The following is a 56,509-nucleotide window of genomic DNA, read 5'->3' as shown; positions in this document are numbered from 1 at the left end:
GCGTGCGCAGCAACGAAGACACATGGATGCGTACCGTGAACGGCGAAATATCCAGTTCACGGGCGATTTCCTTGTTGGTCTTGCCTTGCGCGATCAAACGCAGCACGTCCTGCTGACGCGGCGTCAGCGTCGTCGCGGTTTCCAGCGGCAACAAGCCGGACGGCGCCGACTTAACCAGTACTTCACCTTCACGGATCGCCAGAATCGCCTGGCCGATTTCATCCGGCGCAATGTTTTTACCAATGAAACCGTCAATGCCCGCCGCCATGACTTCACTGATCAGCGCCTGATCGTCGACCATCGACACCACGATCAGCGTGGTGCGCGGCAATCGGTTGCGCAAGTCGGCGAGCTGGGCGATGCAGGTCAGCCCGGGAAAACGCAGATCGAGCATCAGCGTGTCCGGCTCGTTACCCGGCGCCAACAGCCTGAGCACAGCGTCGAAGTCGCCGGCCTCGCAGGTATCCGCATCGGGCAGCAAGCGCTGCACGGTGCGCAGCATCGCCTCGCGAAACAGCGGGTGATCGTCGGCTATGATGATCCGGCACGTCATGACGCGACCCTCCCTGGGTCAGGCGTGATTCAAGGCCTGCACCTTAGCACTGGACGCGAAGGTTGCCTGTAGGCTGCTTCCGAAACTGCAATCGCTGCACAAGGACGTTTGCCATGAAGTTCGAGAAAAACACCGAACTCGACCAGGCCAATCTGCGCATCATCATCGCCGCCATCGCGGTGATTTACATGGTCGTACTGGTCTTTCTGCCGGGCCATCGCTTGGCGACCTACCTGCCGGTGATTACCTACATCAGCCTGTTCCTGCTGGCGTCGATCGTGTTTCGCCAAGCCATTGCGCGTGGGCCGGGGCATTATCGAGCGCGGCGGATTTTTGCCATGGTCCACGATTACACCGGTACCTGTTTTGGTCTGGTGATTGGCGGCGAGGCAGCGTTGCCGCTGTATGCGGTGATGGTCTGGGTCAATCTCGGCAACGGCATGCGTTACGGCTCGCGCTATCTGGCGATCGCCACCGGCCTGGCATTGGTGGCGCTGCTGGTGGTCTATCGCCTGACGCCGTATTGGCAGGCGCAGCCGTTCATGGTGTTGATGCTGTTGATTACCAGCACGGTCATTCCGTTCTACGCGCACTTGCTGTTGGAGCGCACGCGCAAGGCATCTGAAGAGGCGGTGGCGGCGAATCTGGAGAAGTCGCGGTTTCTGGCGCAAGCCAGTCATGATTTGCGTCAACCGATTCACTCCATCGGACTGTTTACCGCGTGTCTGCGGGAGTCGCGTTTGGGCGATGACGAGCGGCGGCTGGTCGACAATATCGACCGCTCACTGCTCAACGTTTCGCAACTGTTCCGCTCGATTCTCGACCTCTACACCCTCGATAACGGCCGGGTGGAAGCGAAAATGCAAACGCTCAACCTCGGTGAATGGCTCGCGGACATCGTCCGCCAACATCAGGAAGCGGCACGTTGGGCGGGCGTCGAGTTGCGTATGCGACCGTGCAACTACTGGATCAGAACCGACCCGGCACTGCTGGCGACCATGGTGCAGAACGTGCTCTCCAACTGCTTCAAATACGGTGCGCAGCGGCCGGTGCTGATTGGTGTGCGTAAACGCGGGGCAGGGCTGGCCATTGTTGTTTATGACCGCGGCAATGGTATTGCCCAAGAGCACCTGCACAAGGTTTTCGAGGAGTTTTATCGGGTGCGGCAGGTACGTGACAAAGATGTCGAGGGTGTCGGGCTGGGCCTGTCGATCATCAAGCGCCTGGGTGAACTGATCGTTGTGCAAGTTGCTCTGCGTTCACGGTTGGGGCGCGGCACAGCTGTGACCCTTGCAGGGTTGCCAATCGTAGCGGCACCGCAGTCACTGGTCGTTCGCGGCGAAGCGCGGCAGGTGGGATTGTTGACGGGGTTAAAAGTCTGTCTGGTCGAGGATGATCGCAATGTGTTGCTCGCGACTTCGGCGTTGCTCGCACGTTGGGGCTGTGTTGTGCAGGCCGAGTGGTCGGCCGCAGGCCTGGTTACTGACTGCGACATCATTGTCGCCGATTATGACCTCGGCACCCATGCCACCGGCATCGAATGCATCGATGACGTGCGCAGGCAGCGCGGCTGGGCAGTGCCGGCGATGATCATCACCGGGCACGACGTCGACAGGATTCAGGCAGCCTTGCATGATCGGCAGATCGCGATTCTGTCGAAACCTGTGCGTCCGGCCGAGTTACGCGCGACGCTGCGTGCCCTGCGTGATCGACGAGGCGAGGCGGTCGAGGAGACGCTGTAGAGGCTGATGTAAACGGGCGGCTCAGCAACCCGCCCGTTACATCGGGGCGTTATTGCGGGCTATTGAACTGGTCGGAATAGCTGCCGGTCATCAGCGCTGATGCCACGCGATCAGAACCGACTCCGACTCGAGAATAGGCCACACGGTTGACGCCGGTGCGGTCGGCGCCATCCGCCGCCAAAGCCCCAGCCCCGACCTTATCGGCGCCATCGGAAGCCACCGCGCCGGCGCCGACATGATCGGCGCCGTCAGATGCCACTGCGCCGGCCCCGACCTTATCGGCACCATCGGAAGCCACCGCGCCGGCGCCGACCTTATCGGCGCCATCGGAAGCCAATGCTCCGGCGCCGACATGATCGGCGCCGTCAGATGCCACTGCGCTGGCCCCGACCTTATCGGCACCATCGGAAGCCACCGCGCCAGCGCCGACATGATCGGCGCCGTCAGATGCCACCTCGCCAGCACCGACATGATCGGCTCCATCAGAAGCCACTGCCTGCGGTTGCGCCGCCCAGACATTGGGCACCACAACGCTGGCCGCTACCGCAAGAAGCACGCCTGACAACAACTTGTATTTCATGGTTCTCTCCACGACCCGGCAGCCATACAGCGATCATTCGTGCGCTGTACATCTTAAGACGCCACGACTCATTGGCTTGGGTTTACCTGGTTGGCGAAAGGCACGGGCACACCGAGTGGCGTGCGGGTGTCGAGATAATTTTGATCGAGCCGATTGAGTATAGGATCGGCCTCGGGAACTGCCACGGCGGGGAGATCGACGGACAAAAAAAAGACGAAGCCCGCATCGCGCGGGCTTCGTTGTGTGGAGCTGTTTACATTCTTGCCAGTGCCTGAGCCAGATCGGCGCCCAGGTCTTCAACGTCCTCAAACCCAACTGACAACCGCACTGATCAGAGCCTACAGCCACGACGTAGTTGAGCAAATCGCCAATCAACCACAGGCGTTCGACTCACTGGCTCGGCTCAAGCTAATTGGTGAGTGCAGGCCGAAGGCCGGAAACGTTTGGGATTGAAGCCCGAAAGGGTGAAACGGGTTGGCGGTTGGGCCTGGTTCAACGCGCAGCGCGAATGCCCGGCCCGCAGGGTGCGTCAGATGGCAGCATTTGCAGTAAGCCATCACTGGACGAGGTGACAATTACAACGATGGTCTCAGTGACTCGACGCGCGAGGCTTGCCACCTGTTTCCGATCCCGCTGGCTGCTGAGGTTGAACGCGTTCAAGCCCATGCGTGGCCTTCCATTTCTCGGCAAAGGCTTTGCCTTGCTCGATTTGTTCAGGTGACATTTTGTTTGAATAGTTTTCTAATCTTTCTCGATCATACTCTTTATCAGACTCGTCATTTTCTAAGCCTGCTAAAAAGAACATAAGGCCATAAGCCTTCACCATATCAAATGGAAAGCCATAGTAATTTGGATTACTTGCATACTCTCGAGCAAGCAAACCGATGCCATTGCGGTCACCCGCCTTCGCAGACTCCTCTAGCCAATACCGGGAAATTGATAGGTCTCCGTTATCTTCATAAATGGAGGCTGCATAGGCAATCATTGCTTTTGGATAGCCATTTTCAGCCGCTCGCTTATACCACTTGTTGATTTCCTTGCGGCGCTGCCCAAACCACCAAAAAAATCCATCACCAGCTGAATAACTCTCTGCAAGCTGATATTGTGCGAATGAGTACCCTCCCTCTGCTGATTTAATCAGCATATTAAAGTCAGAATTGCCTACGTATAACAAATAGGCAGCTTCCATGTCACCGGAAGAAATTTTTTCTCGCGCAATCTTCTCAAATTCTGATTTCCACTCGCGCTGAGTTTTATCTCCCTTCGGGCAGTTCTCAACGATCGTGCATAATTTATCTCCATCATCAAGAGCCAGACGAAGTAGGGAGTTAAAATTTCCTTGATTAGCAGAATGTACTAGCCATTCGCGCGTATCTTCCACCCTGTGGTTTTTTGCATAACGAAGCTCATCCTGTAGATGAAACCACTCTCCTAAAACACCCGACTTGGCTACCCAATCATTTAGTTCGCCTAGTTGTTGCAAATCATTTGAGGCAAATTTCTCCATTAAAGTTTTTCTGTACTCTTGATCCCATTCACCTCGGCTTTTTTCCCCTTTGGGACAAAATGAAGCAATAACACACAGCTTGACGTTGTGAGACAACTGATATAGCGAGAATAAATTGCCTTGATTAGCAGAAGCCACGAACCACTTTACAGATTCTTTCGAGTCTAGGGCTTTATTAAGTTCCAGTTGGCGAAGTTGTTGCGCCAAATAAAATTGTGCTTCTGCATCGCCAGCCTCAGCGGCAATGCGCAATTCACGCTCTGCATTTTTCTCTTGTTTATATAATGAAATGCCGCGTTCCTTGGCTGCCTGCTGCTCCTGTGAAAGCACTGCCGATGCGGTGACTGAGTTAAATAGAAAAAGTAAACTTAAAATCGATTTGATTAGATTTTTATAATGATTCATTTTCTTCCCTGTGTAATTAACAAGCGAGCGCCGTATTCCATATGCTGTTTGACACCAAGATGCGAAATGAGGTGGGCGAATGTTGCGACACTTGTGTTGTCGAGTTTGCGCAGCAGCACGGAGCTCTTCATTCGGCAGACTTGATGTCATTTTCAAAAAGACTTGTATGACAATAAAAACGACAGATCGAAAGGCCACAGGGGGTTTTCCCCGCGTGGCGAGGGTATTTATCCCCGTTGGGCTGCGATGCAGCCCTCTTCAAAGAGTCACATCTTAGCCAAAGCCTGCGCCAAATCTTCCCGCAGATCCTCAACATCCTCAACCCCCACCGACAACCGCACCAGCCCATCGCCAATCCCCAGCTTCGCGCGGGTTTCCGGCGGAATGGTCGCGTGGGTCATGATCGCCGGGTGCTCGATCAGGCTTTCCACACCGCCCAGACTTTCCGCCAGTGCAAAGATCTTCACGTTCTCCAAAAACCGCCGCGCACCGGCCAGGTCGCTGTTCAAGTCGACAGAAATCATCCCGCCAAAACCACGCATCTGCCGCTTGGCCAGTTCGTGCTGCGGGTGCGAGGTCAGGCCAGGATAGTAGACGCGCTTGACCTGCGGCTGCTGTTCCAGCCACTGCGCCAAGTCCAGGGCGTTGCTGCAATGACGCTCCATGCGCAGCGCCAGGGTTTTCACTCCGCGCAGAGTCAGGAACGCATCGAACGGCCCGGAAATCGCGCCGACCGCGTTCTGCAGGAAACCGAGCTTTTGCGCCAACTCGGCGTTCTGCCCGACCACCGCAATGCCACCGATCACATCGGAATGGCCGTTGAGGTATTTGGTGGTCGAGTGCAGGACGATGTCGAAACCCAATTCCAGTGGGCGCTGGATGTAGGGGCTGGCGAAGGTGTTGTCGGCCACGCAGATGATCCCGCGCGCGCGGCAGATGCGCGCGATGGCGGCCAGATCCGACAGGCTCAGCAGCGGGTTGGTCGGGGTCTCGACCATGACCATGCGCGTGTCGTCCTGCAGCGACGCTTCGAACGCCGACAGGTCGGCGAGGTCGACGAAGCTGAAACGGTGCCCGGCACTGCGCTGGCGGACCTTGTCGAACAGGCGGAACGTGCCGCCGTACAAGTCATTGCCGGAAACGATGTGCGAGCCGGCGTCGAGCAGTTCCAGCACCGTGGAAATCGCCGCCAGCCCTGAGGCGAAGGCGAAGGCGCGAGTGCCGCCCTCAAGATCCGCTACGCAGCGTTCCAGGGCAAAGCGCGTCGGATTGTGCGAGCGACCGTAGTCGAAACCCTTGTGCACGCCGGGGCTGTCTTGCAGGTAGGTGGAGTTGGCATAGATCGGCGGCATCAGCGCACCGGTGGTCGGGTCCGGCTGCTGCCCGGCGTGGATCACTCGGGTGGCGAAGCCTTGGGATTTATCGTCATGCTGACTCATGCAAGGGATCTCCGTAATTGGTTGAGCATGTCGGTGCGGGTGATCAGGCCATGGAAGCCGGACGCGTCAGCGATGATCGCGACGAGGCCACGGCTGAGCACCGCTTCCAGTTCGGCCAGGGTCGCAGCCGGGGCGAGCGTTTGCAGTTTGTCGGTCATCACGCTGGACACCGACTGGCTGAAGCGCGCGGCGTCTTCGTGCACGCCGAGGAGGATGTCGGACTCGTCGATCACGCCCACCAGTTGCTTGCCTTCGACCAGCACCGGCAATTGCGAAACATCTGCCAGACGCATGCGCTGGAATGCAGTGAGCAGAGTGTCGCCCGGGCCGACGCTGATCACCCGGCCGTCCTCGAAACGCCGTGCGATCAAGTCACGCAGATCGCCATAGCCCTTGCGTTGCAACAAGCCCTGATCGGTCATCCACTGATCGTTGTAAACCTTCGACAGGTAGCGCGTGCCAGTGTCGCAGACAAAACTGACCACGCGTTTCGGCTCGGTCTGTTCGCGGCAATAACGCAGCGCGGCAGCGAACAAAGTGCCGGTCGATGAGCCGCCGAGAATGCCTTCGGCCTTGAGCAACTGGCGGGCGTGATCGAAGCTTTCTTCGTCGCTGATCGAGTAGGCGTGACGCACGCTGGACAGGTCGGTAATCGATGGAATGAAGTCTTCGCCAATGCCCTCGACCGCCCACGAACCGGGCGTCGGCAAGGTGCCGTCGCGGCTGTATTGCGCCATTACCGAGCCGACCGGATCGGCGAGGACCATTTCCAGATTTGGCTGCACACGTTTGAAGAAGCGACTGAGCCCGGTCAGCGTGCCAGCCGAACCGACGCCAACGACGATGGCGTCCAGATCATGTTCGGTCTGCGCCCAGATCTCCGGCGCAGTGCTGCATTCGTGGGCCAGCGGATTGGCGGGATTATTGAACTGGTCGGCGAAAAACGCCCCGGGAATGTCCTTGGCCAAACGCGCCGCGACGTCCTGGTAATACTCGGGATGGCCCTTGCCGACGTCGGAGCGGGTGATGTGCACTTCGGCGCCCATGGCCTTCAAGTGCAGGACTTTCTCGGTGGACATCTTGTCCGGCACCACCAGCACCACGCGATAGCCTTTGGCCCGGCCGACCAGCGCCAGACCCAGACCGGTGTTGCCGGCAGTGGCCTCGACGATCGTGCCGCCCGGTTGCAGGCGGCCGTCACGTTCTGCGGCGTCAATCATCGCCAGGCCGATACGGTCCTTGATCGAGCCGCCGGGGTTCTGCGATTCGAGTTTGAGAAACAGCGTGCAGGGTCCGGTATCAAAGCGGGTGACCTGCACCAGCGGAGTATTGCCTATCAGCCCAAGCACGGCAGGGCGTGATTCCTTCGACATTTCTTCACCTCATTATGGTGTTGATCGCGTTCCGATCGCGGGGAAAAGACTCGCGTGCAACTTAGGCGCAGGCCTCTTCCCTCGCAACCTTTAATCTTTGAGAAATCCAGCCATTTGGATCTAACGATAGAACGAAATCGGCCAGCTGCCGGAACAGTTCGAACGTGTTTACAGCAAGGCGTCATCGAGTATTCAAAGGGCGTCTTCGCCGCGACAAAAGCTTGATTTGTGTCCCCGGGTTCCGATCGTTCCCACGCTCGGCATGGGAGTGCAGCGGGGGACGCTCTGCGTCCCTTCAGCCGAAGATCGCAGCCTTCGGCAGCTCCTAAAGGCTCATCTCTACATGAGCATAATTTGTGTTCATTAGAAAAAGATTGAGTTTGTTTCATTAAGCTAGGTTCCAGATAATAGCCGCCATCGAATAAGCATCTGGAGTTGTTTGTCATGGCACTGGCCCATTCCCTTGGATTTCCGCGCATCGGCCGCGACCGCGAACTGAAGAAAGCGCAAGAGGCGTTCTGGAAAGGAGAACTGAACGAGGCGGGCCTGCGTGACGTCGGACGTGAGCTGCGCAAGGCCCATTGGGACTTGCAGAAAAACGCCGGCATCGACTTGCTGCCGGTCGGCGATTTCGCTTGGTACGACCAGGTGTTGACTCATTCGCTGATGTTCGGCGTGATCCCCGAGCGCTTCCGCCCGCACGACGGCAAAGCCACGCTGCAGACGCTGTTCAGCATGGCCCGTGGTGTCAGCAACGGCTGTTGCGGCGGTGGTCACGCTCAAGAGATGACCAAATGGTTCGACACCAATTATCACTACCTCGTACCGGAATTCAGCGTCGATCAACAATTTCAGCTGGGTTGGGAGCAGCTGTTTGAAGAAACCGAAGAGGCCCGCGCGCTGGGGCACAACGTCAAACCGGTGATCCTCGGCCCGTTGACCTATCTGTGGCTGGGCAAAACCAAGGGCGCCGATTTCGACAAGCTCGAGTTGCTCGATCGCCTGCTGCCGCTGTACGGGCAGATCTTCGCGCGGCTGGCGGCATTGGGCGTGGAGTGGGTGCAGATCGATGAGCCGATTCTGGTGCTCGATCTGCCGCAGGACTGGAAGAATGCCTTCGAGCGCGCCTACAACCAGATCCAGCGCGATCCGCTGAAAAAACTGCTTGCTACGTACTTTGGTGGTCTGGAAGAAAACCTCGGTCTGGCGGCGAACCTGCCGGTCGATGGCCTGCACATCGATCTGGTGCGCGCGCCGGATCAGTACCCGACCATTCTGGATCGTCTGCCGGCCTATAAAGTGCTGTCGCTGGGTGTGGTCAACGGGCGTAACGTCTGGCGCTGCGATCTGCAAAACGCGCTGGCGATGCTGCGCCATGCCCATGAGCGTCTGGGTGATCGTTTGTGGGTGGCGCCGTCCTGCTCGTTGCTGCACAGCCCGGTTGATCTGAGCCGCGAAGACCAGCTCGATGCCGAGCTGAAAAGTTGGCTGGCATTTGCCGTGCAGAAGTGCGAAGAGGTCGCCGTGCTCGCTCTAGCGATCAGCGAGCCGGAAGCGCCGCAGGTGCTGCGCGCCCTGGCGCAAAGCCGCTCGGTACAAACCAGCCGCGCCGCCTCGCCGCGCATCCACAAACCTGAGGTGCAAGCGCGGGTTGCGGCGATCACTGCCAGGGATGCGCAACGCCAATCGCCGTTTGCCCAGCGCATTGCCAAACAGCGCGACAAACTCGATCTGCCGCTGTTTCCGACCACCACCATTGGTTCGTTTCCGCAGACGGCGGCGATCCGACTGGCGCGTCAGGCCCACAAGCAAGGCAAGCTCAGCGCGGCCGATTACACCGATGCGATGCATACGGAAATTCGCCACGCTGTAGAAATTCAAGAACGCCTCGGCCTGGATGTGCTGGTGCACGGTGAAGCCGAGCGCAACGACATGGTCGAATACTTCGCCGAGCAGCTCGACGGCTACGCATTTACCCGCTTTGGCTGGGTACAGAGCTACGGTTCGCGCTGCGTCAAACCGGCGGTAATCTTCGGCGACCTCAGCCGCCCGCAAGCCATGACGGTCGAGTGGATTCGCTACGCCCAAGGTCTGACCAACAAGGTCATTAAAGGCATGCTGACCGGCCCGGTGACCATGCTGATGTGGTCGTTCCCGCGCGAAGACGTCAGCCGCGAGATTCAGGCACGACAACTGGCGCTGGCCATTCGTGACGAGGTGAATGATCTGGAAGCGGCAGGAATCAAAATTGTGCAGATCGACGAAGCGGCGTTTCGTGAAGGCTTGCCGTTGCGCCGGGCGCAGTGGCAACCGTATCTGGACTGGGCAAGCGAAGCGTTCCGCCTGTGCGCCTGCGGCGTGCGCGATGAAACCCAGATCCATACGCACATGTGCTACAGCGAATTCAACGATGTGATCGAGTCGATCGCGGCGATGGACGCCGATGTCATCACCATCGAAACCTCACGGTCGGACATGGAACTGCTCGAGGCTTTCGAAGCGTTTGCCTACCCGAACGACATCGGCCCGGGCGTCTACGATATTCACTCACCACGGATTCCCGATGTTACGGAAATGGTCGGCTTGCTGCGCAAGGCCGCGCAACGTATTCCGGTGGAGCGTCTGTGGGTCAATCCGGATTGCGGATTGAAAACCCGAGGCTGGCCAGAGACCGAAGCGGCGTTGGTGCATATGGTCAGCGCAGCGCGGCAACTGCGCAAAGAATGGGCCTGATCCTTCACCGCCCTGGAAAACATAACCCCTGTGGGAGCGAGCCTGCTCGCGAAAGCGGCCTGTCAGCCACAGTTAAATTGCCTGACCTGCCGCCTTCGTGAGCAAGCCCACTCCCACAGGATTTCGCGTTACACCCGCCATCCCCGGCAACCCATAAATCCCCTGTGGGAGCGAGCCTGCTCGCGAAAGCGGAGTGTCAGCCACAGACGAATTGCCTGACCTGCCACCTTCGTGAGCAAGCCCACTCCCACAGGATTTCGCGTCACACCCGCCATCCCCGGCAACCCATAAATCCCCTGTGGGAGCGAGCCTGCTCGCGAAAGCGGTGTGTCAGCCACAGATAAGTTGCCTGACCTGCCGCCTTCGTGAGCAAGCCCACTCCCACAGGGTTTCGCGTCACACCCGCCATCCCTGCTAACCCACAAATCCCTTGTGGGAGCGGGCTTGCTCGCGAAAGCGGTGTCTCAGCCACAGATAAATTGCCTGACCTGCCGCCTTCGTGGGCAAGCCCACTCCCACAGGGTTCTCCGTTGTACTCAAGTCCCCGGCAACCCCACAAATCTCATGTGGGAGCGGGCTTGCTCGCGAAAGCGGTCTGTCAGCCACAGATAAATTGCCTGACCTGCCGCCTTCGTGAGCAAGCCCACTCCCACAGGATTTCGCGCTAAACCCGCCATCCCCGGCAACCCATAAATCCCCTGTGGGAGCGAGCCTGCTCGCGAAAGCGGTCGGTCAGCCACAGATAAATGCCTGACCTGCCGCCTTCGTGGGCAAGCCCACTCCCACAGGATTTCGCGTTAAACCCGCTATCCCCGCTAACCCACAAATACCTTGTGGGAGCGGGCTTGCTCGCGAAAGCGGCAGGTCAGACACAAATGAGTCAGGTAAGAAAACGCAATATCGGCGCACCATCGAACGGATCCGTCAGGTAGTGCGCCCTGACCCCGAAAGTCGTCTGTAACCGCTCCGGCGTCAGCACGTGCAGCGGCTCGCCCAATGCCACCAGACGCCCGCGCTCCAGCACCGCCAGGCGATCGCACTTGAGCGCCTGGTTGAGATCGTGCAGGGCGATCAGCGTAGTCACCGGCAGTGCGCGGACCACTTGCAGAATGCTCAACTGGTGCTGAATGTCGAGGTGGTTGGCCGGTTCGTCGAGCAGCAGAATCTGTGGGCGTTGCGCCAGAGCCCGGGCGATGTGCACGCGTTGACATTCGCCACCGGAAAGACTGCGCCAGAGGCGTTTACGCAGGTGCACGGCGTCAACGTCGACCAGCGCTTGCTCGACGATGGCGTCGTCGGCGGGGGACCACGGTTGCAGCGCCGATAACCACGGCGTACGCCCAAGCGCCACGGCGTCGAACACGCGGATGCCATCGTCGGTATCGGCCTGTTGCTCAACCACCGCAAGCGTCTGCGCGATGCTGCGCCGCGACATTGTGCCCAGCGCCTGACCGTCGAGCTCCACCTGGCCTTCGCTCGGCTCACGCAGGCCGGCGAGCAGTTTGAGCAAAGTGGATTTCCCCGAACCGTTCGGGCCGACAATGCCCAGCGTCTCGCCGCGCTGAACGTCGAGACTGACACCGTTAAGCAACTCGGCGCCACGCACCTTGAAGCCCACGCTCGCACAACTCAATACCGCGTTCATCGTGCCGATCTCCGGCCCACCAGAATCAGGGCGAACACCGGCGCGCCGACCAGCGCTGTGATCACGCCGACCGGAATCACCTGACCCTTGATCAGGGTCCGCGACAGCACATCGGCGGCAATCAGAAACACCGCGCCGCCCAGTGCACTGGCGGGCAGCAGACGCGCATGCCCCGTGCCGAGCAACAACCGCGCGGCGTGGGGAATCACCAGGCCAACAAAGCCGATCGAGCCGACGATCGACACCATCACCGCCGTCACCAGCGCGGCGCAGCCGATCAACAGAATTTGCACACGTCGCACTGGAATGCCGAGGGATGCCGCCGAATCCACGCCAAAGGTAAACGCATCCAGCGCCCGCCGGTGCCACAGGCAAACGACCAACCCGAGCAAGGCCACTGGGACCGCCAGCCACACCGACGGCCAGCGCACGCCGCCGAGATTGCCGAGCAGCCAGAACATGATCCCGCGCGCCTGTTCCGAACTGGCCGAGCGGGTGATCAGAAACGCGGTGAGGGCATTGAACAATTGCGAGCCGGCGATCCCGGCGAGAATGATCTGTCCGGTGCCGCTGGCCGTGCCGCTGACCCGCGCCAACAGGATCACCAGCACGAACGCCGTCACCGCACCGGCAAAGGCACCCACCGACAATGAAATCGCCCCTGCGCCGACGCCAAGCAGCGCGACCATCACCGCGCCGGTCGAGGCGCCAGCGGAAATTCCCAGCAGATACGGATCGGCCAACGGATTGCGCAGCAGCGACTGCAAAATCACCCCGCATGTCGCCAGACCGGCGCCGCAGGCCGCCGCGACCAAAGCGCGAGTCAGGCGATAGTTCCAGACAATGCCTTCGTCGATCGGGTCGAGCACATAACCGGCACCCCACAGCTTGTTGGCCAGCACCTGCAACACCACGCTCGGCTCGATTGAAGTCTCACCAATGGCCACGCCGCCGATCAGCGCGACCGATAGCGTCAACAGAACCAGCAGCAAACGGATCAGGCGTCTGCTCATTGCGACAGGTCGTAGCCGTTGATGGCCGTGGCCAGTTGTGCGAGGCCGTCGAAGGTGCGCAGGCTGGCCTGCATGGCCATGGCGTCAAGAATGATGATGCGGTTGTGCTTGACCGCGTCCATGTTGCGCGTCACTGGATCACTGCGCAGAAAGGCGAGTTTCTTCTGATAATCGTCAGCCGGGAAACGCCGACGATCCATGCGCGCGATGACCAGAAACGTCGGGTTGGCCTTGGCGATGGTTTCCCAGCCGACGGTCGGCCATTCTTCATCCGACTCGACGACGTTGCGCACGCCGAGGGTGCTGAGCATGAAATCGGGAACGCCTTTGTGTCCAGCCACGAACGGCTCGATGTCCATCTCGGCGCTGGAGAACCACACCAGTGCACTGACGTCTTTGCGCTGCGGTTTTGTCGCCGTGGCGATCGACTGTGCGAGGCTGGCTTTGAGCTGCTCATTGAGCTGCTCGCCACGCGTCTGCACGTCGAAAATCGCCGCCAGTTGGCTCACGGCTTTATAGATGCTGTCGATGCGGAACGGCGCCAGCCGCGTGCCGTCCGAGCCGACGAGGTTGTCCTTGGCTTCGCAATCAGAGGGCAGCAGATAGGTGGGAATCTTCAGTTCATGGAACTGCTCACGGGTGCCGACCGCGCCTTGCGGGCCGACCATCCATTCCAGCTCGACGGCGACCAGTTCCGGGCGTTTGCCGATCACCGCTTCGAAACTTGGCTCGTTGTCGGCGAGACGCTCGACCCTGTCGTTCTGCGTTTTGTATGCGCCCAGCACATCGTTGAACCACAGCGAAGTACCGACGACTTTGTCGCCCAGGCCCAAGGCATAAAGCATTTCCGTACCGGCCTGGCCGATGGTCACCGTGCGCGCAGGAGCGTGCTGAAAGGTCAGGCTGCTGCCGCAGTTTTCGACGGTCAGCGGATACGTAGTCGGCGCCGCTTGCGCCAGGGCGCAAAGACTCAAAGCGGTGAGCAGGGTGGCAACGCGGGGCAGCAGCATGGGGCAGTCTCCAGGGGAACCGTACGTGAGCGGGCGGGTACGGTTGGAAACACACCTCGGGCGCGGTCGTGGAAACTGCGCAAGGCCGGCATTGAAAAACGCGCACGGCACGATGTCCTTCCCGGACACCCCGCCGGTTAGTCAGTCACTGTGCCGGCAGGTCTCCTGACTGATGCGTCATCGCCACGCTCCGGCCTTCCCGGGATTCACCCAGTGGCAGTCAAGGAGCAGGCTCGGCACCTACAGTTGCGGGGGCAGTTCCGATTGATGCTGTGCAAGCATTTCGGATTCCCTATTAATTCCGTGTGGAAACCGGCGGCGGCATGGTAGTCGATCGAGCCGCTGAAGGGGAGACCAATCTATCGCGACGAGCATTAGCAGCAGGCGTCTGCTGTCACGCCAACCTTGCTTCCGGCAGTTCAAGGGAGTGATGGGATCGTTCCCACGCTGAGCGCGGGAACGATCACGGTCAGGGCCGACTCAGCTGGCTTGCGGAGTTTCACCCCGGGCCAGACGCGCATTGATGTCGTCGATCACCTGAGGCAGTTCAGCGATGGTATCGATCAGGTAATGCGGGCGCGAAGGGGCGAACATCTTGCCGATCCGCGCGCGTTCTACCGCCAGTCGATCCGACGCCAACGCCTTGTATTGCTCATAGGTCAGGCCCAGTGCGTTGCCGGAACAGGTCAATGCCACCGTCCACATGCCGGCGGCGCGCCCTTCGAGAATTCCCGGCCAGGTGTCGTCGACCTTGACGCAGGCGGCCACGTCATTGATGCCCAGGGCAATCACGTTGGCCAACGCCTGCGCCGGATATGGACGGCCATTGGGCACTTCATCGGTGGCGACGACATGGTCGGCGACGTAGCCATTTTCCTCTGCCAGTCCGACGACCTTGGCCATCACCACCGCCGGATAGCCCGAGCACGAACCGATTTTCAAACCCTTGTCGCGCAACGCCGCAATGGCCTCGAGTGCACCCGGAATCAACGCCGAATGCAGGGCGATTTTTTCGATCTGCAACGGCATGAAGCGTTCGTAGATCGCCGTCACATCGTCGTCACTCGGCAAGCGGTCAAACGCCGCGCGGTAACGTTCGGCAATCTGCGGCAGGTTGCACAGGGTGCGGATGTGATCCCACTTGCCCATGCCCATTGGCCCGCGCGCTTCCTCCAGCGACACGGCGACGCCGAACTCGGCAAAGGCTTCGACGAAAATCTGCGTCGGAGCAAACGAGCCGAAATCGACAACGGTGCCGGCCCAGTCGAGGATCGCGGCTTGCAGATGAGTCGGTTGTTGGTACTGCATGGTCAATCTCCGTTTTCAGGTAAGCGTGGGCCGTCCCTCGACAATGAGGTAGGCGGTTCAAGGGGCAGGGCTGATCAGGTCAGCGGTGGATTCGCATCAAACAGTTCGGCAATCACTGGCCGATTCCTGCGGATGCCGAGGCAGCACAGGTGGTATTCGATGAAGAACGGGTGATCGACAAAGGTGATCGGCCTGGTGCCCGGGGTCTCGGCGTATTCCACGGCCGAGACAAAACCGATACCGATGCCTTTGACGATCGCGTGGACGATGGCTTCGCGGCTGTTGAGTTGCATGACGCAATTGAGCTCGATATCGAGCCGTTTGCAGCTTTCTTCCACCAGTTGCCGGGTACGCGCACTGGATTCGCGCATCACCCAGTTTTCGCCGCTGATTTCACTGACGTGAACCTGCGTCTTACCGGCCCAGGGATGGTCGTCGCGGACCACGGCGATGATCGGATAACGGTGATACAGCCGCGTGTGGAAGCGCTCATCGAATTCCGACAAGGCCAGAATCGCCACGTCGATATCGAAGTTGAACAACCGCGCCAGGGTGTCCTTTTCCGAGGAAAACGAGGTTTCCAGTTCGATATCCGGGTGGCGCTGCATCAGCTCATAGGTCAGATTCATGGCAATCGGCGGTGACACCGCGCCGAGGCGCAGCATGCCGGTCTTGCGCTGCTTGAAGCTCTGCAACAGTTGCACGGCTTCATCCTCCTGACCGAACAGCCCCTGAGTGATCGCATAGAGCTTGTGCCCGGCGGCGCTCATTTCGATGTAGCGGCCACGGCGATGAAACAGTTCGACCGAGAAGGTGTTCTCCAGTGCGTTGACCTGTTCGCTGACGGTCGGCTGACCGACGCAGAGGTACTCGGCAGCAAGGGTGAAGCTGCCGGTCTTGGCTACCGCATGAAACGAACGCAACCACTTGTGATACTGGTACATGCAAGCCCCGTCAGCGTCGAATGAACAATGCCACTGCCGCGCTGCACAGGCAGGCGCTGGTGACCACTATGAAGATGAGAGACGTGTTTGCTGTAGTGTCAAGCAAACGACCGATCAATGGCTCGGCCAATCCGGCGAACAGATAGGAGGAAAAGTTCATGATTCCGGTCGCCGTACCGGCGCGTTTGGCACCGACCAGATCCGGGCACAGCGCCCAGAAACTCGACGCCGGGCCGTATACGAAAAAGCCGCAAAGGAACAGGGCGATCAGGCCGATGACGCTGTGTGGGGGCAGGCTCCACATCCACAGGCTGGTCGCGGCGCCGAGCAACATATAAAGCATGATCGCCAGATACCGCTTGGAGCCGAACAACTTGTCTGACACCCAACCGTTGCTCAACGCGCCAACCGCCATGCCGACGGGGAGGGCGACGGTGATCCATTTCGGATCGATCATGCCGTCACCACTTTTCCAGTCAGCGCCTAGAAAGTGCACCGGCACCCAGACGATCAAGCCGTAGCGCGCCGCGTTCTGAAAGCCCAGTGACAGCGCGGCGATGAGCAGGCGAGGGTTCTTCAGTACGGCTTTGTAGCGTTGTGCCGAGGATTCGACTTCACCCTGTGCCGCTTCCTGATGTTTGTCGTCAGCGTTGGCCACACCGGTATCACCCACCGGTTCGAAGCCCAGATCCTGTGGGCGTTCGCGTGCAACCAGATAGAAAATAATCCCACCGGCGAGCATCAGCAGCACCGGCAAACGGAAGATCCAGCGCCATTCCAGTTGCAGTACTTCGAGCACGACGATAGAGGTGACGTAAGACAGAACCGAAGCGCAGCCGGCGGCGAAAGTGTAGAAGCCATACACCTTGCCGCGCTCGCCCGCCGCCCACCAATTGGCAATCAGCCGACCGCCCGGCGCCCAGCCCAAGGCCTGAAAGTAGCCGTTGACGCCCCACGGCAGAATCAGGCTGGTGAAACCACTGGCGAAACTGGTCACCCAGTTTGTCGTGCAGGACAGCACAGCCCCCAGAGTCATGATGCGTCGACCACCGAATTTGTCGGCGAGGTTGCCGTTGATCGCCTGACCAATCGCGTAGGCCCAGAGCATCACCGCAGAGGCCCAGCCGAGAGTTTCCTTGCTCAGACCGAACTCGGCCTGAATCCCCGGAATGGCAAAACCGAAGGTCTGCCGACCGGTGTAAAAAAACAGGTAACAGAACATCGCCGCCAGCAGCATGCGCCACTGGGCGACCCGGAACGAGGCAGAACGTTCGGCGAGACCAGGCATTGTTTCGGCACGATTCATGATCTTTTCCTTATTGTTGTCGGTTCCCGTCGGGTGTCGTCGGCGGGGTGCACTCTTTTATGGTGCGACAGGAAATCACCGCGGCTGCATGCCGCTGGCGGTGCTTGGGTGACTCGGTGTTATCAGGCGTCAGGCGGCTTGCGAACCGATGAAATTCTTGCCGCGCGCGCCCTGCATCGCGAGCTGGATGATGGCTTCGGCGTCCTTGGCCGAAACGCCGTAATCGGCAAACTCGGTCTTCACCCCGAGGCTGTGCAAGAACTCGCGCAACTGCTGCTGGGCTTTGCCCAGGTCCGCGCCGAATACCCTTTGCAATGTACGGTCGCGAGTGGCGTCGTGGCCCCAGGCCAAACCCAAAACCATTGGTAGGGTGAAGGAGCAGGCGATGCCGTGGGGTAAGCCGTGGCGCAAGGTCATCTCATAGGAAATCGAATGCGCCAGCGCGGTTTTGGTGTTGGAAAACGCCAGTCCGGCTTTGAGCGCAGCGAGCGCCATGCGGCTGCGCAACTCGTGACTGGAGAGATCTTTGTGCAGGCGCGGCAGGCATTCCAGAATGTCCTCGATCGCGGAAATCGCGAAGGTGTCCGAGACCGGGTTGGCGTTGACGTTCCAGATCGCCTCCAACGCATGAGACAACGCATCGAGCCCGGTAGAGACGGTGACGCTGGCCGGCACAGTGAGCATCAGTTGCGGATCGATGATCGCTACCCGTGGCCAGGTGCAGTCCAGGTGCAGCGAGTATTTCTTTTGGCTGGCGCTGTCCCAGATCGTCGCCCACGGCGTGACTTCGCTGCCGGTGCCGGCAGTAGTCGGTGCGGCAATCAGTTGTTTGCAACGGGCCGGGGTGAATGGTTTGCCTGTCGCCAGCAGGCTCAACAATTCATCGAAACGGCCGGATTCGGTACCGACGATCAACGCTTTGGCAGTATCGATGGCGCTGCCGCCTCCGACCGCGAGCACCACGTCGCAAGCCCCTGCATGCTGCCAGAAATGCTCGTAAGTGTTGCGCAGATGGGCGACGTCCGGGTTGGGCTGAACGTCTTCGAACACATAGACCAGACGCTCGCCGAGCAAGGCTTGCAGGCGATCGACCAGCCCCAGCCCACGCGCTTCTGGAAAGGTCACAAGGGCCACGGTCTGCTGTTCGGTGAGGGCGGCGAGGTCTTGCAGGCTGCCCCAGCCGAAACGGGTATCGACGGGGTTCTGGAAGCGGGCAGTCATGGTGAATCCTTCTTGTTGTGGTCGTGTGGCGCCATACTCAGCGCCCGTCGACAACGGCTCAAATCGATAATTCGCAGGTTTGAATCGGTTCAGCCGATAGCAGCTGTACGCTAGTGCGCCGAACCGCTCTGGATCGCCGCGCGCAGGCGGCTGGAGATGGCGTCGGCGACGATCACCATGAAGGTGATGACGATGATGCAGGTCGCGGTTTCCTGATATTTGAACAGCTTGAGACTGCTCACCAGCTCGAACCCCAGGCCGCCAGCGCCGACCATGCCGAGCACCGTGGCCGAGCGCAGATTGACTTCGAAGCGGTACAGAATCACTGCAATCCACGCGGTGATGACTTGCGGCAAAACGCCAAACACGATCACCTGCAATGGCCGCGCACCGGTCGCTTGCAGCGCTTCAATCGGACCTTGGTCGATCTCTTCAATGCTTTCGGCGAAGAACTTGCCAAGCATGCCTACACCATGCAGCGCCAGCGCCAGTACGCCGGGAAATGGGCCGAGCCCGACTGCCGAGACGAAGATCAGCGCGAGGATCAGTTCGTTGATGCTGCGGGTGAAATTCAGTGCCTGACGCGTGGCGTGAAACAGCCAGCGGTTGCGGCTCAGATTACGTGCGGCGAGAAACGACAGCGGAACTGCCAGTAACACGCCAAGCAAGGTGCCCCAGATGGCGATCTGCAGGGTTTCCACCGCTGGTGCGACCAGACGCGCAAGAATGCTCAGATCCGGTGGGAAGGTGCGCGAAAGGAAATCACCGATCTGCGGCAACCCCGCCGCCAGTTCACCGAGGCTGAGCTGCGCGCCTTGCGCGCTCCAGTTCAGCGTCCACAGCACGATCAGGACGACGGCGCCGGTGGTCAGCCAACTGCGCGGGCCTCGTGGACGATCGCCGACCCACTGATAGTTTTGCGATTGCATGCTCAGGCCCTCGAGGCGTTGCGGTAAGACAGGGTGGGCGTCGGGATTCCGGCGCAGGCTTGCGCCGATTGCCCCGGATAGATTCGCGCCAGATCGGCGTCGGTCATGCTCGACGCTTTGCCATCGAACACCAGACTGCCGTTGGCCAAGCCGACCACACGGTCGCCAAACTCACGGGCGTATTCGACCTGATGCAGATTGCACAGCACGGTGATACCCAACTCGCGGGTGGCATCGCGCAGATACTGCAACACCAGGCGCGCGCTTTTCGGGTCGAGGCTGGCAATCGGTTCATCGGCCAGAATCACTTGCGGCCGTTGCGCCAAGGCGCGGGCAATGCCGACGCGCTGCTTCTGTCCGCCGGACAGCGAATCCGTGCGCTCGCCAGCCTTGTGCGCCAGTTCAACACGCTCCAGGCATTGCATGGCCAGTGCCACATCGTCACGGCGGAACAGCTGCAGAATCGAGGCGAGCGTGCCGACGGAACCGAGGCGACCGGTCAGTACATTCTTCAGCACACTCAGGCGCGGCACGACGTTGTGGTGCTGGAAAATCATCGCCACTTCACGGCGCAAAACGCTGGTGTCAGGGCAGGCCAGGGCATCGATGCCGGCCACGTTCAGCGTGCCGCTGTCGGCCTGTGCCAGGCGATTGATACAGCGCAGCAAAGTCGATTTACCGGCGCCGGACTGACCGAGTACTATGACGAATTCCCCTGCACCCACCTCAAGGTCAATGCCGCGCAACACCGGGTTGCTACCGTAGTCTTTGGTCAATTGGCGGATGCTGATCATTTCATGCTCCGCAAATCGAGATCGAGCACCTTGGCGGTTTCGCGCACTACGTCGTAAGAGGCGTCGGTGGTCGGCTGGAAACCATTGAGCACGCCCTGATCACCCCACGGCACATCCTTGATTGAAGCCAGCGCGTCGGCGACCTTCTTCTTCAATTGTGGATCGAGCGCCTTGCGCCAGACCATCGGCGATTCGGGGATCGGCCTGGAACTCCAGACGATTTCGAAGTCATCCTGCTTCACCACACCTTTGGCCACGGCACTGGCGAAGATGCGGTCAGCCACGGCCGCAGCGTCGACTTTCCTGTTCTCCACCGCGAGGATGCTGGCGTCGTGGGAACCGGAGAAAATTACCCGTTTGAACAGGCTGTCCGGAGCAAAACCGGCCTGCTCAAGGCCAGCCTTGGGAAACAGATGCCCGGACGCTGAGCTCGGGTCGACGAATGCAAACGTATGCCCCTGCAGGTCGGCAAGCGAATGAATCCCGCTGTCCTTGCGCGCCAGAATCACGCTTTTGTAAGCGCTCTGGCCGGTCTTCTTGGTCACCGCCACTGAAAACGCCTCGACATCCGCCACCGAGGTCGCCAGCACGTAGGAGAACGGCCCGAGGTAAGCGACATCGAGCTTGCCCGAACGCAGCGCTTCAATGATGCCGTTGTAATCGGTGGCCACGAACGGCATCACGGGCATGCCGATCTTGCTTTGCAGATCGTCGAGCACTTGCTTGCTCGATTCGATCATTGCCTGGGAGTCTTCCGAGGGGATCAAACCAATGGTCAGTTTGTCTTTGGCCCAGACCTGGCTGGCGCCGAGGGCAATGACGGTGAGGCTGGCGACACGCAGAAACTGTTTGATTGTTTTCATGGCATTCCACGGTGTGGTTGGGAGTTGCCACAGGCTAGGTCTGTCACGTGACAGTCATTCAATCAATTCAATATGGGAAACAGCAGCTATGTATTGATGGAGTCTATGGATGTCCAGCGCCAAATTGCGGGCCTTTCTCGCCGTTGCCCGTCACGGCAGTTTCAGTGCCGGAGCACGGGCGACCGGGCTCAGCCAGCCAACACTGACCACGCAGGTGCAGAGCCTGGAACGTCAGCACAACGTCGAGCTTTTTCACCGGCGTGGGCGGCGGATTGAGTTGTCGGATGTTGGTCGGCAGTTGCTGCCAATCGCGCAACGACTTGCCTTGCTGGAGCTGGAAGCGCACAACCTGCTGCGCGATTCCGGGCGGCTCGACAGCGGCCAGCTCAAGGTCGGTGCAGTGGGGCCGTTTCATGTGATCGAGATGGTCGACAGCTATTTGCAACTGCATCCGAATATCGACGTGTCGATCCGCGTCGGCAACTCGGCTCAAGTGCTGTCGGATCTGGAAAACTATGTGACCGACATCGCCGTGCTGGCGGGGCGGCAAGATGATCCGGCGTTGTGCTCAGTGCGTTATGCGCGGCACGCGATCATTCTGTTTGCCCACCATGAGCATGCGCTGGCTAATCGTGGCAGCGTGCGGCTGGAGGAACTGCAAGGGCAGAGGCTGCTGCAACGCGAGCCAGGCTCGACCACCCGACTGGTACTGGAACAGGCGCTGAATGCGGCGCAGGTCAAACCGCGTATCGCCATGGAAATCGGCAGTCGTGAGGCCCTACGTGAAGCGGTGGTGCGTGGGCTGGGGTTGGGGGTGGTGTCAGAAGCGGAGTTTATTGCCGACCCGAAAATCCGAACGATCAGAATCGAGGGCGAAGAGCTGTTCACCGAGACGTATCTGTACTGTTTGGCCGAACGGCGTTCCAGTCGGCTCATCTCATCGTTTTTTGATGCGGCGCTGGGTTGATTTGCAATTCTGCGTAAGGCTTGGCTAATATACGATACATATACACATCGTATCGGATTCATATATGGGCATCGTAAAAATTTCAGAGGACATGCACGAGAATCTGCGCATCTCCAGCAACGCCCTCAGCCGCTCGATCAACGCGCAGGCCGAGCACTGGATGCGCATCGGCATGCTCGCCGAGCTGCACCCCAACCTCGACCACAGCGCCATTTGCCGCCTGCTGATCCGCGCCGAACAGAACGGCGGACTGGATCTGCATCAACTGACCCAGGAAGCCGTCAGCGCATGAGAAACCAGATCAGGATCAACACACCCGCCGACATCGAAAAATCCCGCGCCGCCGGCAAACTGGCTGCTGAAGTGCTGGCAATGCTGGTGCCGCATGTGAAGGCTGGCGTGACCACCGATGAGCTCGACCGGCTATGCAACGATTACATCGTCAATGTGCAGAAGGCGGTGCCGGCCAACGTCGGTTATCACGGTTTCCCGAAAACCGTCTGTGCATCGGTCAACGATGTGGTGTGCCACGGGATTCCATCGGGTACGCCATTGAAGGACGGCGACATCGTCAATCTCGACATCGCCGTGATCAAGGATGGCTGGTTCGGTGATACCAGCCGCATGTATGTCGTGGGTGAGGCGAGCCCCGAAGCGCAGCACCTGATCAAGACCACTTACGATGCGATGTGCGCGGGCATTCGTGCGGTGAAACCGGGCGCGACACTCGGCGATATCGGTTATGCGATTCAGAGCCTGGCGGAGGCGGAGGGCTTCAGCGTGGTGCGCGAATACTGCGGCCACGGCATCGGCAAGGTCTATCACGATGAGCCGCAGATCCTGCATTACGGCTTCCCCAATCAAGGGCTGAAGCTCAAGGCCGGGATGATTTTCACCGTGGAGCCGATGCTCAATGCCGGCAAACGCCACGTGAAGAACATGCCGGATGGCTGGACCGTGCTGACCAAGGATGGCTCCTTGTCGGCGCAGTGGGAGCATATGGTCGCGGTGACGGAGAGCGGGTTTGAAGTGCTGACGGCTTGGCCGGATGAGATTGAAGGGTATTCCCCGATTCATTGAACAATACCGAACCTGTGGGAGCGAGCCTGCTCGCGAAGAGGTTGTGTCAGTCACCATTAATGTTGAATGACACAGCGCATTCGCGAGCAGGCTCGCTCCCACAGGGGAATTTCAGTGGATTGAAAATTTTAGTGGGCACCGGCAGCCTTGTTCAAATCGCTCTCGGTCCATTCGGTATAAACACAAGCATCTGCCGTGGCCCAGCGCACCCGCACCGGGTCGCCGGCCTTGAGTGGCATGCCTGCTGCCGACAGCGCTTTCACCGTCATCGAGGTCCCGCCCGCAGTCACCACGCTGCACGTCTGGCTTTCACCCAGAAACAGCACCTCCACAACGTTCGCCGACACCTCATTCCAGCCTGCCGCCAGCGGCTCATCACTCGCTTGCTGCACACTCAGCGCCACAGCCTTTTCCGGGCGGACCATGAGCAGCACATCCTGATCGGTGTGCAATCCCGCCGTGAGCCGGATCGACAACGACTGCCCCTCGAAACTCGCCGCTGCATTGCTCTGCGCCTTGAGCTTGAGGAAGTTCGAGTTGCCGAGAAACGACGCAACGAACGCATTCGGCGGATTTTGATAAAGGTCATAACCACTGCCCAGCCCGACAATCTTGCCGTGGCTGAAAATCGCGATGCGTTGCGACAGCCGCATTGCTTCTTCCTGATCGTGGGTCACGTAAACGATGGTGATGCCCAGGCGCCGGTGCAGCTGGCGCAGTTCATCCTGCAAGTCTTCGCGCAGCTTTTTATCCAGCGCACCGAGCGGTTCGTCCATCAGCAGAATGCGCGGCTCGTAAACCAAGGCGCGAGCGATGGCGACACGTTGTTGCTGACCGCCGGACAGTTGCGAAGGGCGGCGATGGGCGAACTGCTCAAGCTGCACCAGTTTCAGCATCGCATCGACGCGTTTTTCGCGCTCGGCCGCCGCCAGTTTGCGAATGGCCAGAGGGAAGGCGATGTTGTCGCGCACCGACAGATGCGGGAACAATGAGTAGCGCTGGAAGACCATGCCGATATCGCGCTTGTGCGGCGGCACATTGACCAGCGACTGGCCGTTGACGAGAATCTCGCCGCTGCTCGGTGTTTCGAACCCGGCGAGCATCGACAGCGTGGTGCTTTTGCCCGAGCCGCTGGAGCCGAGGAAGGTGAGGAATTCGCCGTCCTTGATGTCCAGCGAGATGTTGTCGACGGCAGCAAAGTCGCCGTAGTGCTTGTTCAGGTTGCGCAGGCTGACCAGGGGTTTGTCGTTCTGCTGGGATGCGTCTTTGATCACGGCACTCATGTCGTACTCCTGGGCGCTCAGGCGCTGATTTCGTTGCGCCGGCGCAAGGCGGCGGCGATCACCATGACCAATACCGACAGGCCGATCAGCAGCGTCGAAGCGACGGCGATCACCGGGGTCAGGTCCTGGCGCAGGGTGGTCCACATTTTCACGGGAAGGGTTTGCAGAGTCGGGCTCGCCATCATCACGCTGAGCACCACTTCGTCCCACGAAACGAGGAAGGCGAAGAGGGCGCCGGCGACCATGCCTGGACGGATCGCCGGGAACGTCACCTTGAACACCGCTTGCAGGCGCGAGGCACCGCAGATCACCGCCGCGTCTTCAATCGACTGATCGAACAGCTTCAGCGAGTTGATGATCGAGATGATGGTGAACGGCAGCGCGACGATCACATGGCTGACGACGAAGGCGAACATGGTCCCGGTGTAGCCGAGCTTGAGAAACAGCGCGTACACCGCCACCGCAATGATCACCAGCGGCACGATCATCGGCAGGGTGAACAGACCGTAGAGCATCTCGCGGCCGGGGAAGCGCCCGCGCACCAGCGCAAACGCGGTCGGCAGACCGAGGGCCACGGCGCAGATCGTGGTCAGCACGGCAACTTTCAGGCTGGCGGCAGCGGCGTTCATCCAGTCGGGATTGGAGAAGAACTGGCCGTACCATTTCAGCGTCCACCCCGGCGGCGGGAACACCAGCCACTGCGAGGATCCGAACGACAGCAGGACGATGAACACGATCGGCAACAGCAGGAACAGACCGATCAGCCCGGTGGTTGCATACAAGCCGAAACGCATGCGCCGGCTCATGGCATTGGGGGTCAGGAGCATGTCGGCTTACCTCGCGTTGCTGGCGCCAACCGGGGATTCCGGTTGAAGCTTCAGGTAGAAGTAGAACAACACCAGAGTGATGGCGATCAGCAACGCGGCGCCGGCACTGGCCAGGCCCCAGTTGAGGAACGATTGCACCTGCTGAATGATGAACTCCGGCAGCATCATGTTCTGCGCCCCGCCGAGCAGCGCCGGGGTGACGTAGTAACCGAGCGACATCACGAACACCATCAAACCACCGGAGGCCAGACCCGGCCGGCACAGCGGCAGGAACACCCGGAAGAAGTTGGTCCACGGACTGGCACCGCAGATCGAGCCGGCCTGCAGAATCATCGGGTCGATGGCCTGCATGGTCGCCTGCAACGGCAGCACGATGAACGGGATCATGATGTAACTCATGCCGATCACCACGCCGGTGAGGTTGTGCACCATTTCCAGCGGCTGATCGATGATGCCCATGGCCATCAGCGCCTTGTTGATCACGCCCGAGGCTTGCAGCAACACCAGCCACGAATAGGTGCGGGCGAGCAGGCTGGTCCACATCGACAGCAGCACGATGTTGAGGATCCAGCGGCCCCAGCCGCGCGGCACCAGGGTGATCGCCCAGGCCAGCGGAAAACCCAGCAGCAGACTGAACAGTGTTACCAGCCCGGCCACCGAAAAGGTGTTGAGCAGCACTCGGGCATACGCCGAGTTGGCGAACAGTTGTTCGTAGTTGCCAAGGCCAGGCACAGGTTCCAGCACACCGCGCAGCAGCAGGCCAATCAACGGCGCGAGAAAAAACAGGCCGAGGAACAGCAGCGCCGGAGCGAGGTTGCCGGCGCCGCGCCAGCGTTGCTTGAGGGACGAACCGGCAGCGCCGGCGGCGCTCCCGGTGGCAGTGGAAGGACGAGGCGCAGTGGCCGCGATTTTCATTTGACCAGCCATTCGTTCCACCGTGTCGCGATAGCCGGACCGTTTTTGGCCCAGTAAGCGAAATCAAGGGTGATCTGATCCTTGGCGTAAGCCGTCGGCAGGTTGGGGGCCAGCGTCGAATCCAGACGCTCCACGCTGTCGAGGTTGACCGGGGCGTAGGCGGTCAGATTGGAGAAGTCGGCCTGGCCTTTGGCGCTGCTCGCATTGGCCAGGAACTTCATCGCTGCGTCTTTGTTTTTCGAGCCTTTGGGGATGACCAGAATGTCGGCCATGACCAGGTTCTGCTTCCAGCTCACGCCCACCGGTGCGCCGTCTTCCTGCAAGGCGTGCACGCGACCGTTCCAGAACTGGCCCATGCTCGCTTCGCCGGACGCCAGCAGTTGCTGCGACTGCGCGCCGCCGCCCCACCAGACGATGTCTTTCTTGATGGTGTCGAGTTTCTTGAAGGCGCGATCCAGGTCCAGCGGGTAGAGCTTGTCAGCCGCAACGCCGTCGGCCAGCAGCGCCAGTTCGAGCACGCCTGGGCTTGGCCATTTGTACAGGGCGCGTTTGCCGGGGTAGGTCTTGGTATCGAACAGCGCGCTCCAGTCCTGCGGCTTGTTGGCGCCGAGCTTGCCTTCGTTGTAACCGAGAACAAAGGAGAAGAAGAACGAACCGACGCCGTGATCGTTGACGAAGCGCGGATCGATCTTGTCGCGCTGGATCACTTTGAAGTCGAGGGGTTCGAGCAGGCCTTCGGCGGCGGCGCGCAGGGCGAAATCGGCTTCGACATCGACCACGTCCCACTGCACGTTGCCGCTCTCGACCATTGCCTTGAGTTTGCCGTAGTCGGTCGGCCCGTCCTGAACGACGGTGATGCCGCTGGCCTTGCTGAACGGATCGGCCCAGGCCTGTTTCTGCGCATCCTGGGTGCTACCGCCCCAGCTGACAAAATTCACGCTTTCGGCAGCCATTGCAGCCTGGCCGGTAACGCTGAGCAGTCCCGCGAAAAAGATCGCGGTTGCAGCTTTGTTCAACACCATGTTCACGCCCTCATTGTTGTGTTTTTGAGCGGGCCTTGCGTTGTTGCCCGCCTGTCGGGAGCAGTAGCCGGGTGCTTCTTTGGAGTGTCCGGTCTATGGAATATCATATTATGGTATTCCAAACTTTGTGCAAGCACTTTGCCTTACCGGTTATCTGGCGGATAAGCTTTTTGTCGTTCGACAGAATTTGGTTTGAAGCGCGGATCCCTTGTGGGAGCGGGCTTGCTCGCGAATGCGTCGGGTCAATCAACACTGATGTCAGCTGACAGGACGCCTTCGGGAGCAAGCCCCCTCCCACAGAGAATGTTGTTTCAAGTGGGTTATTCGCTGAAGGGAATGCTTTCAACCACCTCAAGGTCATACCCGGTCAGGCCGGCATATTTCAGCGGCGGGCCAAGATGGCGCAGCTTGCCCACCCCCAGGTTCTGCAGAATCTGCGCCCCAGTCCCGACCTCGGAATAAATCCGCGACTGCGAACGGCTGAACTGCCGTGGCGGCTGGGTCAGTTGCGGCACGCGCTCGAGCAACGCCTGCGACGATTCATGATTGGCCAGCACCACCACAACCCCATGACCCTCCGCCGCGACCCGTTGCAGCGCCGCCCACAGCGTCCAGTTCGTCGGCCCGCTGTACTCGGCGCCGACCAGATCGCGCAGCGGATCGATCACGTGCACGCGCACCAGTGTCGGCTCTTCACGACGCAAGTCGCCCATGACCATCGCCATGTGCACGCCGCCTTCGATGCGATCCTCGAAAGTGATCAAACGGAACGTGCCATGCACCGTCGGCAGCTCACGTTCACCGATGCGTTCGATGGTGTGCTCGGTGCTCAGGCGATAGTGGATCAGGTCGGCGATGGTGCCGATCTTGATCCCGTGCTTGCGCGCGAACTGCTCCAGATCCGGGCGGCGGGCCATGGTGCCATCGTCATTCATCACTTCGACAATTACCGAGGCCGGGGTAAAACCGGCCAGGCGCGCCAGGTCGCAACCCGCCTCGGTATGCCCGGCGCGGGTCAGCACGCCACCTTCCTTGGCGCGCAGCGGGAAGATGTGGCCCGGCTGCACCAGATCTTCGGAGCGGGCATTCGGCGCGACGGCGGCGGCAACGGTGCACGCGCGATCAGCTGCGGAAATGCCGGTGGTCACACCAACCGCCGCTTCGATCGACACGGTAAATGCAGTGCTGAACACGCTGCCGTTGGCGGGTACCATTTGCTCCAGGCCCAGACGCTGGCAATGTTCGTCGGTCAGGGTCAGGCAGATCAGCCCGCGTGCCTCGCGGGCCATGAAGCTGATAGCCTCCGGTGTGCAGCGATCGGCGGCCAGCAGCAGGTCGCCTTCGTTCTCGCGGTCTTCGTCATCGACCAGCAAGACCATTTTGCCGAGGCGATAATCTTCGATGATTTCTTCGATGCTGTTGAAGGCCATGCTGGACTCTCAGGGTTCGTTGGAAATATATTGGTATACCATAATACAAAATCAACAAAGAGGTCACTATGAAGGCGTACTGGATTGCACATGTGGATATAGCTGATGCCGAGCACTACAGCCAATACACCCAGCGCACCCCGCAGGCGATTGCCGCATTCGGCGGCAGGTTTGTCGCCAGAGGCGGGCGCAGCGAAGCGCTGGAAGGGCGGGAGACGCCACAGCGCACCGTGATCATCGAGTTTGAGAGCTACGAACAGGCCGTGGCGTGCTACCGCTCGGCGGCGTATCAGGAGGCGAAGAGCTACCGCGAAGACTGGGCGAGGGCGGAGATCATCATCGTAGAAGGCATCGCCCCGAACTAGGAAACACCGCTAGCCCCATGTAGGAGCTGCCGAAGGCTGCGATCTTTTGATTTTGCTTTTAAAGTCAAATTCAAAAGATCGCAGCCTTCGGCAGCTCCTACAAGGGTAGTGCAATGATGGAAATCAGCGCATGAAGTGGATCTTGCCGCTGTCATCATTGCCCATGTAGATCCCGTAAACCCCGGCCTGGCGCTCTTCGATATAGCGCTCGAGAATCTGCCGGATCGCCGGGTAGTAGATCTGCTCCCACGGAATCTCTTCCGGGGCGAAGAACTTGTAATCCATGGTTTCCGGCCCGTACTGCCCGGTGATCTCCAGGGCGATGGCGCGGAAGATGATGTAGACCTCGCTGATCTTCGGCACGCTGAAGATCGAATACGGCGAGACGATTTCCGCGCGCACGCCACTTTCTTCCCAGACTTCGCGCAACGCTGCCTGCTCGGTGGTTTCGCCGCTTTCCATGAAACCGGCCGGCAGGGTCCAGGTGCCAGGGCGCGGGGGAATCGCCCGTTGGCACAAGAGGTATTTGCCGTCCTGCTCGATGATGCAGCCGGCAATGATCTTCGGATTGACGTAGTGGATATAGCCGCAGCCGCGGCACATCAGGCGCTCGTGCGTATCACCCGGCGGCGTCTGCTGACCAAGGTCAGGGCCACCGCATTTCGGGCAAAAGCTCGGGCTGAACATGTCATTGACCTATGCGAGGTTCTTTCAGCGCGATCGGCAGGGTGATCGCCGGGGTGCCTTTGACGGCGACGCCGGTTTCTTCCTGTTTGCGCTTGAGGTAGTCGAGGGCCACGGCAGCGGCCGCGCGGACGTGATCGACACACGCCTGATGCGCCGCCAGCGGATCACCGCTCTTGATCGCCTCGACCATTTTTTCCATCTCGTGATTACTCGCGCCGCGTCGGTTTTCCTGGGAGACCGAGGTCGCGCGCAGATAGCTGATGCGTGCCTGCAACTGGCGCAATTGGGTGGCGGCGACATGGTTGCCCGAGCCTTCGAGCAGCACGTCGTAGAAGCCCTGCACCGAGTCGATCACCTGTTGCAGCTCGCCGTCCTTCAACGCCTTGCGGTTGTCGTCGAGGGCTTTTTCCAGGGCTTTGATGTCCTTGGCCTTGGCGCGCAGGGTGAACAGTTGGACGATCAGGCCTTCGAGCACGCAACGCAATTCATAGATATCGACAGCGTCGTCGAGGGTGATGATGGCTACGCGCGGGCCTTTGGCGTCGGCGAATTCCACCAGGCCTTCGGACTCAAGGTGACGCAAGGCTTCACGCACCGAAGTGCGGCTGACGCCGAGGCGATCGCACAGGTCGCGTTCGACCAGACGATCACCTGGCATGAGCTGGAAATTCATGATCGCGCTACGCAGTTTGTCCAGCACGATTTCGCGCAGGGTAACGGGGTTGCGATTGACCTTGAAGCTGTCGTCGAGTGGCTGGCGTTTCATGGGGTCCGCTCTTGAGCTTGGCTGTCCATGCCAGACGGGCATCAAAACAGCCGAGGGTTAACTGGAGGCCTCGGCGTCGGCTTCGGCAAAGGCTTCACGGGCCAGCCGGAAACTGTCCACGGCCGCCGGAACGCCGCAATAAATGCCGACCTGAAGCAGAATTTCGCGTATTTGCTCACGACTCAGGCCGTTACGCAAGGCGCCACGCACATGCAGCTTGAGTTCATGCGGGCGGTTGAGAGCCGAGATCATCGCCAGGTTGATCATGCTGCGCTCTTTGAGCGACAGACCCTCACGGCCCCAGACATGGCCCCAGCAGTATTCGGTGACCATTTCCTGCAGCGGCCGGGTGAAATCGTCGGCGTTCTCTATCGAGCGCTGCACGTAGGCTTCGCCCAATACCTGCGTGCGGATCTGCAGGCCTTTTTCATACTTTTCGTTACTCATCATTCCTCCAATCACCACAATTCCCCTGTGGGAGCGGGCTTGCTCGCGAAAGCGTCGTGTCAGTCGACATCCATGTTGCATGATCTACCGCATTCGCGAGCAAGCCCGCTCCCACAGGTTTTGCATTGCTCTCAGGTAAGCGGCGGCAACGCGCCCAACTTGCCCTTGTGGTAAATCATCGGCGTCACCGGCTGCTCGGGCAGGATCAGGTTCTTCACTGCGCCGACTATGATCGCGTGATCGCCACCGTCGTATTCACGCCACAATTCGCACTCGATGATCGCCGTGGCCTTGGCCAGAATCGGGTTGCCCAGATCGCTCAGGTGCCACTCGATACCCTTGGCCTTTTCCTTGCCCTTGCCGGCGAACGCGTAGGCTTCGGCGGTCTGCTCGGCGGAGAGCAAGTGGATGGCGAATTTCTTGCTGTCGCGCAGGACCGGGTAGGTGTCGGACGCGTAGTTGGGGCAGAACAGCACCAGCGCCGGGTCGATCGACAGCGCGCTGAACGCGCTGGCGGTGATACCGACGATGCCGCCATCCGGGTCTAGGGTGGTAACCACCGTGACGCCAGACGGAAACGAGCTCATGACGTCTTTGTAAATGCCGGGTTCGATCATTTCGCAGGACTCCTAGCGCATCACAAACGGATCAGGCATTGGCGCCTGGGAGAGGTTGATCCACACCGTTTTCAGTTCGGTGTAGGCCAGCACCGAGTCGATGCCGCTTTCGCGTCCATAGCCACTGTTTTTGAAGCCGCCGATCGGCGCCATCGCCGACACCGCGCGGTAGGTGTTGACCCAGATGATCCCCGAGCGCACATCGCGCGCCAGACGATGGGCACGACCGAGGTCGCGGGTCCAGATGCCGGCAGCGAGGCCGAACTGCGAGTCGTTGGCGATCGCCAGCGCTTCGGCTTCGTCTTTGAAACGAATCACCGAAGCCACCGGGCCGAAGACTTCTTCCTGCATGATCTTCATCGAATTGCGGTCGCACTCGAACAGCGTCGGCTCGTAGAACCAGCCTTCGCCGAGATCCGCCGGACGCTTGCCACCGGTGCGCAAACGCGCGCCCTCGGCGATGGCATCGGCGACCAGACCTTCGACCACCGCCAGTTGCTGCGCGGTGGCCATCGGCCCCATTTCACTGTGGTCTTCCTGCGGGTTGCCGATGCGGATGCGCTGGGCGCGCTCGACCAGGCGATTGACGAACTCGTCGTAGATTTCGTCCTGCACCAACAAGCGCGAACCGGACACGCAGCTCTGCCCGGACGCCGCGTAGATTCCGGCAATCGCGCCGTTGATCGCGCTGTCGAGATCGGCGTCGGCAAAAATGATGTTCGGCGACTTGCCGCCCAGCTCCAGCGACAGCTTGGCGAAGTTCTCGGCGCTGCTGCGCACCACATGCCGTGCCGTGGCCGCGCCGCCGGTGAAGGCGATCTTGCGGATCAGCGGATGACGGGTGAGGGCGGCGCCAGTGCTCGGGCCGTATCCGGTGACGACGTTGACCACGCCCGGCGGTATCCCGGCTTCGAGGGCCAGGCGTGCCAGCTCGAGAATGGTCGCCGAGGCGTGCTCGGACGGCTTGATCACAATCGTGTTGCCGGCGGCCAGGGCCGGGGCCAGTTTGATGGCGGTCAGGTACAGCGGGCTGTTCCACGGAATGATCGCGGCAACCACACCCATGGCTTCGTGCACGGTGTAGGCAAACAGGTCGGGCTTGTCCAGCGGCAGGGTGCCGCCTTCAAGTTTGTCGGCGAGGCCTGCGGTGTAGTGGAAGAACTCCGGCAGATAGCTGACCTGGCCACGGGTTTCGCGGATCAGCTTACCGTTGTCACGGCTTTCCAGCTGCGCCAGGTGTTCCTTGTTTTCTGCGATCAGATCACCGAGGCGGCGCAACAATTTGCCCCGCGCAGTGGCGGTGAGGCCGCGCCACGCCGGGCTGTCGAAGGCCGTTTGCGCTGCTTGCACGGCGCGTTCGACGTCCGCTTCATCGGCGTCGGGCAGTTCCGCCCAGGCTTGCGCGGAGGCCGGGTTGAGGCTTTCGAAGGTCTTGCCGGAGAGGGCGTCGACCCAGTCTCCGCCGATGCACATCTGGAAGCGTGCGAGTGTCATGCAACGATCCCCTTTATATGGTTTTGTCGGGAGTGTGCGAATTGGAGAAATTCCAGCAGCATCTGGTTGACCAGACGCGGCGACTCTACCGGCATCATATGCCGTTGCTCGGGCAGCACGGCAACCTTCGCACCGGGGATGCGCCGGGCCAGTTGCTCGGCCATTTCCGGCGTTGAGCCAGGGTCGAGTTCGCCGGTGGCGATCAGCGTCGGCGCCTGAATGCTGCTCAGGTCGTCGGCGCGGTACATGTCCTGGGTGGCGAACAATTCATAGGTGGTCAGGTAGCCTTGCGGATCGTTGTTGGCCAGGGTCTGGCGCAACGCGGCGATCTGCGCCGGGTTGGCCGCCTGATATTCACGGCTGAACCAGCGTGACAGGGCGGCTTCGGCGTTGGCGTCCGGGCCATGTTCGGCGGCCTGCGCAGTGCGGGCAATCACGCCGGCACGCTGTTCTTCGCTGCGGTTGAACACGCTGTTCAACACCACCAGGCTTTGCAGGCGCTCCGGGTAATGCAGGGCGAAGGCCCGCGCGACCAGACCGCCCATGGAGAAACCGATCACCGCCGCCTGCGGCACGTTCAAGTGATCGAGCAACTCGAGCAACTGATCAGCGTAACCGAGCAGGTCGGTGCCGCTGGCCGGGCGCGGGCTGGCGCCGTGGCCGAGCATGTCGTAGGCGATTACCTGGTACTGGCTGGCGAGGCCGACAATCTGCCCGCCCCACATTTCTTTGTTCAGGCCCACGCCGTGGATCAAAACCACGGGCTGGCCTTGGCCGGTCGCCAGGTAACTGGTGCCAGCCGGGGTGAGTTCAGCGGTGAGCCGAATCATGGAGCGCTCCTGCAATGCCTTTCTTGTTGTGATTACTGGGCTTTTTCGGCAGCCAGTTCTTCCAGATCGATGTAGCGGTTGCCGATGCGCGGGTGCAGGCGGCCACCGTCGGCGCAACCGAGCACGACGACGATTTCGTCGGCACGCGGCGCGTCTTCGATCTGCATTTCCAGGGTGATGTAGTGCGAACGCAGGCCTTCGTCGTCCTTGTGCATCATCGGGATCTGAATCGAAGTACCCGGACCGCCGCGCTTGTTGGTGAAGCTCAGGTAGCTCTTGGCTTTCACCGCTTCGCGGTAGTGGTTGCCGAAGCGCAGGGTGTGGATTACAGCCGACGCGTGCTCGATCTCGCCGTCAACGCCGACTACCGCCGCTTTGCCGTAGGCCTCGATCTTCTCGGCACCGCCGATGATGCCGACCAGACGCTCGACCATCATTGCGCCGAGGTCGGAGCAGTTGGCGCGGATCTGCGGCTTGAGGTCTTCGACAAAACCGTTGCCCACCCACGGGTTCTTCATCACCACGGCGAGGCCGACCATGGTCACCGGCTTGTCAGTAGCCTTGCCGCCTTCGATAAAGGTTTCTTCGACATAGCTGACGATCTTGCGAATTTCGAAACTCATGAGCTGCTCCGTTGGGGGATTGAGAGTGTCTGTGCGTCTGATGGTATACCATAATACCAATCCTGCAAGTCCCCTCCGCAACAATTGCGTCATCCATCTTACGAATGGCTGCGCATTCACCTGCTACTGCCAATCTTCCAGACAACCTGAAACCCTGTGGGAGGGGGCTTGCTCCCGAAAGCGGTCTATCAGGCAACGTCTCTGGTGGCTGACACATCGCATTCGGGAGCAAGCCCCCTCCCACAATGGAAACCGCAGGCCAAGCGAGGCTGATGCCGGTTAACAAAAGATAACGTGGCGCCGATTGTCAGACATTTGCAAAGCCCGATAGGATGAGCCAGCTTCCGAAGGGGCTCTGGATTGCGGGTTTCAGGACTATGCTTCTGATCTGCCACTAGCCGAGCACCCTTGCGGCGCCCTTGAAGGCCCGATGGCCCAACAATAATAAATAGGGGAAGGTCTATGAGTCGTTGCCGCCCGCCGGCGTTACGCAACACCGCGTTGCTGGCCACAGCACTCTCGCTGCTGGGCTTTGCCACGTTATCGGCACCCGTGATTGCCGCCGAGGCCCCGGCTGACGTGGTCTATGCCACCGAATCGGCCAAGGCCGCGAAAAGCCTGATTCTTGATGTCGTCCATGCTGGCGCGCGTCTGGTCGCGGTCGGCGATCGCGGGCACATCGTCTATTCCGATGACCAGGGCAAGACCTGGACCCAGGCCAAGGTGCCGACGCGGCAACTGCTCACCGCCGTGTATTTCGTCGACGACAAAAACGGTTGGGCCGTGGGCCACGACGCGCAGATTCTCGCCAGTGCAGACGGCGGTCTGACCTGGACCAAGCAATTCGAAGACCTTGCACGCGAATCGCCGCTGCTCGACGTCTGGTTCAAGGACGCCAGCAGCGGCTTTGCCGTGGGCGCCTACGGCACGCTGCTGGAAACCGCCGACGGCGGCAAGCACTGGGAAGACGTCAGCGATCGCCTCGACAACGAAGACCAGTTCCACCTCAACGCCATCGCCTCTGTGAAAGACGCCGGGCTGTTCATCGTCGGCGAGTCCGGCAGCATGTTCCGCTCCGCCGATGACGGCCAGACCTGGGAAAAGCTTGAAGGCCCGTACGAAGGTTCGCTGTTCGGCGTGATCGGCACGGCGCAGCCGCAGACCCTGCTGGCGTACGGCTTGCGCGGCAACCTCTATCGCTCCACCGATTTCGGCAGCAACTGGGAGCAGGTCGAACTCAAAGCCGCACGCGGTGCGCTGGAGTTCGGCCTGTCCGGCGGCACGCTGCTGGAAGACGGCTCGATCGTCATCGTCGGCAACGGCGGCTCGGTGATCAGCAGCAGCGATAACGGCGAAACCTTCAGCGTGTTCAACCGCCCGGATCGCATTTCGCTGTCGTCGGTCACTGCCGCCGGCAACGGCAACCTGATTCTGACCGGGCAGGGTGGTTTGCACATCACCCAGCCAAACGGTGCCGAGACCAATAACAATAAGGCGGGGCTATGACTTCCTTGATCACTCCTCAGCAGGAAAAGGCGACGGTTCTCGAGCGCCTGATCTTCAACAACCGCCCGGCCGTGATCCTGATCTGCCTGGTGGTGAGCATTTTCCTGTTCTGGCAGGCCACGCTGATCCGGCCGTCGACCAGTTTTGAAAAAATGATCCCGCTGCAGCATCCCTTCATCGAAAAGATGATGGAGCACCGCAACGATCTGGCGAACCTCGGCAACACCGTGCGTATTTCGGTGGAGGCCACCGACGGCGACATCTTCTCCAAGGAGTACATGGAGACCCTGCGCCAGATCAACGACGAAGTGTTCTACATTTCCGGAGTTGATCGTTCCGGGCTGAAGTCGCTGTGGAGCCCGAGCGTGCGCTGGACCGAAGTGACCGAAGAGGGTTTCGCCGGCGGCGAAGTGATTCCGCAGAGCTACAACGGCTCTCAGGACAGCCTCGATCTTTTGCGCAACAACGTGCTCAAGTCCGGCCAGGTCGGGCGTCTGGTGGCCAACGACTTCAAGTCGAGCATCGTCGACATCCCACTGCTGGAGGCCTATCCGGACCCGCAGGACCAAGGCAAGTTGCTCGCGCTGGACTATCGCCAGTTCTCCCATGAGCTCGAAGACAAGATCCGCAACAAATTCGAAGCGCAGAACCCCAATATCAAGATCCACATCGTCGGTTTCGCCAAGAAGGTCGGCGACTTGATCGATGGTCTGGTGATGGTGGTGCTGTTCTTCGGTGTCGCCTTCGTCATCACCCTGATTCTGCTGCTGTGGTTTACCAACTGCCTGCGCAGCACCATCGCGGTGTTGAGCACGACGCTGGTGGCAGTGGTCTGGCAGCTCGGGTTGATGCACTTCTTCGGCTTCGGGCTCGACCCGTATTCGATGCTGGTGCCGTTCCTGATTTTCGCCATCGGTATTTCCCACGGCGTGCAGAAGATCAACGGTATCGCCCTGCAATCCAGCGAGGCCGATAACGCGCTGACCGCTGCACGGCGCACCTTCCGCCAGTTGTTCCTGCCGGGGATGATCGCGATTCTGGCCGATGCGGTGGGCTTCATTACCCTGCTGATCATCGACATCGGGGTGATCCGTGAACTGGCTATCGGCGCGTCAATCGGCGTTGCGGTGATCGTGTTCACCAACCTGATTCTGCTGCCGGTGGCGATTTCCTATGTTGGCATCAGCAAGCGCGCGATTGCCAAGAGCAAGAAGGACGCCAACCGCGAACATCCGTTCTGGCGTCTGCTGTCGAACTTCGCCAGCCCGAAAGTCGCACCGATTTCGGTAGCCCTGGCTCTGATCGCCTTCGGTGGCGGCCTCTGGTACAGCCAGAACCTGAAGATCGGCGACCTCGACCAGGGCGCGCCGGAACTGCGTCCGGACTCGCGCTACAACAAGGACAACAACTTCATCATCAGCAATTACTCGACCAGTTCCGACGTGCTGGTGGTGATGGTCAAGACCAAGGCCGAAGGGTGCTCGCGCTACGAAGCCATGGCGCCGATCGATCAACTGATGTGGAAAATGCAGAACACCGAGGGCGTGCAGTCGGCGATCTCGCTGGTGACCGTGTCCAAGCAGATGATCAAGGGTATGAACGAGGGCAACCTGAAATGGGAAACCCTGTCGCGCAACCCCGACGTACTGAACAACTCAATCGCCCGCGCCGATGGCCTGTACAACAACAGCTGCTCGCTGGCGCCAGTGCTGGTGTTCCTCAACGATCACAAAGCTGAGACCCTCGATCGTGCGGTCAACGCGGTGCAGGAGTTCGCCAAGGAAAACAACAAGGACGGCCTGGAATTCATCCTCGCTGCCGGTAACGCCGGGATCGAAGCGGCCACCAACGAAGTTATCAAACAGGCTGAGCTGACCATCCTGATTCTGGTGTACATCTGCGTGGCGGTGATGTGCATGATCACCTTCCGTTCGTGGGCGGCGACGCTGTGCATCGTCCTGCCGCTGGTGCTGACCTCGGTGCTCGGCAACGCTCTGATGGCGTTCATGGGCATCGGTGTGAAAGTCGCGACGCTGCCGGTGGTGGCGCTGGGCGTGGGGATTGGCGTGGACTACGGCATCTACATCTACAGCCGCCTCGAGAGTTTCCTGCGTGCCGGGCTGCCGTTGCAGGAAGCCTATTACCAGACGCTGAAGTCCACCGGTAAAGCGGTGCTGTTCACCGGCCTGTGCCTGGCGATCGGCGTGTGCACCTGGATCTTCTCGGCGATCAAGTTCCAGGCCGACATGGGCCTGATGCTGACCTTCATGCTGCTGTGGAACATGTTCGGCGCGCTGTGGCTGTTGCCAGCGCTGGCGAAGTTCCTGATCAAGCCTGAGAAGCTGGCGGGGCAGAAGGGTAACTCGTTGTTTGCCCACTGATCTGACAGGCTGAAACGACAAAGCCGCAACCTTGAGGGGTTGCGGCTTTTTTTGTGAATCAAGATCAAAAGATCGCAGCCTTCGGCAGCTCCTACAGGGGAACGCATTCCAAGGTAGGAGCTGCCGAAGGCTGCGATCTTTTGACTTTGCTCTAAGTGAGCTCAGCACCCAGCACCACACTCAACGCACTGCGCGCATCATCCAGCTGCACCAGCGTCGCATGCCGGGCCCCCAAGGCATCCCGATTTTCAATCGCCGTCAGAATCGCCTTATGCCTGGGCAACGCCAGTTCATGCAGATTCGGCCGTTGATTGGAATGCTTCAACGCCTCGGCGATCGCTACCGCCAACATGTTGCACAGGTTCGCCAGCAGGTCATTGTGCGTGGCATCGGCGATGCGGCTGTGGAAGTCCAGGTCCGGCTGCAACAGCGCTTCCGGAGTCGGCGCGGCTTCCATGCGTTGGTAGGCTTCGTTGATCGCGGCGATGTCGGCGTCGGTTGCATGCTGAGCGGCAAGGGCGGCGGCGGCCGGTTCGATGATGCTGCGCACACTGGTCAGGACGTTGAAAAATTCATTCTGCGGGCTGCTTTGCATCAGCCAGTGCAGCACGTCCGGGTCGAGCATGTGCCATTCGCGGCGCGCCTTGACGACTGTGCCCACGCGCGGTTTGGAATACACCAGCCCCTTGGCCACCAGCACTCGAGTCGCTTCGCGCAACACCGGCCGACTGACCGCGTACTCCTCGCACAGCAGGGCTTCGGCGGGCAGTTTGTCGTCGGGCAAAAAGCGTCCGGAGACGATCTGCATGCCCAGTTCCTGGACGATGCGCGAGTGCATGCTTTTACGGTCGGAAGGTTTGCGGTAATCCATGGGGAGTGGCGCGATCCTGAGCGATGGAGATGCCGCGCATCATAGCAGGCACGGCACAGATTTGAGGCGATACGCAAAAGCAACTGTGGGAGCGAGCCTGCTCGCGAAGGCGGCATATCAGTCAAATAGATGTCGACTGACACTCCCTCTTCGCGACCAGGCTCGCTCCCACAGGGGAATTGCGCTGTTAGTGAGAGTGACGCGGAACCTCGGCCCCTCGGCAACCGACGAGGAAGTCAAAGTCGCAACCCTGATCCGCCTGCAGCACGTGGTCGATGTACAGCTGACGATAACCGCCCACCAGCAATTGCTGCGGTGCTTGCAGATCGGCCATGCGCGCGGCCAGTTCAGCGTCGGGAATGTCCAGATGCAGACGGCCGCTGGCGCAATCGAGTTCGATCCAGTCGCCTTCCTGCACCGCCGCCAATGGTCCGCCCGCTGCCGCTTCCGGGGCGACGTGCAGAACCACCGTGCCATACGCGGTGCCGCTCATGCGTGCGTCAGAAATACGCACCATGTCGGTCACGCCTTCTGCCAACAGCTTGGCCGGCAAGCCCATGTTGCCGACTTCGGCCATGCCCGGATAACCCTTCGGCCCGCAGTTCTTCATCACCAGAATCGAATCCTTATCGACGTCCAGCTCCGGATCGTTGATCCGCGCCTTGTACATGTCGAAGTTCTCGAACACCACGGCGCGGCCGCGATGCTGCATCAGTTCAGCAGTGGCGGCGGAGGGCTTGAGTACCGCACCCAGCGGCGCCAGATTGCCGCGCAACACGCAGATGCCGCCGTCGGCGCGAATCGGATTGTCGAGGGTGCGGATCACTTGGTCTTCGCCGTAGATCGGCGCGTCCTTGGTGTTCTCGCCGATGGACTTGCCATTGACGGTCAGTGCGTTCGGGTTGGGGATCAGATTGGCCTCACCGAGGCGGCGCAGTACCGCTGGCAAACCACCGGCGTAGTAGAACTCTTCCATCAGGAAACGCCCGGACGGTTGCAGGTCGACGATGGTCGGCATGCCGCGACCGATGCGGGTCCAGTCGTCCAGATCGAGCTCGACGCCGATGCGCCCGGCGATGGCTTTCAAGTGGATCACGGCATTGGTCGAACCACCGATGGCGGCGTTGACACGGATGGCGTTTTCGAAGGCTTCCTTGGTCAGGATCTTCGACAGTTTCAGGTCTTCACGCACCATCTCCACCGCACGCATGCCGGACATGTGCGCCAGCACATAACGGCGCGCATCGACGGCCGGAATCGCGGCGTTGTGCGGCAGCGAAGTGCCCAGCGCTTCAGCCATGCACGCCATGGTCGACGCGGTGCCCATGGTGTTGCAGGTGCCCGCCGAACGCGACATGCCGCCCTCGGCTGCGAGGAAGTCATCGATGGTGATGGTGCCGGCCTTGACCTGTTCGCTGAGCTGCCAGACCACGGTGCCCGAGCCGATGTCCTTGCCCTTGTGCTTGCCGTTGAGCATTGGCCCGCCGGTGACGACGATGGCCGGCACGTCGCAACTGGCCGCGCCCATCAACAGTGCCGGAGTGGTTTTGTCGCAACCGGTGAGCAGCACTACGCCGTCGATCGGGTTACCGCGAATCGCTTCTTCAACGTCCATGCTCGCGAGGTTGCGGGTGAGCATGGCGGTCGGGCGCAGGTTCGATTCGCCGTTGGAGAACACCGGGAATTCCACCGGAAAACCACCGGCCTCGATCACCCCGCGTTTGACGTGCTCCGCGATCTGGCGGAAGTGCGCGTTGCACGGAGTCAGTTCCGACCAGGTGTTACAGATGCCGATGATCGGCTTGCCGTGGAACTGGTGGTCGGCGATGCCCTGATTCTTCATCCAGCTGCGGTACATGAAGCCGTTCTTGTCGGCCGTGCCAAACCATTGGGCGGAGCGCAGGGTGGGTTTCTTATCAGACATGATCGATTCTCTTATTGTAAGACTATTGTTTGCGAGCTGATGCTTAATCTAAGCTCAAAATCCGCGCTTTGGAAGTGTTGTTGGGTAATTAGTATTACTATATAGTCGTTTTCGACGGAGGGATGGCCCTGGCTGTTTTGGCGAGAGGCGTCCCCCGAGGTTCTATAAAAACAACAATCGGAGACCGATCTCATGAGCCAGGAATTGCGGCTTGTCCGGCGCATCACACTGAAACTGATTCCCTTCCTCATCCTGCTGTACCTGATCGCCTATGTGGATCGCTCCGCCGTCGGCTTCGCCAAGCTGCACATGGGCGCCGACATCGGTATCGGCGATGCCGCCTACGGCCTCGGTGCCGGGCTGTTTTTCATCGGCTATTTTCTTCTCGAGATTCCCAGCAACCTGATGCTCGAACGCTTCGGCGCGCGGCGCTGGTTCGCGCGGATCATGATCACCTGGGGCGCGATCACCATCGGCATGGCCTTCGTGCAAGGGCCGCACAGCTTCTATGTGATGCGCTTTCTGCTCGGCGCGGCCGAGGCGGGCTTCTTCCCCGGCGTGCTGTACTACATCACCCAGTGGTTCCCGGTGCGCCATCGCGGCAAGATCCTTGGCCTGTTCATCCTGTCGCAACCGATCGCAATGATGATCACCGGTCCCGTGTCCGGCGGTTTGCTGGGCATGGACGGCATCCTTGGTCTGCACGGCTGGCAGTGGCTGTTCATCGTCATCGGCACCCCGGCGATCCTGCTGACATGGCCGGTCCTGCGCTGGCTGCCGGACGGCCCGCAGCAAGTAAAGTGGATGGATCAGGCGGAAAAAGACTGGCTGACCGGCGAGCTGAAAAAGGACTTGCAGGAATACGGTCAGACCCGTCACGGCAACCCATTGCATGCACTGAAAGACAAACGCGTGTTGCTGCTGGCGCTGTTCTATCTGCCAGTGACCCTGAGCATTTATGGCCTCGGCCTGTGGCTGCCGACGTTGATCAAACAGTTTGGCGGCAGCGACCTGGTTACCGGGTTCGTTTCTTCGGTGCCGTACATTTTCGGGATCATCGGCCTGCTGATCATTCCGCGCAGCTCCGATCGTTTGAATGATCGCTACGGCCACTTGGCGGTGCTCTATGTGCTCGGTGCGCTGGGCCTGTTCCTCAGTGCCTGGCTGTCGATGCCGGTAGCGCAACTGGCGGCGCTGTGTCTGGTGGCGTTTGCCTTGTTCTCGTGCACTGCGGTGTTCTGGACTTTGCCAGGGCGCTTCTTTGCCGGCGCGAGTGCCGCAGCGGGAATTGCCTTGATCAACTCGGTGGGCAACCTCGGCGGTTACATCGGGCCGTTCGTGATCGGCGCATTGAAGGAGTACACCGGCAACCTGGCTTCGGGGCTGTATTTCCTCTCGGGCGTGATGGTGTTCGGGCTGATTCTGACCGGCATCGTTTATCGCGTGCTGGAACGCAAACACATGTTGCCCGTCGACCAGTTCGCCGCCAGCGCCCGTGGCGCGACCCGCACCTGACTGACAACACTGGCCCCTGTGGGAGCGAGCCTGCTCGCGAAGAGGCCATCACATTCAACACTGTTGGTGACTGATACACCGCTTTCGCGAGCAGGCTCGCTCCCACAGGGATAGCGGCGTTTTTGATGGAACAGGAGAAAATCATGCATCTGGTTCAATTCGAATTACCCAACGGCGAGCGCCGTGTCGGCGTGGTCGACAACGGTCAGGTCCGCGAAGTCGAGGACGCCCGCAGTGTCCGTGATCTGGCCCTGGCCGCGATCGAAGCCGGCAGCTCCCTTGAGCAGCAAGTGCAAAGCCTCGGCCTCGGTGCCAGCCACGACTACGCGCAGTTGCTCAAAGACCTGCGCATCCTGCCGCCACTCGATCACCCGGACCCGGCCCATATGCTGGTCAGCGGTACCGGCCTGACCCATCTGGGCAGTGCCTCGGCCCGGGACAAGATGCACCAGCAGGCCGGCGATGAAGCGGCAATGACCGACACCATGCGCATTTTCAAATGGGGCGTGGAGGGCGGCAAACCAGCGGCGGGGCAGGCCGGCGTGCAACCGGAATGGTTCTACAAGGGCGACGGCAGCATTGTCGTGCGTCCGGGGCAGCCGTTCCCGCTGCCGCCGTTCGCCGAAGACGCTGGCGAAGAGCCGGAGATGGCCGGCCTGTATGTCATCGGCAACGACGGCAAGCCGTATCGCCTCGGTTTCGCGGTGGGCAACGAGTTCTCCGACCACGTCATGGAGCGCAAGAATTACCTCTACCTCGCGCACTCTAAATTGCGCAGTTGCAGTTATGGCCCGGAACTTCGTACCGGTGAATTGCCTCAACACCTTGCCGGCACCAGCCGAATCCTGCGTGACGGCGAAGTGCTCTGGCAGAACGAGTTTCTCAGCGGCGAGGCCAACATGTGCCACAGCCTGGCGAACCTCGAATACCACCACTTCAAATATAGTCAGTTCCTGCGCCCGGGCGACGTGCACATTCACTTTTTCGGCACTGCGACCCTGTCGTTTGCCGACGGCATCCGCACCCAGCCAGGCGACACGTTCGAGATCAGCCAGGCCGACTTCGGCGCTGCGCTGGTCAACGGTATCGCACCGGTCAAAGCGGCTTTTGAACCGGACAGCATCGGCACCCTTTAAGGAGATCCCATGACTCAGATTCTCGGTCACAACTACATCGGCGGTCAGCGCAGCGCCGCCGGCAGCGTCAAACTGCACTCGGTCGACGCCAGCACTGGCGAGGCCCTGCCGCACGATTTCATTCAGGCCACGGCCGAAGAAGTCGACGCCGCCGCCAAAGCCGCCGCTGCGGCTTACCCAACGTATCGCAGCCTCAGCGCCGAACGTCGCGCGCAGTTCCTTGACGCGGTCGCCGATGAGCTGGATGCGCTAGGCGATGATTTCGTTGCCGTGGTCTGCCGCGAAACCGCGCTGCCGGCCGGTCGTATTCAGGGTGAGCGCGGTCGCACCAGCGGGCAGATGCGTCTGTTCGCCAAAGTCTTGCGTCGCGGTGATTTCTACGGCGCGCGCATCGATCTGGCGCTGCCGGATCGCCAGCCGCTGCCACGTCCGGATCTGCGCCAATACCGCATCGGCCTCGGCCCGGTCGCCGTGTTTGGCGCGAGCAACTTCCCGCTGGCGTTCTCCACTGCCGGTGGCGATACCGCAGCAGCACTGGCCGCTGGTTGCCCGGTGGTGTTCAAGGCGCACAGCGGCCACATGGCTACCGCTGAACTGGTCGCCGACGCGATCATTCGTGCCGCAGAAAAAACCGCCATGCCCGCCGGCGTGTTCAACATGATCTACGGTGGCGGCGTCGGCGAATGGCTGGTCAAGCATCCGGCGATTCAGGCGGTTGGCTTCACTGGCTCGCTGAAGGGCGGTCGCGCCTTGTGCGACATGGCTGCCGCACGTCCGCAACCGATCCCGGTGTTCGCCGAGATGTCGAGCATCAACCCGGTGATCGTCCTGCCTCAGGCGCTCGCTACGCGTTCGGAAACCGTCGCGCGTGACCTCACCGCTTCGGTGGTGCAGGGTTGCGGTCAGTTCTGCACCAATCCGGGTCTGGTCATCGGTATTCGCTCACCGCAGTTCAGTGCGTTTGTCCAACAAGTCGCCGCTGCAATCGGTGATCAACCGGCGCAAACCATGCTCAACGCCGGCACCCTCGGCAGCTATGGCAAAGGCCTGGAAAAACTCCTCGCGCACAGCGGCATCGAGCATCTGGCCGGTAATCCGCAGCAGGGCAATCAGGCGCAGCCGCAGTTGTTCAAGGCTGATGTCAGCCTGTTGATCAACGGTGACGAAGTGCTGCAGGAAGAAGTGTTCGGCCCGACCACGGTGATCGTGGAAGTGGCCGATCAGGCACAACTCAGCGCGGCGCTGCATGGCCTGCACGGTCAACTGACCGCGACGATCATCGGTGAGCCGTCTGATTTCGAGCAATTCGCCGAACTGACGCCGCTGCTGGAACAGAAGGTCGGGCGCATCCTGCTCAACGGTTATCCGACCGGTGTCGAAGTGTGCGATTCGATGGTGCACGGCGGGCCATACCCGGCGACGTCCGATGCGCGCGGCACGTCAGTGGGCACGCTGGCGATCGATCGCTTCCTGCGCCCGGTGTGCTTCCAGAACTACCCGGACAGCTTGCTGCCCGAGCCACTGAAAAACGCCAACCCGCTGCGGATTCAGCGTTTGGTGGATGGCAAGCCATCGCGTGAGGCGATCTAAAGCCAACCGGAAATCCTCTGTGGGAGCGAGCCTTCTCGCGAAAGCGGACTATCTGCCAGTTATTTGTTAACTGGCACACCGCCTTCGCGAGCAGGCTCGCTGCCACAGAGGTTCCAGCAGGGGCCTCTGGATCACATTGGGCTATCATTGGCCCTTTCCCCCCTAGAAAGACTGTTTGCCATGACTGCCCAAACCCTTCTCAACGCCCTCGAACACTGCGGTATGGTCGAAATCGATGGCCTGCACGCCTTCGAATTCGCCCTCGACGAGGACGATAACCTGCACATCGAATGCATCGATGGCCGCACAGCGAAGCACTGGGAATTCACCCCGGTGCAGGTTGCGCAAGCGACGTTCGATGAGACGCTGCAGAGCTGGCTGATCACCGGTTACGCCAGCGACACCAAGACCACGGGCGAACATCGTCTGGTGTGCCTCGGCGACGTAGTCAGCAGCAGCGACGATGAGGATGACAATAATGAAAATGCGTAACTTCTGGCCATTGCTGATGGCCGGCAGCGTCGGCGCGATGGGGCTTTCCAGCGCCTCTGCCGACACCTTGCAGTTGCTGGTCGGCTCGTACACCGCCGGTTCCAGCCAGGGCATCTACCGCATGCAGTTCGACAGCGCCACCGGCCAGATCGACGCCAAGCCGCTGCAAGTGGTCAAGACCGAAAATCCATCATGGCTGACCCTCTCGAAAGACCAGAAGCGCTTGTTCGTGGTCAACGAAAACGGCCCGGGCCAGACTGACCCTGTCGGCCGCGTCAGCAGCTTCGCCATCGATCCGAAGACTCACGCGCTGAGCCTGATCAATCAAGTGCAGAGCCTGGGCAACGAGCCGACCCATTCCAGCCTCAGCGCGGATGCCAAACACCTGTTCGTCAGCAACTACTCGGTGATGGAAGATCCGGGCGGCACCCTGGCAGTGTTGCCGGTCGATGCCGACGGCCAACTTAAACCGGTAGTGCAGATGAGCGGGCACCCGGCCAGTCGGGTCAATCCTGAGCGCCAGGCCTCGAATCACGTGCACTCGACGGTTTCCTCGCCGGACGGTCGTTACGTGTTCTCCAATGACTTGGGCGCGGACAAGGTGTTCATCTATCAATACGACCCGAAAGCCAACCCGCACTTGCCGCTAACCCCGGCGAAAACCGCCTCGGTAGCGCTGCCGGCCGGCAGTGGCCCGCGTCATCTGCTGTTCAGCGCCGACGGCAAACACGCCTGGCTGACCATGGAAATGAGCGCACAGGTTGCGGTGTTCGACTACAACGACGGCGTGCTGACGCAGACGCAACTGGTCGATCTGGCAGCGGGCCAGCCAACTTCGGACAAGGCGGGCGCGGCGCTGCATGCCTCGGCTGACGGCAAGTTTCTTTACGTGAGCAATCGCGGCACGGCCAATCAACTCGTAGTGTTCGGCATTGATCCGGCGACCGGTCAGCTCAAAGAGCTGCAAAAACGCTCGGTCGAAGGTGATCACCCGCGCGAGTTTGCCCTTGATCCGAGCGGTAAATTCGTCTTGATCGCCAACCAGAAGAGCAACCAGATTGTCGTCGTCGAGCGCGACGCCAAGACCGGTCTGCTCGGCAAAACCGTGCAAAAACTGCCGATGGACGCGCCAAGTGATCTGAAATTCCTGGTGCGACAATAAGCCACAGGCCCCGGTCTACGGGGCCTGCATCCTTGTATTAATTGCACTGATAACGGCTAATGCTACAAAAGATTTCAAGCGAGCAACCCTCGAGCGTTACGTTTGTTTCACAGCCCGACCGGGCAAATCAAGCAAACGAACACGAGGGTTACCGCCATGAACTTCAATCTCTTCTCCGTCATCGCCGCTTCCGCCATTTCTGCCACCGTGGTATTGCCAGCCGGTGCCAACGTTGAAATCGCCAGCAAAAAATCCCACACCCAGAGCTACACCCAGAAATACCTGCAACAAAGCGCCAACTTCTACGCCGCGCTGGATCACAAAACCCAAGCCTGAGCGCACCGTTCTCCTGTAGGAGCTGCCGAAGGCTGCGATCTTTTGATCTTGTTTTTCATAAGCAAAATCAAAAGATCGCAGCCTTCGGCAGCTCCTACACGTGTGCGTGGCATTTGGTTATAGGTTTCTTCAAGCGAGGGAATAGAACGGCTAAATAATCAACGAAGCTGATGTTCACCATTGCAAACCCTGAGTGGTTACCCCGGCTTTTTTGATTGATTCTGTGGCCATCGAAACCTTTGCCCACGGAGAACACCATGGCCAGCGCAATCCTCACTTCCGCCAAACGCGGCGCCTACCTGGCCATCGGTCTGTACCTGGCCGTGGTGCTGTTCGTCAGCATCGGCGCACAGATGGAACACAGCTTCGACGCCCCGATCGACGTCGCCCACCCCGGCATCCAGTTCGAACTGCGCTCGCAAAGCGCGATGGTCGACAGGGCCGAACTCGCAGGAGTCGGCGGCGCATGAAAGGCTACAGACTCTGGGTCATCGCCAGCCTCGCGCTGATGACCAACGGCGCTTCACTGTTGGGATTTGGCCAGGGCTCGGTGGGCGGCTTGGCCCGGGCCATAGAGGCCAACCACAACATCGCGCACAACATTGAACGAGCCAACACGCTGGGGCTGATGGCCGGCAATCCACCGGTCAAGGTCGCGATGGATTTTCTCGGGCCGTTTGAAGTGGATTGCATGGCGCTGGGCATGTGTAACGCCCTGGCCTGACGAAGATCGCAGCCTTCGGCAGCTCCTACATCGGGTTACTTCTTCATGATCGAGGTGAACAGGTCGGATTCGAGGAAACGCTGCAACCACACCTGCAAGCGAGCATAAGGCGTCTGCGCGAACCACTCCCTATCGACGTGAGCGAACTGTCGGACGAAGGGCAGCAGGGCGATGTCGGCGAGGCTCGGATGATCGGCCAGCAAGTAGTCACGTCCTTCAAGCAGCTCATCCAGTTTCTGCACAAACAACGCACCTTCAGCCCGATAAGCTTCCATCGGCTGCTCAGGGTAGCGCTCGGCGTACTTGTAGCGATTCAAAGCCGATTTGAAAATCTGATCATTACCTTCAATCAGTTTTTCCATCCACAGCGCTGCGAACGAATCACCGGCCAGCAACCAATCATCCGGATCATTCTGCGCCAACGCCCAGCGCATGATCTGCAGACTCTCATCGATCACCACGCCATCGGCATTCAGCACCGGCACGGTGCCCTTGGGCGAGAGCACGAGCATTTCCGCCGGCTTGTTCTTGAGGCTGACTTCGACAATCTCTACCGGCACGCCCGCATAACGCAGGGCCATTCGCGCACGCATGGCGTAAGGGCAGCGGCGGAAGGAATACAGCGTGTTCATTTCACCTCCAGCGTGCTCAAACCATTGCCTTGGCGCCGCACCTGAATCTGCACCGGAATCCGCTCATGCATTTCCTGCACGTGGGAAATCACCGCCACCTTGCGCCCCTGCGCCTGCAAGCCATCGAGCGCGTCCATGGCCAGTTGCAAGGATTCCGGATCAAGGCTGCCGAAACCTTCGTCGATAAACAGCGATTCGATTTTCAGCGTGCTCGACGCCATCGACGCCAGACCCAGTGCCAACGCCAGCGAGACCAGGAACGTCTCGCCGCCGGACAACGAATGCACCGAACGCAGTTCGTCGCCCATTTCCGTGTCCATCACCAGCAGACCGAGCATGCTGCCGCCGCGTTTGAGGCGATAGCGTTTGACCAGTTGGCGCAGTTGCGCGTTGGCGTGATGCACCAGCAGGTCGAGGTTGTACGCCTGGGCGATCTTGCGGAAGGTGTCACCGGTGGCCGAGCCAATCAAGGCACTGAGCCGCGCCCAGCGCTGGTACTCGGCATAAGCCTCGGCGATCTGTTGGGCCAGCGCCTGATTGGCGTTCTGTCGGCGCTGGTCTTCAACCTGTTCGGCGCGCAATTCGGCGCACTGCTGTTCGCTGACGGCAAACTGGTTTTGCAGCTCGGCGAGGGCGCTGTCGAGCTGTTCGGCGTCAAGATTACCGTCCTGCCGGGCCTGGTGATCGAGCAGACGCTGATCGCGCTCCTGCAACAGGACCTGGGCCTGTTCGATGGCTTTTTCGTTGTGCTGAAGGGTCTGACGCAGGTCGGCGACTTGCGCGTCGTCGAAGCGCAGCAAGTCTTCCAGGCCGCTGTCATCCAGTTCCGAGTGGCTGGCGCGCCAATCGGCGATCTTGCCGGTGAGTGCCTGGTCTTCAGCTTCCAGTGCTTGCAGGCGATCCTGCTGTGACTTGAGTTCGGCTGCGATCCGCACCAACTGCGTGCGCACGCTTTGCAGCTCCTCAGCGGTGCTGGTTTCGGCGACGCGCGCCTGTTCCACCGCGTGTTCTAGCTGCCGCTGCCAGTGCTCGGCGCTGTCGTGCTCGCCAAGTAACTGCGCGAGTTTTTCCTGACAGTTTTGCTGTTGCTCGGTCAACGCGGTGGATTGCTGCTCGGCGCTTTGCAGTTGCTGAGTGCGCAGCTGCTGGCGATCCTGCTCTTTCTCCAGCGTCTGCTGGCGTTGCTGTTGTTCGCTCAACTCTTCCTTTTGCTGCTCAAGCCGGGCCAGACGCTCGGCGATCTGCCGATCCAGCTGCATGAACGTTGCCGCCGGCTCAAGGCGCAAGGCCTCAAGCGTGTCGGCGGGCAGCAGCGGGCCAAACGCGGCGAGTTCTTCTTCAAGACGCTGACGATCACTGTTGAGTTCATGCTGCTGATGGCTCAGCTGTTGCGTCGCTTGCTGGTGAGCCACTTCGGCCTGACGCAATTGTTGCGACAAGCGCGCCGCGTCCTGCTGCAAGGTGAGCAGGGCACTTTGCCGTTGTTCGTCCTGAGTGATGCTCTGGTTCAATTGCTCGTTCTGGCGGCTGAGCCAGGCGTCGCGTTTGTCGGCGTCCTGATTGAACAGTTGCGCGGCCAGCGGATGCGCGTCGAGGCTCGGGGCCAGGGCTCGTTGCTGCGCCGCCAGTTGTTCCTGTTGCTGGAGCAATTCTTTCTGTTGGGCGATCACGCCACCGACTTCGCCGCGCAACTCGATCAGTTTTTCCTTGAGCTGATCGACCACTTGCTGGGCGTTGGCCTGTTCGCTTTCATCGTGACGGCCGAGGCTTTGCAGCAGCGCTTCGGGCTGATGATAGGGATGCTCGTTGCTGCCGCAGACCGGGCAGGGCTGATCGTCCTGCAACTGCGCGCGCAACTCTTCGACACTGGCACTGCGCGCAAGCCGCTGACGTTCAAGCAGTTCACGAGTGACGCTGAGGGTCTGCTCGGCGACGGTCAGTTCGGCCTTGGTTTTCACCCCGTCCTGGGTCAAGCGTTCGCGTTGCTGCTGCGCGTCGAGCTGGCGTTGTTGCAACTCGCCGCTGCGCTTGTCGAGATCCTGCTGAGTCGCCCACAGGCGCGACAAGTCTTCGATCGCGCGCAGCTGTTTGCGGTTGTCCTGCAGCAAGGTGCCGAGCAGGCCGATCTGTTCGGCCACCGCATCGGGCTCTGCGCCAGCCTCTTTGAACAGCACTTCCAATTGTTGCTTGTGCGAGGCCAGTTGCTCAGCACTGCGCGCGGCGTTCTGTTCGAGGGACGCCAGTTCGCTCTGGCCTTTGTTCAAGCGGTTGCCGATCAGCATCAGCTGTTGCAGACGATCGCGATAGGCGCTCCAGGCATCGCTCAAGGGCGCCAGATGGGCGCTCTGCTCAAGCTCGGTGGCGATGCTTTGCAAGCGTGCGGCGACTTCAGCCTGTTTTTCCTGCAAGGCCTGAATCGCGCTCTGGCCATCCTTGAACGCTTGCTCGGCCGCTTGCCGGGCTTCGGCGCTGCTGGCAGTGTCCTTGATCAGACGGGCGAGGGTGCTTTGTTCTTCGAACGCCTGACGCAGCAACGGCGCGTTTTCGCTCTGCCGCTGCTGCGCTTCGCTCAGGGCGACTTTCGCTGCGTCGAGGTTTTGTTCCAGCTGCGTCTGGCGTTCGCCCAGCGCCGCGTGTTGTTGGGTGTGTGCGGCAATCTGCGCCGCCAGTGGCGTCAGCAGCGCGTCAAGCTCGGCCTTGCGCGCGAACTGATGGCGTTGCGGGCCAAGCTGTTCCAGACGCGTCAGTTTCACCCGCTCGCCGGCCAGTGCCTGCCATTGCTGTTGCGCGGTTTGCAGTTGTTCGCTGGCGGCTTTTTGCGCGTCCTGCAACTGACGCAAATCCTTCAGCCAACTGTGTTGTTGCTCAAGCTGTTTGAGCTGCGCCTGTTGCGCCTTCATCTGTTGCTGCGCGGTGTTGAAACGCTCGTCGAGTTCGGCGCGCGCTTCCGGCGCCAAAGGCGTTACCCCGGTAGCCTGATCCTGCAACAGCTTGTGTGCTTCGCGGGCTTCTTTGGTCTTGTCGAAGGCGCGGCGGCCGAGGCGTGTGTAGAGCGCGGTGTCGGTGAGTTTTTCCAGCAGTTCACTGCGGTCGTTATCGTCAGCCTTGAGGAACGCGCTGAACTCACTCTGCGCCAGCAGCACAGCGCGAGTGAACTGTTCAAAGTTCAGGCCCAGCGCGGCTTCCAGTTGGGTTTTGTATTCGCCTTTCTGGCTGGCGAGCAGTTGATCCTGATCGATGTCGCGCAGGCTCTGCCGGCTCGCTTGCAACTTGCCGCCAGCCTTCTCGCGGGCACGGTTGGCTTCCCAACGCGCGCGATAGCGGCGGCCATCGACGCCGACAAAATCCACCTCGGCATAGCCTTCACCGGTGCCACGCCGCAGCAAGGTGCGCGGGTCGCCGGTGGCGATTTCACCGTCGGCATCCGGGACTTTGGCATCGCGGCCGGTGTTGTTCAGGCGCGGCACAGCGCCGAACAGTGCCAGGCACAAAGCGTCGAGCAGGGTACTTTTGCCGGCGCCGGTCGGGCCGGTGATTGCGAACAGGCCGGCGCTGGCCAGCGGTTCCGCGGTGAAATCAATCTCGAACGGCCCGGCCAGCGAGGCCAGGTTTTTCAAACGAATGGCGAGAATTTTCATGGCTGCTCGCCCTCCAGTTGCACGTCCTGCAGCAGTTCAGCGAAGTCCTTGAGCGTCTGCTCGTCGACCTCGCCGCCGTAGTTGTCGAGCCAGGCGCGGCTGAACAATTCCTGCGGGGTGAGCTGGTCGAGTTCGATCAGCGTGCTGCCGTCATCGCTGCCATCGGCGCCACGATTACCGGCGTATTCAGCGGCGATGCGCACCAGTCGCACGGCTTTGCCTTGCAGTGCGGTTTCCACTTGATGGCGCAGATCCGGCTGCGGTTCATCCAGGCGCACCCGCACTTCGAGCCATGGCTGGCGCTGGGTTTCGGCGAGCAGATCGATGTTCGGCAGGTCGGCCAGTTGCAGCAGGATCTCGGCCAGCGGCGCCGGGCCGATGCGCTGCAGATTGACCGAGCGCGGGATCAATTTCGGCTCGACGCTGACCAGTGTTTCACCGTCGAGGACCACATCGAGAATCTGATGCTGATAGCCGATTTCGGAGAACGACAGCGGAATCGGCGAGCCGCTGTAGCGGATGCGCTCCTCGCCGTTGACCTTCTGCGGCTTGTGCAAATGGCCGAGGGCGACATAGCTGATGCTTTCGCCGAACAGGCTGGCGGGCAGGGCTTCGGCATTGCCGATGATCAGGCTGCGCTCGGAATCCTCCGACACCGAACCACCGGCCATGTGCGCGTGGCTGATAGCGATCAACGCCTGCCCGGGCTGGCGCTTGGTATTCGCCGCCGCGATCAGCCATTCATGCACCTGACCGATGCCGCGCAGATAGTTGTCACCCAGATGCGCGCCAGTGACTTCCGCCGGGCGCAAGAACGGCAGCGCCAGACACCATGCGGCGATTTCACCGGTTTTATCCGGCAACGGCAGCAGCAGCCGGTCGGCATCGAGTTGGCCGTCATCCAGCCACAGCACCCGACCCAACGCGTGAGTGCGCAAACGCCGCATCAACGGCGCCGGCAGCTCGATCCGCGAGCCGGAATCATGGTTGCCGGCGATCATGACGATGGTCAGCAGCGGCTGCTGTTCGTGAGCGCTGACGATGAAATCGTAGAGGCGTTCCTGAGCTTTGACTGGCGGGTTGACCGTATCGAAGATATCCCCGGCGATCAGCAGCACATCCGGCTGCGCCAAGTGCAACTGGCGCAGCAGCCATTCGAGAAAACACGCGTGCTCGAAATCGCGCTCCTGGCCGTGCAGGTTTTGCCCAAGGTGCCAGTCGGAGGTGTGGAACAAACGCAAGGTGGACTCCGCATTTTGATCAAGAGGGTGGCCGCGAGGAACAAAGGGCGGCGAGAGGAGGGGAGTTTACTGGCAAATCACGCCCCTTGCCTTGTCGTGTGTCTGCTTGCACCGACAGCGGCGAATATTTCGGTAATCGGCCGATGCGGCTGGCGCTTGTGCATCTGCCGCACCAACTCGCTCAACCGCAACAACTCTTCGCTCGGCTTGGCCCATTGCTCTTTCGGCAGCGGCTCGGACCAGGCGCGTATGACTTCCGGCAGCGCCTGCTTGCCGATTCTTTCCAGGCGGCGCACTTCCCATTCGACCAAACGGTTGGGAATCGTCCATAAAGTCATGACGTGATACAGGTACCAAAAGAACCCCGACAACCGCGAGCGGCGGCCTTCACGAATCTGCTGGTGCATCCGCGCGCGGGCATTGCGGAAAGTATGCAGCCCTTCGTGGGGCGGGTCGTCCGGGCCTTGCAGATCCTGCAAATCCTGGATCGATTTGAGGTCGTTGACTTCGTACTCCATGTAACCGCGAATCGCTTCCCAATGACTGATCGCAAGCTCCAGGCCGGCGCATTGGAATTCGAGGCTGGTGAGGGTTTCGCCGTGATCAAAACCGATGCCCATGCCGTATTGGCGGTGGATGCCAAACTGGGTGGCGCCTTTGGCTTCGATAATCCAGGCGCTGAGCGATTCCCATGGAACGAAGACTGGTTCGGTGGCGCCTTCGGGCATGAAGCAGACTTCGCGGCGTTGGCGGTTGAAGCGGGTTGGGATGAGGGAGAGGCGTTTTTTGTGGACGTGGTGCCAGACGCCCAGGTTAATACACAAACAACAAAAAATGGTCAAAGAGCCCGTACCAATCAAAGCATCGAACACTCCTTCGATGGCGCCGCATATGTCATTCCACCCCGAACCTGCCAGAAAAAACATAAACCCAGCAATTGCGGGAAAAAGGCATGTGATCATGAAGGTTGCACTAAAGGGCAACCCTACTGTTACCTGCCACATGAACACTTGCGGCGGTCCTATCCCGAATTCCATGAAGACGTGATTCAGTTCACCGATTTGCGGTCCAAAGGGTTGCTGTACGGTAGGCAATGGCAACGGTGCCAGATAAGTAATTTTTCCGCTTGGAAACGGTTCGATATCTCCCGCCTGCCTGGCCTGGTTGCTTGCGTTGTCTTGGTCATTCGGCATGGTCGGCTGGGTCCAGAAACTGTGTTTCGATGAACAGTACAGGTGGTTTGTCTTTTACAAGCTCAGGTGAAACCACCGGAAAATGACCTTTCCCGCGAGGCTCAACATGTATCACCCGAGTTCGTGATACCCATTGACCATTCTCATCCAGAGCCTGAATGCGGATGGCCAGCTCGAGTGTTTCTTTTGCTGGGGTGAATTCCGAGTCGGGCGCTACCGGGTACTCAAGACAGAGCACCAGGCCCTCCGGCATGGACTTGACGATGCGCAGACTCTTTACGATTTCGTCGCTGATGACGTCCCGCTGTTCTCGTGGCGTTCCTCGGCTGTGTAATGGAGCTGAAATGCGGTGCGCGCCGATAGCTAAGTGATGCGTCGGTTTCCCACCGAAGGGGGGTGTCAGATCCTTCAAGGTCAATCGAGGCAGGACCAGATGGATATCGCTGGGCTTGGCTTTCAGCAGCAAGCTTTTAAGTCGAGAGTCATGCGCTTGCACGCCGAGTTGCACATAGGGCGCGTGAATCAAAAAAGCCAGATAATTTTGATAATCCTTGAGCGAATGATCACCACGCATATCCGGATCCCGGCTCCATGGCGTTATTTTCAGCCATTTATCATGCGCGCTGATGTTGTAACGGCTGAACAGCCAGACCCCCGATAGTTCAAGCACAGTGAATAACGCACCGGCCAGGTTAAAACGAAAGAAAACAGTAGACAGGCGTGTGCCAGCAGCGGCCCAGGCTGCGGCTCTTGCCGCTGCGTTTTCGGCGATCAAAACTCTGTGCCCGGCGTGAATGGTATGGCTCAAGGCATACCCGTTATTGGCAGTTGAACCCAACGCGCCAATCGCGGCCAACGCAGTGCTTTTCTCGGCGTGAAAGCTTCCGCCGCGAACGGCCTGTTGCCAGTTTGCATAATGGCTTTTCACGCTTTGCAGCGAAGACAGGAAACCTGAGACATAGGTGAAACTGCCCAAACCAATATGCAGTTTCCCCAACTGCACATGCACGTTTTTCAGCGCCGCCTGCTGAAGATTCGTCGCCAGAAATGAACTGCGGTTTTTCAAGGCTGTATCCCCAAGACTTTGCGCAGCAGTAAATCCTGCAGCCCCAGTAGCGACAATCGCATTGGCGAATGGCTGCCAAACTCGTTTATTCGCTGTTTGCCTGCGCAGTTCACGCAAAGCCCCCACCAAATTCACCACCTGCACCAACACCACCAACAACCCCATCCCCTCCGTCCGGACCAGACTCGCCTTCGAAACCCCCGCCACCCCCGCGCGAATATTCTCCAGCAACCCGCGCAATTCCCCGTGCTGCGCCGGCGGAAACACCACCGTCAATCCCGCTTTCGCCTGGGTGGCGCCATACAGTCGGGCCGAGCGATCCGGCAGTTCGTCAATCGGGCTTAACGCTGCCGCAAGGCGGCCTTCGAACAGCGCCAATTGCGT

At 60.3% G+C, this 56,509-nt stretch carries 49 protein-coding genes, 1 pseudogene and 1 riboswitch (1 of these 51 cut by a window edge); of the genes and pseudogenes, 16 read left to right on the top strand and 34 right to left on the bottom strand.

Annotation, left to right across the window (positions count from 1 at the left end; all coding sequences use genetic code 11):
* A protein-coding gene (locus tag AC4IHP_RS14320; protein WP_490831976.1) for a LuxR C-terminal-related transcriptional regulator crosses the window boundary here: on the bottom strand, nt 1-553 show its 5' portion. 50 nt of this gene lie to the left of the window's left edge; 553 of the gene's 603 nt are visible here — the first part of the coding sequence; it begins with the start codon at nt 551-553; the stop codon falls past the left edge of the window.
* A 113-nt stretch (nt 554-666) separates the two neighbouring features.
* On the opposite strand from AC4IHP_RS14320, the gene AC4IHP_RS14315 reads away from it, so the two are divergent.
* A complete protein-coding gene (locus AC4IHP_RS14315; RefSeq protein WP_490831975.1) occupies nt 667-2,295 on the top strand; it encodes an ATP-binding response regulator in 1,629 nt (542 codons plus the stop codon).
* 49 nt (nt 2,296-2,344) lie between these two features.
* Here AC4IHP_RS14315 and AC4IHP_RS14310 read toward each other — a convergent pair whose 3' ends face one another.
* The 4 genes from AC4IHP_RS14310 to AC4IHP_RS14295 form a co-directional block, all read right to left on the bottom strand.
* A complete protein-coding gene (locus AC4IHP_RS14310; RefSeq protein ID WP_490831974.1) occupies nt 2,345-2,875 on the bottom strand; it encodes a phage infection protein in 531 nt (176 codons plus the stop codon).
* 589 nt (nt 2,876-3,464) lie between these two features.
* Nucleotides 3,465-4,787, bottom strand: a complete 1,323-nt coding sequence (locus tag AC4IHP_RS14305; RefSeq protein WP_490831973.1) for a tetratricopeptide repeat protein — start codon at nt 4,785-4,787, stop codon at nt 3,465-3,467.
* Nucleotides 4,788-5,053: 266 nt separating this feature from the next.
* A complete protein-coding gene (locus AC4IHP_RS14300) occupies nt 5,054-6,226 on the bottom strand; it encodes a cystathionine gamma-synthase (RefSeq protein ID WP_460119727.1) in 1,173 nt (390 codons plus the stop codon).
* The gene (locus tag AC4IHP_RS14295; protein WP_490831972.1) at nt 6,223-7,599 is read right to left on the bottom strand and encodes a pyridoxal-phosphate dependent enzyme; all 1,377 of its coding nucleotides are present in this window, start codon (nt 7,597-7,599) and stop codon (nt 6,223-6,225) included. Before AC4IHP_RS14295 ends, AC4IHP_RS14300 begins: the two co-directional genes overlap by 4 nt.
* Before the next feature lie 444 nt (nt 7,600-8,043).
* Here AC4IHP_RS14295 and metE point away from each other — a divergent pair, with 444 nt between their 5' ends.
* Complete coding sequence (gene metE / locus AC4IHP_RS14290) at nt 8,044-10,332, top strand: 5-methyltetrahydropteroyltriglutamate--homocysteine S-methyltransferase (RefSeq protein ID WP_490831971.1); 2,289 nt, start codon at nt 8,044-8,046, stop codon at nt 10,330-10,332.
* A gap of 880 nt (nt 10,333-11,212) precedes the next feature.
* Here metE and AC4IHP_RS14285 read toward each other — a convergent pair.
* From AC4IHP_RS14285 to phnD, 10 genes are all read right to left on the bottom strand, one after another.
* Nucleotides 11,213-11,977, bottom strand: coding sequence for an ABC transporter ATP-binding protein (locus AC4IHP_RS14285; protein WP_490831970.1), 765 nt, complete (start codon nt 11,975-11,977; stop codon nt 11,213-11,215).
* On the bottom strand, nt 11,974-12,990 hold the full coding sequence (locus AC4IHP_RS14280; protein WP_490831969.1) for a FecCD family ABC transporter permease: 1,017 nt from the start codon (nt 12,988-12,990) through the stop codon (nt 11,974-11,976). Before AC4IHP_RS14280 ends, AC4IHP_RS14285 begins: the two co-directional genes overlap by 4 nt.
* Nucleotides 12,987-14,000 carry an ABC transporter substrate-binding protein gene (locus AC4IHP_RS14275; protein WP_490831968.1) on the bottom strand — a complete coding sequence of 338 codons (1,014 nt, stop codon included), beginning with the start codon at nt 13,998-14,000 and terminating at the stop codon, nt 12,987-12,989. The genes AC4IHP_RS14280 and AC4IHP_RS14275 overlap by 4 nt, the downstream gene beginning before the upstream one ends.
* 138 nt (nt 14,001-14,138) lie before the next feature.
* A riboswitch (cobalamin riboswitch) is annotated at nt 14,139-14,332 on the bottom strand.
* A 148-nt stretch (nt 14,333-14,480) separates the two neighbouring features.
* The gene (gene phnX / locus AC4IHP_RS14270) at nt 14,481-15,308 is read right to left on the bottom strand and encodes a phosphonoacetaldehyde hydrolase (protein WP_490831967.1); all 828 of its coding nucleotides are present in this window, start codon (nt 15,306-15,308) and stop codon (nt 14,481-14,483) included.
* A 74-nt stretch (nt 15,309-15,382) separates the two neighbouring features.
* Complete coding sequence (locus AC4IHP_RS14265) at nt 15,383-16,252, bottom strand: LysR substrate-binding domain-containing protein (RefSeq protein ID WP_490831966.1); 870 nt, start codon at nt 16,250-16,252, stop codon at nt 15,383-15,385.
* Nucleotides 16,253-16,262: 10 nt separating this feature from the next.
* Nucleotides 16,263-17,558 (bottom strand): MFS transporter, encoded by a 1,296-nt coding sequence (locus AC4IHP_RS14260; RefSeq protein WP_490831965.1) that lies wholly within the window; start codon nt 17,556-17,558, stop codon nt 16,263-16,265.
* Between the two features lie 129 nt (nt 17,559-17,687).
* A complete protein-coding gene (gene psrA, locus AC4IHP_RS14255) occupies nt 17,688-18,779 on the bottom strand; it encodes an iron-containing alcohol dehydrogenase PsrA (protein WP_460119708.1) in 1,092 nt (363 codons plus the stop codon).
* 110 nt (nt 18,780-18,889) lie between these two features.
* Complete coding sequence (phnE, locus tag AC4IHP_RS14250; RefSeq protein ID WP_460119706.1) at nt 18,890-19,708, bottom strand: phosphonate ABC transporter, permease protein PhnE; 819 nt, start codon at nt 19,706-19,708, stop codon at nt 18,890-18,892.
* Nucleotides 19,709-19,710: 2 nt separating this feature from the next.
* Nucleotides 19,711-20,502 (bottom strand): phosphonate ABC transporter ATP-binding protein, encoded by a 792-nt coding sequence (gene phnC, locus AC4IHP_RS14245; RefSeq protein WP_490831964.1) that lies wholly within the window; start codon nt 20,500-20,502, stop codon nt 19,711-19,713.
* On the bottom strand, nt 20,499-21,365 hold the full coding sequence (gene phnD, locus AC4IHP_RS14240; RefSeq protein ID WP_460119702.1) for a phosphonate ABC transporter substrate-binding protein: 867 nt from the start codon (nt 21,363-21,365) through the stop codon (nt 20,499-20,501). The genes phnC and phnD overlap by 4 nt, the downstream gene beginning before the upstream one ends.
* Nucleotides 21,366-21,474: 109 nt before the next feature.
* Between phnD and AC4IHP_RS14235 the strand changes: the two genes are divergently transcribed.
* The 3 genes from AC4IHP_RS14235 (at nt 21,475) to map (ending at nt 23,412) form a co-directional block, all read left to right on the top strand.
* Entirely contained in the window at nt 21,475-22,332 is an 858-nt protein-coding gene (locus AC4IHP_RS14235; RefSeq protein ID WP_490831963.1) for a LysR substrate-binding domain-containing protein, read from the top strand.
* Nucleotides 22,333-22,396: 64 nt separating this feature from the next.
* Complete coding sequence (locus AC4IHP_RS14230) at nt 22,397-22,624, top strand: ParD-like family protein (protein WP_003225727.1); 228 nt, start codon at nt 22,397-22,399, stop codon at nt 22,622-22,624.
* The gene (gene map / locus AC4IHP_RS14225) at nt 22,621-23,412 is read left to right on the top strand and encodes a type I methionyl aminopeptidase (protein ID WP_460119679.1); all 792 of its coding nucleotides are present in this window, start codon (nt 22,621-22,623) and stop codon (nt 23,410-23,412) included. Before AC4IHP_RS14230 ends, map begins: the two co-directional genes overlap by 4 nt.
* 128 nt (nt 23,413-23,540) lie before the next feature.
* On the opposite strand, the gene AC4IHP_RS14220 is transcribed toward map, so the two are convergent.
* From AC4IHP_RS14220 to ribBA, 5 genes are all read right to left on the bottom strand, one after another.
* The gene (locus AC4IHP_RS14220; RefSeq protein ID WP_490831962.1) at nt 23,541-24,695 is read right to left on the bottom strand and encodes an ABC transporter ATP-binding protein; all 1,155 of its coding nucleotides are present in this window, start codon (nt 24,693-24,695) and stop codon (nt 23,541-23,543) included.
* 17 nt (nt 24,696-24,712) lie between these two features.
* Nucleotides 24,713-25,522 carry an ABC transporter permease gene (locus AC4IHP_RS14215; RefSeq protein ID WP_007918021.1) on the bottom strand — a complete coding sequence of 270 codons (810 nt, stop codon included), beginning with the start codon at nt 25,520-25,522 and terminating at the stop codon, nt 24,713-24,715.
* Between the two features lie 6 nt (nt 25,523-25,528).
* Nucleotides 25,529-26,437, bottom strand: a complete 909-nt coding sequence (locus AC4IHP_RS14210) for an ABC transporter permease (protein ID WP_460125381.1) — start codon at nt 26,435-26,437, stop codon at nt 25,529-25,531.
* Nucleotides 26,434-27,459 (bottom strand): ABC transporter substrate-binding protein, encoded by a 1,026-nt coding sequence (locus AC4IHP_RS14205; protein WP_039763888.1) that lies wholly within the window; start codon nt 27,457-27,459, stop codon nt 26,434-26,436. Before AC4IHP_RS14205 ends, AC4IHP_RS14210 begins: the two co-directional genes overlap by 4 nt.
* Before the next feature lie 320 nt (nt 27,460-27,779).
* Nucleotides 27,780-28,889 carry a bifunctional 3,4-dihydroxy-2-butanone-4-phosphate synthase/GTP cyclohydrolase II gene (gene ribBA, locus AC4IHP_RS14200; protein WP_490831961.1) on the bottom strand — a complete coding sequence of 370 codons (1,110 nt, stop codon included), beginning with the start codon at nt 28,887-28,889 and terminating at the stop codon, nt 27,780-27,782.
* A 68-nt stretch (nt 28,890-28,957) separates the two neighbouring features.
* On the opposite strand from ribBA, the gene AC4IHP_RS14195 reads away from it, so the two are divergent.
* The gene (locus tag AC4IHP_RS14195; protein ID WP_460119674.1) at nt 28,958-29,254 is read left to right on the top strand and encodes a DUF1330 domain-containing protein; all 297 of its coding nucleotides are present in this window, start codon (nt 28,958-28,960) and stop codon (nt 29,252-29,254) included.
* A gap of 123 nt (nt 29,255-29,377) precedes the next feature.
* Here AC4IHP_RS14195 and AC4IHP_RS14190 read toward each other — a convergent pair whose 3' ends face one another.
* The 7 genes from AC4IHP_RS14190 to AC4IHP_RS14160 all read right to left on the bottom strand — a co-directional run bounded on the left by AC4IHP_RS14190 (nt 29,378) and on the right by AC4IHP_RS14160 (nt 34,718).
* Nucleotides 29,378-29,941: an NUDIX hydrolase gene (locus AC4IHP_RS14190; protein ID WP_024013191.1), complete on the bottom strand. Its 564-nt coding sequence runs from the start codon at nt 29,939-29,941 to the stop codon at nt 29,378-29,380.
* Between the two features lies 1 nt (nt 29,942).
* Nucleotides 29,943-30,707, bottom strand: coding sequence for a GntR family transcriptional regulator (locus tag AC4IHP_RS14185; protein ID WP_016775014.1), 765 nt, complete (start codon nt 30,705-30,707; stop codon nt 29,943-29,945).
* 57 nt (nt 30,708-30,764) lie between these two features.
* Entirely contained in the window at nt 30,765-31,154 is a 390-nt protein-coding gene (locus tag AC4IHP_RS14180; protein ID WP_024013190.1) for a carboxymuconolactone decarboxylase family protein, read from the bottom strand.
* 131 nt (nt 31,155-31,285) lie between these two features.
* Nucleotides 31,286-31,771 (bottom strand): flavin reductase family protein, encoded by a 486-nt coding sequence (locus AC4IHP_RS14175; protein WP_460119671.1) that lies wholly within the window; start codon nt 31,769-31,771, stop codon nt 31,286-31,288.
* Between the two features lie 12 nt (nt 31,772-31,783).
* Complete coding sequence (locus AC4IHP_RS14170) at nt 31,784-33,265, bottom strand: aldehyde dehydrogenase (protein ID WP_042606772.1); 1,482 nt, start codon at nt 33,263-33,265, stop codon at nt 31,784-31,786.
* The gene (locus AC4IHP_RS14165) at nt 33,262-34,095 is read right to left on the bottom strand and encodes an alpha/beta fold hydrolase (protein WP_129999509.1); all 834 of its coding nucleotides are present in this window, start codon (nt 34,093-34,095) and stop codon (nt 33,262-33,264) included. Before AC4IHP_RS14165 ends, AC4IHP_RS14170 begins: the two co-directional genes overlap by 4 nt.
* 32 nt (nt 34,096-34,127) lie before the next feature.
* Nucleotides 34,128-34,718 carry an amino acid synthesis family protein gene (locus AC4IHP_RS14160; protein ID WP_490831960.1) on the bottom strand — a complete coding sequence of 197 codons (591 nt, stop codon included), beginning with the start codon at nt 34,716-34,718 and terminating at the stop codon, nt 34,128-34,130.
* A 462-nt stretch (nt 34,719-35,180) separates the two neighbouring features.
* On the opposite strand from AC4IHP_RS14160, the gene AC4IHP_RS14155 reads away from it, so the two are divergent.
* Together AC4IHP_RS14155 and AC4IHP_RS14150 are read left to right on the top strand one after the other, a co-directional pair.
* Entirely contained in the window at nt 35,181-36,224 is a 1,044-nt protein-coding gene (locus AC4IHP_RS14155) for a WD40/YVTN/BNR-like repeat-containing protein (protein ID WP_490831959.1), read from the top strand.
* A complete protein-coding gene (locus AC4IHP_RS14150; RefSeq protein WP_024013186.1) occupies nt 36,221-38,605 on the top strand; it encodes an efflux RND transporter permease subunit in 2,385 nt (794 codons plus the stop codon). The genes AC4IHP_RS14155 and AC4IHP_RS14150 overlap by 4 nt, the downstream gene beginning before the upstream one ends.
* A 151-nt stretch (nt 38,606-38,756) precedes the next feature.
* On the opposite strand, the gene AC4IHP_RS14145 is transcribed toward AC4IHP_RS14150, so the two are convergent.
* Both AC4IHP_RS14145 and AC4IHP_RS14140 read right to left on the bottom strand, forming a co-directional pair.
* A complete protein-coding gene (locus tag AC4IHP_RS14145; RefSeq protein WP_016775009.1) occupies nt 38,757-39,476 on the bottom strand; it encodes a FadR/GntR family transcriptional regulator in 720 nt (239 codons plus the stop codon).
* A gap of 187 nt (nt 39,477-39,663) precedes the next feature.
* Nucleotides 39,664-41,400: an IlvD/Edd family dehydratase gene (locus AC4IHP_RS14140; RefSeq protein WP_415762240.1), complete on the bottom strand. Its 1,737-nt coding sequence runs from the start codon at nt 41,398-41,400 to the stop codon at nt 39,664-39,666.
* Between the two features lie 192 nt (nt 41,401-41,592).
* On the opposite strand from AC4IHP_RS14140, the gene AC4IHP_RS14135 reads away from it, so the two are divergent.
* The 8 genes from AC4IHP_RS14135 to AC4IHP_RS14100 all read left to right on the top strand — a co-directional run bounded on the left by AC4IHP_RS14135 (nt 41,593) and on the right by AC4IHP_RS14100 (nt 48,355).
* Nucleotides 41,593-42,915: an MFS transporter gene (locus AC4IHP_RS14135; protein ID WP_490831958.1), complete on the top strand. Its 1,323-nt coding sequence runs from the start codon at nt 41,593-41,595 to the stop codon at nt 42,913-42,915.
* A gap of 143 nt (nt 42,916-43,058) precedes the next feature.
* On the top strand, nt 43,059-44,051 hold the full coding sequence (araD1, locus tag AC4IHP_RS14130) for an AraD1 family protein (protein ID WP_130911255.1): 993 nt from the start codon (nt 43,059-43,061) through the stop codon (nt 44,049-44,051).
* Nucleotides 44,052-44,060: 9 nt separating this feature from the next.
* Nucleotides 44,061-45,641, top strand: a complete 1,581-nt coding sequence (locus tag AC4IHP_RS14125) for an aldehyde dehydrogenase (NADP(+)) (RefSeq protein WP_460119665.1) — start codon at nt 44,061-44,063, stop codon at nt 45,639-45,641.
* Between the two features lie 180 nt (nt 45,642-45,821).
* Nucleotides 45,822-46,133, top strand: coding sequence for a DUF5629 family protein (locus AC4IHP_RS14120; RefSeq protein WP_490831957.1), 312 nt, complete (start codon nt 45,822-45,824; stop codon nt 46,131-46,133).
* Nucleotides 46,120-47,295, top strand: a complete 1,176-nt coding sequence (locus tag AC4IHP_RS14115; protein ID WP_400555191.1) for a lactonase family protein — start codon at nt 46,120-46,122, stop codon at nt 47,293-47,295. The genes AC4IHP_RS14120 and AC4IHP_RS14115 overlap by 14 nt, the downstream gene beginning before the upstream one ends.
* 156 nt (nt 47,296-47,451) lie before the next feature.
* Complete coding sequence (locus AC4IHP_RS14110; protein WP_016775003.1) at nt 47,452-47,631, top strand: hypothetical protein; 180 nt, start codon at nt 47,452-47,454, stop codon at nt 47,629-47,631.
* A gap of 257 nt (nt 47,632-47,888) precedes the next feature.
* Nucleotides 47,889-48,101, top strand: coding sequence for a hypothetical protein (locus AC4IHP_RS14105; protein WP_039763920.1), 213 nt, complete (start codon nt 47,889-47,891; stop codon nt 48,099-48,101).
* Nucleotides 48,098-48,355, top strand: a complete 258-nt coding sequence (locus AC4IHP_RS14100; RefSeq protein ID WP_490831956.1) for a hypothetical protein — start codon at nt 48,098-48,100, stop codon at nt 48,353-48,355. Before AC4IHP_RS14105 ends, AC4IHP_RS14100 begins: the two co-directional genes overlap by 4 nt.
* 35 nt (nt 48,356-48,390) lie before the next feature.
* On the opposite strand, the gene AC4IHP_RS14095 is transcribed toward AC4IHP_RS14100, so the two are convergent.
* From AC4IHP_RS14095 to AC4IHP_RS14075, 5 genes and pseudogenes are all read right to left on the bottom strand, one after another.
* Nucleotides 48,391-48,987, bottom strand: coding sequence for a glutathione S-transferase (locus AC4IHP_RS14095; protein ID WP_490831955.1), 597 nt, complete (start codon nt 48,985-48,987; stop codon nt 48,391-48,393).
* The gene (locus tag AC4IHP_RS14090) at nt 48,984-52,625 is read right to left on the bottom strand and encodes an AAA family ATPase (RefSeq protein ID WP_490831954.1); all 3,642 of its coding nucleotides are present in this window, start codon (nt 52,623-52,625) and stop codon (nt 48,984-48,986) included. The genes AC4IHP_RS14095 and AC4IHP_RS14090 overlap by 4 nt, the downstream gene beginning before the upstream one ends.
* On the bottom strand, nt 52,622-53,866 hold the full coding sequence (locus AC4IHP_RS14085; RefSeq protein ID WP_490831953.1) for an exonuclease SbcCD subunit D C-terminal domain-containing protein: 1,245 nt from the start codon (nt 53,864-53,866) through the stop codon (nt 52,622-52,624). The genes AC4IHP_RS14090 and AC4IHP_RS14085 overlap by 4 nt, the downstream gene beginning before the upstream one ends.
* Before the next feature lie 77 nt (nt 53,867-53,943).
* Nucleotides 53,944-55,059 carry a hypothetical protein gene (locus tag AC4IHP_RS14080; protein ID WP_490831952.1) on the bottom strand — a complete coding sequence of 372 codons (1,116 nt, stop codon included), beginning with the start codon at nt 55,057-55,059 and terminating at the stop codon, nt 53,944-53,946.
* Nucleotides 55,049-56,509 (bottom strand): annotated as a pseudogene (locus AC4IHP_RS14075) (toxin VasX); the annotation flags it as partial. The pseudogene AC4IHP_RS14075 and the gene AC4IHP_RS14080, both read right to left, overlap by 11 nt.

Source organism: Pseudomonas sp. UF-293 (assembly GCF_058245595.1).
The sequence above is the reverse complement of the archived record's forward strand: the minus strand, read 5'-3'. Positions and strand labels throughout refer to the sequence as shown.

What these genes read in the sequence shown, in the direction of transcription:
- AC4IHP_RS14315 (WP_490831975.1), top strand. Translation starts at nt 667, where the DNA reads ATGAAGTTCGAGAAAAACACCGAACTCGACCAGGCCAATCTGCGCATC.
- AC4IHP_RS14310 (WP_490831974.1), bottom strand. Translation starts at nt 2,875, where the DNA reads ATGAAATACAAGTTGTTGTCAGGCGTGCTTCTTGCGGTAGCGGCCAGC.
- AC4IHP_RS14305 (WP_490831973.1), bottom strand. Translation starts at nt 4,787, where the DNA reads ATGAATCATTATAAAAATCTAATCAAATCGATTTTAAGTTTACTTTTT.
- AC4IHP_RS14300 (WP_460119727.1), bottom strand. Translation starts at nt 6,226, where the DNA reads ATGAGTCAGCATGACGATAAATCCCAAGGCTTCGCCACCCGAGTGATC.
- AC4IHP_RS14295 (WP_490831972.1), bottom strand. Translation starts at nt 7,599, where the DNA reads ATGTCGAAGGAATCACGCCCTGCCGTGCTTGGGCTGATAGGCAATACT.
- metE (WP_490831971.1), top strand. Translation starts at nt 8,044, where the DNA reads ATGGCACTGGCCCATTCCCTTGGATTTCCGCGCATCGGCCGCGACCGC.
- AC4IHP_RS14285 (WP_490831970.1), bottom strand. Translation starts at nt 11,977, where the DNA reads ATGAACGCGGTATTGAGTTGTGCGAGCGTGGGCTTCAAGGTGCGTGGC.
- AC4IHP_RS14280 (WP_490831969.1), bottom strand. Translation starts at nt 12,990, where the DNA reads ATGAGCAGACGCCTGATCCGTTTGCTGCTGGTTCTGTTGACGCTATCG.
- AC4IHP_RS14275 (WP_490831968.1), bottom strand. Translation starts at nt 14,000, where the DNA reads ATGCTGCTGCCCCGCGTTGCCACCCTGCTCACCGCTTTGAGTCTTTGC.
- phnX (WP_490831967.1), bottom strand. Translation starts at nt 15,308, where the DNA reads ATGCAGTACCAACAACCGACTCATCTGCAAGCCGCGATCCTCGACTGG.
- AC4IHP_RS14265 (WP_490831966.1), bottom strand. Translation starts at nt 16,252, where the DNA reads ATGTACCAGTATCACAAGTGGTTGCGTTCGTTTCATGCGGTAGCCAAG.
- AC4IHP_RS14260 (WP_490831965.1), bottom strand. Translation starts at nt 17,558, where the DNA reads ATGAATCGTGCCGAAACAATGCCTGGTCTCGCCGAACGTTCTGCCTCG.
- psrA (WP_460119708.1), bottom strand. Translation starts at nt 18,779, where the DNA reads ATGACTGCCCGCTTCCAGAACCCCGTCGATACCCGTTTCGGCTGGGGC.
- phnE (WP_460119706.1), bottom strand. Translation starts at nt 19,708, where the DNA reads ATGCAATCGCAAAACTATCAGTGGGTCGGCGATCGTCCACGAGGCCCG.
- phnC (WP_490831964.1), bottom strand. Translation starts at nt 20,502, where the DNA reads ATGATCAGCATCCGCCAATTGACCAAAGACTACGGTAGCAACCCGGTG.
- phnD (WP_460119702.1), bottom strand. Translation starts at nt 21,365, where the DNA reads ATGAAAACAATCAAACAGTTTCTGCGTGTCGCCAGCCTCACCGTCATT.
- AC4IHP_RS14235 (WP_490831963.1), top strand. Translation starts at nt 21,475, where the DNA reads ATGTCCAGCGCCAAATTGCGGGCCTTTCTCGCCGTTGCCCGTCACGGC.
- AC4IHP_RS14230 (WP_003225727.1), top strand. Translation starts at nt 22,397, where the DNA reads ATGGGCATCGTAAAAATTTCAGAGGACATGCACGAGAATCTGCGCATC.
- map (WP_460119679.1), top strand. Translation starts at nt 22,621, where the DNA reads ATGAGAAACCAGATCAGGATCAACACACCCGCCGACATCGAAAAATCC.
- AC4IHP_RS14220 (WP_490831962.1), bottom strand. Translation starts at nt 24,695, where the DNA reads ATGAGTGCCGTGATCAAAGACGCATCCCAGCAGAACGACAAACCCCTG.
- AC4IHP_RS14215 (WP_007918021.1), bottom strand. Translation starts at nt 25,522, where the DNA reads ATGCTCCTGACCCCCAATGCCATGAGCCGGCGCATGCGTTTCGGCTTG.
- AC4IHP_RS14210 (WP_460125381.1), bottom strand. Translation starts at nt 26,437, where the DNA reads ATGAAAATCGCGGCCACTGCGCCTCGTCCTTCCACTGCCACCGGGAGC.
- AC4IHP_RS14205 (WP_039763888.1), bottom strand. Translation starts at nt 27,459, where the DNA reads ATGGTGTTGAACAAAGCTGCAACCGCGATCTTTTTCGCGGGACTGCTC.
- ribBA (WP_490831961.1), bottom strand. Translation starts at nt 28,889, where the DNA reads ATGGCCTTCAACAGCATCGAAGAAATCATCGAAGATTATCGCCTCGGC.
- AC4IHP_RS14195 (WP_460119674.1), top strand. Translation starts at nt 28,958, where the DNA reads ATGAAGGCGTACTGGATTGCACATGTGGATATAGCTGATGCCGAGCAC.
- AC4IHP_RS14190 (WP_024013191.1), bottom strand. Translation starts at nt 29,941, where the DNA reads ATGTTCAGCCCGAGCTTTTGCCCGAAATGCGGTGGCCCTGACCTTGGT.
- AC4IHP_RS14185 (WP_016775014.1), bottom strand. Translation starts at nt 30,707, where the DNA reads ATGAAACGCCAGCCACTCGACGACAGCTTCAAGGTCAATCGCAACCCC.
- AC4IHP_RS14180 (WP_024013190.1), bottom strand. Translation starts at nt 31,154, where the DNA reads ATGAGTAACGAAAAGTATGAAAAAGGCCTGCAGATCCGCACGCAGGTA.
- AC4IHP_RS14175 (WP_460119671.1), bottom strand. Translation starts at nt 31,771, where the DNA reads ATGATCGAACCCGGCATTTACAAAGACGTCATGAGCTCGTTTCCGTCT.
- AC4IHP_RS14170 (WP_042606772.1), bottom strand. Translation starts at nt 33,265, where the DNA reads ATGACACTCGCACGCTTCCAGATGTGCATCGGCGGAGACTGGGTCGAC.
- AC4IHP_RS14165 (WP_129999509.1), bottom strand. Translation starts at nt 34,095, where the DNA reads ATGATTCGGCTCACCGCTGAACTCACCCCGGCTGGCACCAGTTACCTG.
- AC4IHP_RS14160 (WP_490831960.1), bottom strand. Translation starts at nt 34,718, where the DNA reads ATGAGTTTCGAAATTCGCAAGATCGTCAGCTATGTCGAAGAAACCTTT.
- AC4IHP_RS14155 (WP_490831959.1), top strand. Translation starts at nt 35,181, where the DNA reads ATGAGTCGTTGCCGCCCGCCGGCGTTACGCAACACCGCGTTGCTGGCC.
- AC4IHP_RS14150 (WP_024013186.1), top strand. Translation starts at nt 36,221, where the DNA reads ATGACTTCCTTGATCACTCCTCAGCAGGAAAAGGCGACGGTTCTCGAG.
- AC4IHP_RS14145 (WP_016775009.1), bottom strand. Translation starts at nt 39,476, where the DNA reads ATGGATTACCGCAAACCTTCCGACCGTAAAAGCATGCACTCGCGCATC.
- AC4IHP_RS14140 (WP_415762240.1), bottom strand. Translation starts at nt 41,400, where the DNA reads ATGTCTGATAAGAAACCCACCCTGCGCTCCGCCCAATGGTTTGGCACG.
- AC4IHP_RS14135 (WP_490831958.1), top strand. Translation starts at nt 41,593, where the DNA reads ATGAGCCAGGAATTGCGGCTTGTCCGGCGCATCACACTGAAACTGATT.
- araD1 (WP_130911255.1), top strand. Translation starts at nt 43,059, where the DNA reads ATGCATCTGGTTCAATTCGAATTACCCAACGGCGAGCGCCGTGTCGGC.
- AC4IHP_RS14125 (WP_460119665.1), top strand. Translation starts at nt 44,061, where the DNA reads ATGACTCAGATTCTCGGTCACAACTACATCGGCGGTCAGCGCAGCGCC.
- AC4IHP_RS14120 (WP_490831957.1), top strand. Translation starts at nt 45,822, where the DNA reads ATGACTGCCCAAACCCTTCTCAACGCCCTCGAACACTGCGGTATGGTC.
- AC4IHP_RS14115 (WP_400555191.1), top strand. Translation starts at nt 46,120, where the DNA reads ATGAAAATGCGTAACTTCTGGCCATTGCTGATGGCCGGCAGCGTCGGC.
- AC4IHP_RS14110 (WP_016775003.1), top strand. Translation starts at nt 47,452, where the DNA reads ATGAACTTCAATCTCTTCTCCGTCATCGCCGCTTCCGCCATTTCTGCC.
- AC4IHP_RS14105 (WP_039763920.1), top strand. Translation starts at nt 47,889, where the DNA reads ATGGCCAGCGCAATCCTCACTTCCGCCAAACGCGGCGCCTACCTGGCC.
- AC4IHP_RS14100 (WP_490831956.1), top strand. Translation starts at nt 48,098, where the DNA reads ATGAAAGGCTACAGACTCTGGGTCATCGCCAGCCTCGCGCTGATGACC.
- AC4IHP_RS14095 (WP_490831955.1), bottom strand. Translation starts at nt 48,987, where the DNA reads ATGAACACGCTGTATTCCTTCCGCCGCTGCCCTTACGCCATGCGTGCG.
- AC4IHP_RS14090 (WP_490831954.1), bottom strand. Translation starts at nt 52,625, where the DNA reads ATGAAAATTCTCGCCATTCGTTTGAAAAACCTGGCCTCGCTGGCCGGG.
- AC4IHP_RS14080 (WP_490831952.1), bottom strand. Translation starts at nt 55,059, where the DNA reads ATGCCGAATGACCAAGACAACGCAAGCAACCAGGCCAGGCAGGCGGGA.